This window comes from Pelagicoccus mobilis, from assembly GCF_016595505.1.
Lineage (GTDB): Bacteria > Verrucomicrobiota > Verrucomicrobiia > Opitutales > Opitutaceae > Pelagicoccus > Pelagicoccus mobilis.
This window is the reverse complement of sequence record NZ_JAENIL010000024.1, coordinates 1-57,671: the sequence shown is the minus strand read 5'-3', so window position 1 is coordinate 57,671 and position 57,671 is coordinate 1. Positions and strand designations below refer to the sequence as shown.

The following is a 57,671-nucleotide window of genomic DNA, read 5'->3' as shown; positions in this document are numbered from 1 at the left end:
CCAATATTCAAACGGCCTCTCAACTGTTAGTATTAGACACGTGCACTAAGGCGCATTAACCGTAACGGTTATTGAGGCATTCCCCGATAGAGTCCCAGAATCAGTCGCCGAAGCAGTGACTTCGTGGACTCCAATCGAGAGAGTTGAAACCGAAATGGAACCGCCCGTCCCGGGCAGAGCACCGTTAAGATCCGTGCTCCAGGTCAACGAAGAGGTCAGGTCTCCATCCTCCAGGTCGTCCGCCATTCCAGTAAAGTCAATCGTATCGCCTTGCACCAAGGTTGAGCCGTGCAACGGAGTCGTAATCGTCACCAAGGGCGGCGTATTCGAAACTCCATCATCTTCAGGATTGATTGGCGAATCCGTGTTAAAGACGTAGTCCACGATTGCGGTAAATTCCGGCGAGTCGCTGCCCGACGCATTCCCCGCGAATACGCCCACTTTGTTCACTGACATCACACGATTAACAACCGCCCGCGTAGTCCAGTTCGTACCGTTGGACGAGTGTTGCAGCGTAAAGTCATCCCCCGAACGGGATACGCGCAAGAAGTGTGCTGGAGAGCTCGATACCACTCTATTGAACAACACGTTCGGCGCGCCATCGATGAAGTTCGCTGCAAAAACGTAGAGCGTCGTTCCATCGGAATAGTAGTCGAAACGTATGAAGTTGGATCCGTTCGCTTCGATCAGCAGACCTTGGCTTTGGAAGGCTGTATCCGGCTCTGATTCAAACTTCACATGGAGATCGAAGTCTTCGTCCGCGATTTCCTGCATTACGCGAGCGGATCGGTTACCACCCGTCCAAACATCATGATCAACACCTCCGGGAACGGTAATCCTCAGCAATCCGCCGCTCACGGTAAAGGTGCCGTCACCGACTGGATTCACGAAGCCCCATTCGAGCGTATCCAGTTCTTCAGAACTAAAGTCGTCAGAAACGACTGGTCCTTCCGGATCATGCACGGTGATCGTAATCGCATCCGATCCCACCAGCAAGCCTGGGTCTATCGCAGTCGCCACCGTAGTGTGCGATCCAGCCGAAAGCGTTGACGTGGAGATCGAGCCTCCCGTTCCGATCACTCCGTCAAGATCTGTACTCCATTCAAGAGTAGAATCCAAGTTGCCGTGTTCGGTATCATTCGCTGTAGCAGTGAAGTTGATACTTTCTCCAAGCAGGTACAAGGCGCCATCAACTGGAGATGTAATGGATACCACCGGAGCTGTATTCGGAATCACCGTGACCGTGATAAACTCTGATCCAGTCAACGATCCCAGATCGGTCGCGGAAGCGGTGATGAGATGCGTACCAATCGATAGCGAAGAAACGGAATTCAAAGCTCCACTACCCAATCCTCCATCAAGATTCGAGCTCCACACAACCGAAGTACTCAAATCGCCATCTTCTGTATCGATCGCCGTTGCGGTTAGATCGACTGGTTCGCCCTCTGCAAAGATGGAACTATCTGCAGGACCGGTGATCGTCACAGTTGGAGGCGTATTTGGCGTCTCGGCATCCTCAGGTACGATCGGCGAATCCATATTGAAGACATAGTCAACAACCGCAGTGAACTCTGGCGATGTATCGCCCGCAGCATTACTAGCGAAAACACCGAACGTATTAACATCCATCACCCGAGTATGGATTGCCTTGGTAGTCCAGTTCGTACCGTCGTGCGAGTAACTCAAGGCGAACGAATCGCCCGACCTTACGATCCTCAAGAAGTAGGCAGCTGTCTGCGTCACCGTCTGGCTAAACAGTACCGTTGGTTCTCCGCTCACAAAGTCTGCAGCGAACACCTTCAGTGAGGTTCCGTTGGAATTGAAATCGAAGCGGAAGAAGTTACCGGCGTCTTGCTCAATTATCACGCCTTGGCTTTGGAACGCGGAATCGGGTCGAGATTCAAACTTCACTTCAAGGCCGAAATCCGAATTCGCAATCGACTGAACCATACGGGCCGAACGATTGCCACCTGTCCAGAGGTCATGATCAGTGCCAGCAGGGACAGTGATGCTCAAACCTCCATCAGCGACCGTGTAAGTGCTATCGCCCACTGGATCGATAAAGCTCCACTCGAGTCCATTCAATCCGCCGGTGTAGAAGTCGTCCGAAACGATCGGTCCTTCAACGTCGTGCACCGTGATGGATATCGAATCCAAACCGACAGACAATGCAGAATCAATCGCAGCCGCTACGATGATGTGAGTACCACCAGACAAACCAGCCGTCGAGAACGAGCCACCTGTCGCAAAGACCCCATCGATATCCGAGCTCCATTCAATCGTATCAGTTAGATCACCGTGCTCTGCGTCAATCGCCGTGCCAGTAAAGTCAATCGTATCACCGACCGAGTAGAAAGCACCTTCGGCAGGTTCTACTATCGTTACGACCGGAGCTGTATTCGGAATCACTGTCACAGAAATCGAGTCTGAACCTGCGAATAGTCCCGAATCCGTGGCTGACGCGGTAATGATGTGCGTGCCGATCGACAAATTGGATACAGAGAAGACCGCTCCGCTTCCAATTGGCCCATCGAGATCGGAGATCCACACCAACGCATCCGAAAGATCGCCATCCTCCACATCGATCGAAACGCCCGCAAAGTCGATCCAATCGCCTTCCGGATAGATATCTCCATTTGTCGGTCCTGTAATCGCGGTGACCGGTACGGCATTATTGGAAATCGTAACCGTTATGGAATCACTCGCAAAATCAAATCCGGAGTCAATCACAGTGGCCGTGATCGTATGCGTGCCGATCGAGAGTGAGGAAGTGGATACAAATCCACCCGATCCAGGGATCGCACCGTCTATATCAGAACTCCAACTTAGCGAGCTTGTCAGATCGCCGTCTTCGAAGTCAGAGGCTGTACCGGTGAAATCAATCGTGTCGATTTGTGAATAGATAGAACCATCAGCTGGACCAGTCACGGTGACTGTAGGTGGAATGTTGTCCGTGATTGTGATCGTGACTGAATCGGTACCTGAAACGAGTCCGGTATCGGTTGAAGTCGCGGTTATCACATGAGTCCCAAGCGTGAGTCCACTCGTCGAAATCGAGCCGCCAATTCCCGCAATCAGTCCATCGAGGTCCGAACTCCAGACCAGCGAATCCGTTAGGTTACCGTCTTCGATATCGCTCGAGGTCGCTGAAAGATCAACACTGGATCCCAGCAAGAAGAGCGAGCCGTCGAGCGGTTGCGAGATCGATACGACAGGAGCGAAGTTCTCTACTACGATTACCGTTATCGAGGCAGAACCAACCAGCAGCCCTGAATCAACCGTTTCCGCAGTGATCACATGGGTGCCAATCGACAGATTCGAAGTAGAAATCGAACCGCCAGATCCTGAAATAGGTCCATCAAGATCCGAACTCCAGGACAGCGTATTTGTCAGATCGCCTTCCTGAGCGTCAATCGCGCTCGCGGTAAAGAGTATCAAATCCGTATCAAGATAGGTACTACCATCCTCGGGATCCGAAATCGTAACGTCAGGGGCCGTATTTGGTTCGACCGTGATCGAGATAGAAGCACTTCCTGTGTACGACTCAAAGTCAGTAGCCGAAGCCGTAATCACGTGCGTGCCAATCGAGAGAGTCGACGTGGATAGCGAACCGCCTACTCCGGCGAGCTCACCATCAAGGTTAGACCGCCAAGTCAGCGATGCGGTCAAGTCACCATCTTCAATATCGGAGGCCAATCCAGTGAAGGTGACAGTGTCTCCTTCTGTAAAGGTCGAGCCATGGATTGGAGCGGTCACAAGTACGCTCGGCGGCGTATTCGTTCCTCCTCCGTCTTCTGGAACAATTGGCGACGCCATATTGAAGAAGTAGTCAACTACAGCGGTAAACTCAGGAGAAGTCTCTCCCGATGCGTTACTCGCAAAGGCGCCCACATGATTGACAGTCATCACCCGATTATGAACCGCCTTGGTCGTCCAGTTCGTACCGTCGTGAGAATAACGAAGCGTGAATGAATCGCCTGACCTTACCACACGCAGGAAGTAGGCCGGCGTTTGCGTCACTGTCTGGCTAAACAAAGCGGTTGGAGTGCCATCAACGAAGTCAGCGGCAAACACCTTGAGGGAAGTGCCATTGGAGTTGAAGTCGAAGCGGAAGAAGTTATCGGCATCCTGTTCGATGACAATTCCCTGGCTCTGGAATGCGGAGTCAGGCCGTGACTCGAATTTAACTTCAAGACCGAAGTCTGCGTCATCAACTTCCTGCATAACACGAGCCGATTGGTTGCCTTCTGCCCAGAGGTCGTGGTCGCTGCCGGCCGGCACCGTAATTCTCAAGACGCCGTTGACGACGCTGTAAGCGCTATCGCCCACAGGATCCACCTGGTTCCATTCGAGAGCGTTGAGACTACCGGAACTGAAGTCGTCCGAAACGATTGGTCCCTTCGGATCGTGAATTCTAATCGTCACAGTATCCGTACCCGATACCGAAACCCCATCGGTGGCGGTTGCAGTGATTTCATGGATACCAGCTGATAGGACCGAGGTGAAGATCGATGCTCCAGTATCAATCACACCATCGATATTCGAACTCCATTCAATCGAATCAGAAAGTTCGCCATGCTCCGCATCCGTCGCGGTGCCGGTGAAATTAACCGAATCGCCAATAGAGAACGTCGAGCCCCCTACAGGACCAGTTATCGTAACAACTGGAGCTGTATTCGGAATCACAGTGACTGAGATAGAGTCGAGATCCGTGAGCAATCCAGCATCGGCTATAGTAGCCGTAACGACATGAGTACCCACCGACAAACTCGAAACAGGAAGCAATCCGCCGGTACCCGCAAGCGGACCATCCAAATCGGACTCCCACTCAATGGACGCTGAGATGTCTCCGTCCTCCGTATCGATTGCCAGAGCATTTAGCGGAATTTCTTCACCCGCGACAAAAGTCGTTCCAACCACCGGTCCGGTAATGACGATTTCTGGTTCCGTATTCGGACCGCCACTATCTTCAGGAACAATCGGCGAAGCAGTGTTGAAGAGATAATCCACTTCGGCGGTGTAAGCAGGTGAGCTAGCTCCAGAGGCGTTCGCCGCAAACACGCCAATGTGCTGCACTGCAAGCGCTCGGTTAAGCGTTCCTGCCCAGGTCCAATCTTTCGCATTGAGCGAGTGTTCCATTACAAACTGATCCCCCTGACGGGTGAGGCGCAGGTAACGAGCAGGAGCATCGCCAATCGGTTTGTTGAACAAGAAGGTGGGCGATCCGTCGACGAAGTGCGCGCCGAATACAGACAGAGCTGATCCATCGGAGAGAATGTCGAATCGAATGAAATTGTCAGCGTCCTGCTCAACGAGGATACCCTGGCTTTGGTACTGTTGGGTCGGAGTCGAAGCAAATTTGGCCTGCAATCCGAAGTCAGTGTCATCGATTCTCTGGACTACGCGAGCCGAACGGTTGCCCGCCGCCCAAATATCATGATCGCTGCCTTCTGGTACTGAGATGCTCAATACGCCATCGCTAACCGAGTAGCTTCCATCTCCAACAGGGTTCACGAACATCCACTGGTCCGTATCGAGCCCCTCACCTGAGAAGTCGGACGAAACGAGCGGTCCTGCGGTTGTGTAAACCGCAACCGTGATAGTCTGTGACGATGGCATCGAGAGCGAGTCTATCGCAGTCGCCGTGATCTCATGAATTCCGGCCGACAAACTCGAGGTTGAGAATGATCCTCCGGTACCTGAGAGAACGCCATCAATACTCGAACTCCAGACGAGAGACGGCGTCACGTCGCCATCTTCGTCATCGATCGCTGTCGCGGTGAATTCGATCGTATCGCCAATCGTGTAAATAGCCCCATCGCTTGGAGAGCTGATTGTGACAACTGGTAGTTGATTATCCGTTACCACGATCGTTACCGAATCGGTTCCCGTATCCAGTACTGAATCAGTTGCGGAAGCGGTGATCACGTGCGTTCCAATCGAGAGAACAGAAGTTGAAACTGTGCCGCCTGATCCCGCTATCGGTCCGTCCAGATCCGAACTCCAGAGAATCGAAGCAGTCAGGTCGCCTTGCTCGAAATCATTCGCTGCCCCCACCAAGTCAACCGGATCATCTTGCAGGAAGATCGCGTTATCTGCAGGAGCGAGTATTGAAACAACCGGTATTTGGTTATCGAGCACGGTCACTGTGATCGAATCGGAACCTGATGCCGTTCCGGAATCCGTTGTCGAAGCGGTGATGACGTGTACACCAACGGACAATTGTGAGGTGGATACAGACCCGCCAGTTCCGGCGATCGGACCATCGAGATCTGAACTCCAAGAAAGTGCTGCTGTCAGGTCTCCATCTTCAAAGTCATTGGCGCTCGCGGTTAGCCCAATCAAATCGCCCTCTGTGAATACGGAAGCATCGGCCGGAGTCGCTATCGCAACGACCGGAGAGAGATTGGCGACAATTGTGATCGCAACCGACGCATCACCAACGACTAATCCAGAGTCTGTTGAAGTCGCTGTAATAACATGCGCCCCTAGCGAAAGCGATGAGGTCGAGACAGTACCACCAACACCAGGAATCGCTCCATCAATGTCCGAACTCCAGACCAAGGAAGCAGTGATATCGCCGTCTTCCAAGTCGTTCGACGTACCGGTGAAATCGACCTCCGCGCCAAACAAGAACTCGTCCCCATCCTCTGGCGACGCGATCGTCACGACTGGCGCTTGGTTTTCGACTACGTTAAGAGTAATAGAATCGGAACCGGCAAGCAGTCCTGCATCAATCGACTCGGCTGTTATCACGTGCGTTCCGACGGTGAGCTGCGATGCGGATATCGAACTTCCTGTTCCCAGAATCACTCCTTCTAGATCGGAACTCCATGAAATCGAACTGGAGATATCCCCTTGTTGAGCATCTATCGATGTTCCGGTAAAGAGAACTGTATCGGTATCAAGAACGGTCGCGCCATCCGCAGGTGAAGAGATCGCGACAACCGGCGCCGTATTGACAACTACGTTGATGCTTATCGATGCGGTTTCCGTGTATCCATCAAAGTCCGTCACCGAAGCGCTAATCAAATGCGTACCAGCTGAGAGAGAATCAGTAGAGATCGCACCACCTATTCCCTCAATAGTACCATCAAGGCTCGAAGTCCAATTGATAGATGGAGTCAATTCGCCGTCTTCAGCATCATCCGCTAGACCACTGAGGTTGATAGTCTCCCCTTCCGAGAAGGTATCACCTTCGAGAGGAGCCACGATGCTTACGCTAGGAGGCGTATTCGAACCGCCACCATCTTCCGGATCGATCGGCGATGCCATGTTGAATACATAGTCCACGATCGCACTAAACTCAGGCGAATCGCTTCCAGAAGCATTACTCGCAAAGACGCCAACGTTGGTTACCAACATCGCACGAGTATGAGTCGCCATCGTGTTCCAGTTCGTGCCATCGTGCGAATAGCGCAAGGTGAAGTCGTTACCTGAGCGAATCACCTGGAGGAAGTAAGCAGAGGTTTGAGTGACTGTTCGGCTAAACAGCACGGTCGGCGTGTCATTCACGAAATCAGCTGCGAACACCCGTAGCGAGGTACCATTTGTCGTGAAGTCGAAGCGGAAGAAGTTCGAGGCATCCTGCTCGACAATGACCCCCTGACTTTGGAAGGCCGAATCTGGGAGGGACTGGAGTTTGACCTCCAATCCAAAGTTATCGTCGTCGATGGCCTGCATCATGCGAGCGGAGCGGTTGCCACCTGCCCAAATGTCATGATCGCTTCCGGCTAGTACCGTAATCGTCATTACATTGTTCTCTACGGTGTAGCTACTGTTTCCAACCGGATCCACAAAGTCCCATTCGAGCGTATTCAAACTTCCCGAACTAAAGTCATCGGAAACAATCGGCCCCTTAGGATCATGAACTCTGATCGATACTGAATCGGAACCAGTCAAGGTCGCCGAATCCGTCGCACTTGCCGTAATAGCATGGATGCCTGCCGAGAGGCCCGAAGTGGAGATCGAAGCCCCAGTACCGATCACACCATCGACATTTGAGGTCCATTCCAAGGAAGAGGAGAGATCACCGTGCTCGGTATCGTTCGCGGTACCAATAAGATCGACTGTGTCTCCTACCGTGTAGAATGCCCCATTGTCTGGAGACTCGATCGTAACGACCGGAGGCGTATTCGGAATCACCGTGACTGTTATCGTTTTGGAGTCCGAGAAGGATTCCACATCAGTGATCGTGGCTGTGATGACGTGCGTTCCAACCGAGAGCGTTGTGATCGGAAGCGATCCGCCCTCTCCTATCGGTCCATCTAGGTCGGAGCTCCACGCCAAGGAATCGGAAATATCGCCTTCATCCGCGTCGATCCCCGTACCTGCAAAGTCGATTACGTCGCCCTCTGGGATGATCAATCCATCGATTGGTCCATTGATTGTCGCCACGGGCGGGATATTGTCAGTGATCGCGATTGCAATCGTGCTCGTGCCTTGCACCAGTCCGGAGTCTGTCGCCGTCGCGGTGATCACGTGAGGTCCGACAGAAAGATCAGAGGTCGATACCGTTCCTCCCGTTCCAGGGATGATTCCATCCACATCAGAACTCCAAACGAGCGAGTCCGTTATTTCACCATCCTCGAAGTCAATTGAGCTACCTACGAATTCGACTGTATCCGTTTCGAGGAATACAGTTCCTTCGATCGGCGAATTGATCTGAACCAGTGGCATTCCATTGAGAAGTACCGTGATCGTAATCGAATCAGAATTGGACAAGGATCCTGAGTCAGTCGCGGTGGCGGTAATCAAGTGCGTGCCGAGCGACAAGTCACCGGTCGAGATAGTACCTCCCGTGCTTGGGATCGTACCATCAAGATCTGAACTCCAAACCACCGAGTCACCAATATCTCCATCTTGCGGGTCAATCGCGCTCGCGGTGAATTCGATATCATCCGTATCCACAAATATATCACCGGTAATCGGGCTGGTAATAAGCACGAGTGGCTCGGTGTTCGGATCGACAGTTATGGTAATCGAGTCCGATTGCTCAGCTAAAGCCGAATCCACGATCGACGCGGTTATCACGTGAGTTCCGATTGACAATGTCGAAATCGACACTGAACCACCTGTTCCTGCGATCGGACCATCCAAATCCGAACTCCAGACGATTGAATCCGTTAGATCGCCGTCCTCCGTATCCGAAGCCGAACCGGTCAACAAGACTTCCTTGTCTTCAATGAACACCGCTCCATCAACAGGCGCTGTAATGGCAATCTGAGGAGCCGTATTCGTTCCGCCCTCATCTTCTGGGAAGATTGGCGACGCGGTATTGAAGAAGTAATCAACCTCTGCCGTATAGGCTGGCGAATCCGCTCCTGAGGCATTCGCGGCGAATACACCGACGTGCTGCACCGTGAAGGCCTGGTTAAGCGTGTACGCCCAGATCCATTCAATCGCATCAAGCGAATGCTGCAGAACAAACTGATCCCCCTGACGCGTAACACGCAGGTATCGAGCAGTAGCGTCCCCGATCGGTTTCTTGAACAAGAAGTTCGGCGTTCCATCGACAAACACCGCACCAAACACGCTCAGGCTTATGCCATCGGAGAGGATGTCAAACCGGAGGAAGTTGTCCGCATCCTGCTCTATCAAGATGCCCTGACTTTGGTACTCTTGAGTTGGAGTCGAGCCAAACTTAGCGGACACACCGAAGTCGGTATCGCTGATCCGCTGTATAATTCTAGCGGAACGGTTGCCATCCGCCCAGATATCGTGATCCACTCCACCGGGTACTGAAATCGTCAATACACCATTATTAACGGAGTAACTGCCATCGCCAACAGGGTTAACGAATATCCAGCGCTCCAAATCGAGGCTGTATCCGGGGAAGTCGTCAGAGGTCAATGTGCCTACCACATTGTAAACGAGAATGATGATTGAGGACGAGGATTCCAGTCCGAGCGAATCAGTCGCCGTTGCTGTTATCACGTGCATGCCCGCCGATAGGGTCGAAGTGGAGACCGCGGCGCCAGATCCCGCGAGCGGACCATCGATACTCGAATTCCAAACAAGTGAGTCCGTGACATCGCCATCCTCAGGATCATCCGCCGAACCAGTAAGGTTAACAGTGTCTCCTATCGTGTAGGTCGCTCCATCCGCGGGAGACGTTATCGAAACATCCGCTCCAACATTCGGATTTATGATGATCGAGATCGAGTTCACGCCATCGATGAAGCCAGAGTCAGTGGCAGTCGCAGTAATCACATGCGTACCAACCGAAAGACCGGGTACCGAAATAGCGCCTCCCGTGCTAGGGAGAACTCCATCGAGATCGGAAGTCCAGACGAGCGAGGCTGAAACATCGCCATCTTCTACATCACTAGCTGTACCAGTGAAATCAACTGTGCTGCCCTCATCGAAGTCCGCACCATCTGCAGGCGCAGTAATCGCAACGACCGGAGGCGTACTCGGTGTCGTCACTCTAATCGTGATCGCGTCGAGACCGACTCCTGAATGCGAGTCCGTTACACTCGCGGTGATCACATGTATTCCCGTCGACAGAGACGTCGTTGATACCGCTCCACCAATCGTCGCGAGCTGTCCATCGAGATCAGAGGTCCAGACGATAGAAGCGGTTAGCTCGCCATCTTCAATATCTGTCGCAGTCGCGGTGAAGTCGATAGTGTCCCCATCAGAGTAGATCGTTCCATCGTCTGGAGTCGCTATTGTGACAACTGGAATATTGTTGGCAAATACTCGAAGATCAATCGATGCGGAGCCGGTCAGAGCCCCTGCATCCATCGCCGAAGCAGTGATCAGGTGTCGCCCAACTGAGAGTGAGTTTGTGGATACCGTTCCTCCACTGCCTGGGATTTGGCCATCGAGATCCGAAGTCCAAACAATCAGTGGCGTCATATCGCCTTGTTGTACGTCATCCGCGGTGGCCGAGAAGTTGATAGGATCTCCTTCCGTGTACGCGGAATCATGAGCTGGAGCCAGAATCGTCACGAGCGGTGCCGTATTCGGGCCGCCTGTATCCTCTGGGAATATCGGAGAGTCTGTATTGAACGCATAGTCGATCAAAGCAGTGAATGCAGGCGAGCTGGAACCAGTCGCATTGCCCACATGGAGCCCCACTTGGTTCACCGAGAACGCGCGGTTGATCGCGCCACCTTCGAGCCATTCCGTACCATCAAATGAATACAAGAGAGTGAAGTCGTCACCCACGCGCGTTGCCCGCAAGTAGTAGGTTGGCGAAACGTTGATCTTCTTGTTGAACAGAACCGCCGGTGCGCCATCGATGAAGTTCGCGCCAAATACGTACAAGAACGTTCCAGTCGAGTAGAAGTCGAAACGAATGAAGTTTGTCGCGTCCTCTTCGATCAACAAGCCCTGCACTTGGAAGGCTTGGGCTGGAGTAGACAGGAATTTGGCCTGCAAGCTAAAATCACTATCATCTAGCTGTTGGACCAATCGAGCGGAGCGGTTACCATCTGCCCAGATGTCGTGATCGCTGCCCGCCGGCACGCTCAATCTCAATGCCCCATCGCCTACCGAATAATTGCTATCGGCAACCGGATCAACAAAGGTCCAGAGACTCGTATTCAAACCGCCAGTACTGAAGTCGTCAGATATGATCGGTCCAGCCGCATCCACGACAACGGTGATCGAATTCGTGCCTACCAATCCATTCGAATCGGTAGTCGAAGCCGTAATGACATGCGTTCCTGCGGAGAGGTCGTAAGTCGAGAGGTTGCTACCCGTTCCAGCAATCGCACCATCAAGGTTTGAGCTCCAGGAGATCGTCGCTGAAAGATCGCCTTCTTCAACGTCGTTAGCGACCGCTGAGAAATCGATCTGTTCACCCCTCTTGTAGCTCGAACCATCTGCCGGGCTCGCAATCGCCACCAACGGAGGCGTATTAGGACCGCCTGAATCCTCAGGGAAGATCGGCGATGCCGTATTGAAGACATAGTCAATCGTCGCCGTGAATGCAGGCGAAAGATCACCCGAAGCATTACCTGCATGGGTACCGACTTGCGTAATATTGAGAGCACGATTGAGGTTTCCTACCGCATTCCAATTCGATCCATCGTATGAATACAGCAACGTGAACTGATCGCCAGATCGCATAATTCGGAGGAAGTAAGCCGTCGAAACATAGATCGATTGACTGAGCAGAACAGTCGGATTGCCATTATTGAAGTCCGCCGCAAAAACGAGAAGATCTTTTCCGTCCGAGATAATATCAAAGCGGATGAAATTGTTCGCATCCTGCTCGACAACCAGACCTTGAGTCTGGAACTCAAGCGACGGAGTAGAACCAAACTTCACCTGCAAACCAAAGTCCGTATCGAAAATACGCTGCATTACTCGGGCCGAGCGATTTCCTTGCGTCCAGATGTCATGATCAACTCCCTCAGGTACAGTAATACTCAGAGCGCCATCGGAAACCGTGTAGCTACCATCGCCCACCGGATTGACGAACTCCCACAGGGTCGTATCCAAACTGTCCGTCGAAAAGTCGTCCGATGTGAGCGATCCAACCGGAGTTTGAACGTGAATGATGATCGACTCGGATGCCTGCAACGCCTTTGCATCTGTCGCCGTCGCAGTGATCACGTGAGTTCCCACGGACAAACTAGAGCTAGCGACCGAACCGCCGGAACCGCTGATCGGTCCGTCTAGGTCTGAACTCCAGGCGAGCGATGACGTGACGTCGCCATCCTCTAAGTCAGCCGCAGTGGCAGCAAAGACGACCAGCTCGCCCACGATGAAAGTAGAATCCTCAGCGGGCACCACCATCGTAACTACCGGAGCGGTATTTTCATCGATCATGACCGCGATCGTTGTAGATCCAGTGAATTGACCTGAATCCGTAACGGAAGCGGAAATCAAGTGAGATCCGATCGAGAGCGATGAGGTAGACATCGAGCCACCAACTCCAGGAATCGGTCCATCCAGATTCGAGCTCCAGGTCAATCCGCTCGTGAGATCGCCATCTTCGGGATCGATCGCAGTCGCGGTGAAATCGATTGGATCCCCTTCCACATAGGTTGAGCCGTTAGCCGGAGCTGTAATAGTAACTAGAGGCTCAACATTCGGATTCGGTTCGATCGTAATGGTAATACTGTGACTGCTAGCCAGTCCGCCCGAGTCCGTAGCCGTCGCTGTGATGATATGCGTCCCCACCGAGAACAAGGTCGCAGTAACCGATCCTCCCGTTTCCTCGAATGGACCATCGAGATTCGAATTCCAGGTAATCGTATCGGAGATATCCCCGTCGATCGGGTCGGTTCCCACCGCGGTGAACGCGACAGGAAGACCAGCCATGGACGTAAAGCCCTGATCTGGAGAGGTGATACTGGCGGACGGTTCCGAGTTTGGACCGACGAAGATCGTAGTCGTATCCAAAGCTGGTGACGAATCGGAATCCACAACCATCGCTGTCAACTGGTGTTCGCCCTCGGTCAGTGAAGTCGTGATTAGCGATCCGCCTGAGCCCTCGATTGGACCGTAGAGGCTCGAGCTCCATTGGATGGCGTGGGAGATGTCTCCGTCTTCGGAATCTGTGGCTGTCGCTCTCAGTTCGATCGGCGAACCTGCAATGAGCGTATCGCCAACCTCTGGGCCGGTAATCGTAAGCGAAGGCCGCGTACCCGATTCAAGCGAGGTCACTACAATGTTTCCGAAAGTAGCTTCCACATAGTGAGCAACAAGCAGGAACGATCCTTCGAGCAGTCCGACCTCTGCCTGACGCGTGATTCCCCACCCTCCAGGTTCGGGCTGCCCAGCAGGCCATACTTTATAGCTGTAGAAACCAGGTACCCCTTCTTCGCCCGACTGAACCCGAACCTTAAAGTAATACGTCGTCTCCAACGGCATTGTCATACCGGTGTATCCAGCAAACTTTACAGAACCCGTTTCGAAGATCTGGAAGTGATGGCCACCTCTGGAACCTTCAGCATACCAACCATGCACCCCCATCGCTCCGATAGGTCGCCATTCGGTTCCTGGTTGCTCGAAACCGATCTTGTCATGCCCATCCCAACGAAGCATGACGCCTACCAGCGGTTCGCTTGGTGGAGGCTGGTGATCAACCGCATGCACGGTAATTGGGACCGTCACTTCATAATCGGTCCAATCGATGTCTCCAATCGCGAGCAATCGATCGTAGTGAGATTCCACTACCCTGACTCCGCCTGCCACGAGATCCCACTTGCCGTCTACGACCTGAGCGACCTCATCGATTCGAGATACCTGCGACCAATCGACCGCATACGGACGCTTCCATTGGTTTAGAACGCTCGAGTTCACCGTAACGTCACGAATGTACTCAACGCCATCAAAAGTCGTCGCCCTTATCGAGACGATGTTCTCGCCTTCCAACAGATCCGTAAACGGAATCTCAACATTGAAGTCTCCTTTACGGGCCAACCGGATATTATCTTCCGGCCCCATCGAGATCGGTATGTGCAAGCCGCCATTCAATGCGAAGGTCAAGGAGCTGATCTGCTCGGAAATGATAATATTGCCGAGGATATTGATTTGAGTCTGAGGATTGCCGAGGTTTCCGAAGTTCTGGTTATCTCCATACCAGACATCAATGATCGGACGACCGTCGGATGGGAGGAACAATGCGAATATATCAAGATCGTCATTGATCGTCACCGTCAGCGGATTCTCCTCCGCTGAAAGGTCACCGCTCCAACCATCGAACTCCCAACCCTCGGCCGCGACCGCGGTAAGCTCTACCTGCTGGCCGGCCTGATAATATTCCTGATCAGGATTCTCCGTGACCGATCCCTCTCCGGAAACGATCACCTTGATCTGAGCATCTTCGGCATAGACCGGCACCGCCGTGTTGTACACATAGTCCGCGATCAGAGTAAACGGAGGAGACTTCTCGAGGCTGGCGTTACCAGCGTACACGCCGGCCTTATTCACCTCTAACGGATAGAAGTAACTGCCACCCGCGGCCCAAGTATCACCATCGAGCGAGTAGCTTACAGACCATACATCGCCAGATCTCGTCACGCGAATGTAGTAGCTGTCGCTAAACGCTATGTTCGTGTCGATATACGTCGTCGGCTCTGTTCCGATGAAACTCGCTGAGAACAGCTTGACGGTGGATGGGAAGCGTACGAAGTCGAAACGCAGGAAGTTGTCCGGATCTTGCTCGATCAAGAATCCCTGCATTTGGAATTGAGCATCCATGTCGGATACGAACTTAGCCTCGAGCTCGAAGTCAGTATCGTGGACATCCTGCATGAGACGAACCGAACGATTGCCGCCTGTCCAAACGTCGTGGTCCTCTTCTCCCGGCAAGGAGATTACCAGAGCCCCCTCATTTACAGAAACGGAACCATCTCCAACAGGATCGATAATCGTCCAGGTTTCAGTATCCAAAGTTCCTGTACTGAAATCGTCAGAAACAAACTGCCCGACCAGCGGATTCACGTTCACCGTAATGGAGCTCGAACCGTGAAGCAGCCCAGAGTCCATCGCGGTCGCAGTGATGGTATGTGCCCCTAGCGAAAGCCCCGGCGTGGACACGGAAGCCCCACTCGTGCCGATCGTTCCATCGATGCTGGAAGTCCAAACGATGGTACTTGAGACATTGCCGTCTTCGGGGTCCAAAGCAGTACCCGTGAACGTTATCAAGGTTCCCTGACCAAATGTTTCATCATTGGCAGGGCTATTGATAGTGACAACTGGCGGAGCGCTCACGCCCCTCACCGTGATATTGACCAGATCAAAGCCAGGCAAGAATCCTGAATCATAGGCCGTCGCAGTGATGGTATGGATACCGACCGAGAGAGTGGATACATCAATCGATCCGCCTGTTCCTGCTAGTTCGCCATCGAGATTCGAACTCCAAACGATTGAAGGAGTAATGTCGCCATCGTCCGCATCACCAGCGGTACCGGTGAAGTTGATAGTCTCGCCCTCGTTATAGACAGCTCCTTCTGCCGGACCGGTTATTGAAACCACAGGAGCGTTGCTCTCAGAGCTCACCGCGATCGTGGTCGTCGCTGAACCGGTCAAGAAGCCGGAGTCAGTCGCCGTTGCCGTGATGGTGTGGATACCCGTCGAAAGCGAAGTGCTGGAGTTCGCACCTCCGGTTCCAGCGATGACTCCATCGATATCCGAACTCCAAACGATCGTTCCTGTAATATTGCCATCCTCCGCGTCGGTAGCCGTCGCGTTGAAACTAATCGAATCGCCTTGAGTAAAGAACGAGCCGGCGCTCGGAGTTGTGATCGAAACGATCGGCATCGAACTGAGCGCTCTTACGGTTATGAAAACCGTATCTGAAGTTGGCAAGAATCCTGAGTCGGTGGCCGTTGCTGTTAAGGTATGCTCTCCAACGGAAAGACTCGTAATTGAAACCGGACTACCGTTAGCGATCACTCCGTCGAGATCGGATTCCCAGACGATCGATGCAGAGATATCCCCATCTTCCAAATCGCTAGCGGTCGCAGAAAGCGGTACCGAGTCTCCTTCGTCGTAGATAGTGCCTTCGATGGGCTCGACAATCGCCACTTGTGGCGGAGCGCTTATGGCTCGAATCGTTACTTCAATCGAAGCGAAGCCAGGCAAGTAACCTGAATCAACAACCAAGGCGGATAGAGTATGAACTCCCACCGACAAACGCGAAGTGGATACAGTTGCTCCAGAGCCCGGAATAGGTCCGTCAATATTTGAGCTCCACCTTATCGATGAAGAGATATCGCCATCTTCCGCGTCAAGAGCCGTACTGATCAATACAACCGTACTTCCTTCATCGTAGAACGCTCCCGTAGATGGACTCGAAACGAGAAGCACTGGAGCAGCGCTCACTTCGCTCACAAATACAGTTATTGAGTCAGAACTTGGTAATAGACCCGAATCCGATACGGAGGCTGTTACCGTGTGCACGCCGTATGAAAGCGTGGAAGTGGAGATCGATCCACCCGTTCCTGCAATCGATCCATCGATGCTGGAACTCCAGGTGATACCAGAGGTGATGTCGCCGTCTTCGGCGTCAAACGCTACCGCAGTCAGATTAACCGTATCTCCATAGCTGTACACAGAGAGATCACTTGGAGATCCGATGGTGACAACTGCCGGAGTCGAAGGAATTCCCACCGTGACATTGAGTATTGCCGTACCCGATACAAAACCGGAATCCAAAGCAGTGGCAGTCAAGACGTGCTCCCCAACCGAAAGCGTCGATACCGATACAGAACTACCAGAACCAGCGATGATGCCGTCCAAGTTCGAACGCCAGGTCAACGAGCTGGAAATATCACCATCTTCAGCATCAAACGCAGTCGCAATGAGATTGATGGTATCTCCATCCAAATAGTGAGAACCATCCGATGGCTGATTTACCGTTACCACTGGAGCATCGCTCAAGATGCCTACCGTAGTAGTGACAAAGGCCGAACCTGGAAGGAAACCTGAATCAGAGGCCGTTGCAGTGATCGTATGGACTCCCGTCGACAAACTAGAGGTTGAAGCGGATCCGCCAGAGCTAGGGATAACACCATCGATGCTGGAGGTCCAAATGATCTCTGACGTGAGATCGCCATCCTCGGCATCCACAGCCGTAGCCGTAAAGTCGATCAAGCTTCCTTGGCTATAAAAGGCTCCATCGTTAGGCGAAGTAATCGTAACCACAGGAGCACTACTCGCAGAACTGACAACAACCCTAATCGATGCCGCTCCAGCGAGCAACTTCGAGTCGGTCGCCGTAGCTGTAATCGTATGGACGCCCACCGAGAGATTCGAAGTAGATACAGCCCCTCCCGAGCCAGGGATCGCTCCATCGCGATCGGAGCTCCATCCAATCGACGCAGTCACATTTCCTTCCTCAGCGTCTGTCGCGGAAGCAGTCAGATCGATCGAACTACCGAAGGTAAAGACAGCCCCATCGTCCGGAGCGCTTATGGATACGACCGGAGCTACATTCGGTATGATCGTTACAGATACATCATCCGAGCCTTCGAGCAATCCGGAGTCGGACGAAGTCGCTGTAATCACATGCGTGCCAACCGAGAGTGAAGACGTCGTAATTTGACCGCCCACTCCAGGAATCGGACCATCAAGATCCGAAGACCAAACAATCGTGGAACGAGTGTCACCATCCTCAACGTCGGTTGCCAGAGCATTGAGAATAAGTGGATCACCTTCTGGCACCGTAGATCCGTCGACAGGAGCGACGATCGTAACGACCGGAGCATTATTGAAATTGCTCTGCAAGTCCGCTCCAGTGACCGTAGTGATCGCATCATGATACGCCGAGTAAATCGCAGTCGCCACAGGAGCGTAGTCGATCTGATCGACAAACCCGAGGGTGAAGTGCTTAGGCGTACCGGTGAGGTAACGGTTGATTTGCACACCATTGCGGCCAAACGCGAGGATCGTCATCTGCCCGTCTAGGTCGACGTAAGAGTCAATCGCGGCATCGTTCTCATGCAGTGCGAAGAAGAGAGAACGCCCGACATCCGGATCCGCGAAGTAGGCCCACTCGTCACCGACGATATCCCCCGACCAGCTTTCCGATGCAGCCGTCACCGAACCGTCGGAACGTACAAGAAAATCTGTATTCAAATCGAGAACACCGCCCGGCGTACCTTCATACATGAACCAATACGGATGGTCCGCCGCCAGCACCGTCATGCGAGCGAAGCTTCCGTAAATCTCCCAAGTACACTCCCAGAGTCCATCGTTCGTTTGCGAATGGATCGTCGCTTTAAGAGGGCCCACCGACATCAACGAGCTGGTCGCGGTCGTTTTCCCTGGATGGAAATGCCCTTCTGGGTAAACCATGTTAGGGATACCTCTGTAGTTCCCTGCTGCGTTTCCGGTAGGATGGTAATCGATCCAGTCATTCCCCGCCGTATCCAACATACTCGAGAATCCGGCACCTAGTTTGTGGTAGAACATAGTGCCGGTAGGAGTTTCAATGCGATAGGACAACTGCCCTTCGTCCATCACATCATCAGTCACCGTCAGTTCGTCAGGAACGGAAAGCGGCGTTGCTCCGGTGCTGCTCGTGGTGAAGTAAACCTGGTAATACCTTGAGGCAGAGCCCGGTGTAGACCCAGTGAGCTTCACCACTAAGGTACCCGCCGCATTCAAACTGGCTGAGAATGTCGGACTTGGATCGAACTGGAACGGCACCGAATCATCGATGAAATTTCCTCCAGCATCAACTTCCACGACTCTGAGTGTGGATACATCGACGATCACGCTTTGCCCCGCATTGCTGAGCATCGTCGTAAAGTTAACTGGCACGTCGATCACCGTGTCCGTTCTCCGCGCTCCATTCGCATCGATCTCTATCTCTGCCCTGAAGTCCCAGGCCGGATTCCACCACCCTGTTCCACCAAGCGTCTCCTTGACCGTAATGGCAAAGGTCGCATTGGCGATGCTTTCGCCATCGTCAACTGTGAGGGTAATGAGAGCAGAGCCATGCTCTCCTGCCGCTGGATTGACCGTAACAGTCCGCTGTGAACCACTACCGCCAAAGGTAAGTGCGCTCAGAGGAACCAAGGTCGGATTACTCGAACTTGCCGACACTGTTAGCAAAGCCGGATCGGTTTCCGCATCACCAATCGTGAAGTTGATCGCTCCAGTCGAATGTCCCGCAAAGACGCTCTGGTCATCAACCGAATTGATTGTTGGAGGAATATTGATACTAGCGACCTCCACCAGCGGCTCATTCATGATGGCCTGCAAATTCGTTTGTCCGAGCGCCTGCGTGTAAATTCTCAGATCATCGATCAAACCGTCGAAGTTCTTACCTCCTTGCGGTTGATCTCCCACCACAGCGGCAACACCAGCGTTTGTTGAGACTGCTCCACTCAACGACATGGAAGCATCCACTTGTCCGTTCACGAAGAGGTTTAGCGATGCTCCATCGTAGGTCATCGCGATATGCGTCCATTCGCCCGCAATAAGCGTAGTGCTTCCCACGAGCGTACTCGTTCCGTTGCCCGAAGTCCTGAGACGAGCCCGCAACTTATGCTGCCCGTCAATCGATACGGTACTTAGCATCCAATAATGGTCATCCACCGACGAGCCATTCGCCTTGGAGATTATTCTAGCATCCCCGATACCAAAGTCATCCGGATTGATCCAGCCAGCGATGGTCATCGTCGATCCCGGAATATCGAGATTGTACAAATCGACGTGCCCGCCGTTCCCCGAGAGTTCCAGAGCACGACCGTATTTGCCAACAAAAGTACGAGTTGCCCCCGCAACAAGCCCACCGTCATTCAAATTTGGCGAGATGTCGTAAGCCACCGGTCCACTTTCTTCCTCGAACGGATATCCGAGCAACAGGCTAGAACCGAACTGCGGATTGACCGTTACCGTAAACACGCGATCCGTAAACAACTCACCGTCCCCTACCGTGACCGTGATATTCGCAGTGCCGCTCTGAATCGTAGAGGGCGTGACCGATATGGTTCGGTTCACTCCGCCTCCGCCGAGAGCGATGCCGCTCGCGGGCACTAAGACCGGATTATCAGATACTGCAGTTAGCGTGAGCAAACTTGGATCCGTCTCAGTATCATCAACCGAAAACTGCATCGCGCCCGTTGACGTGCCAAAGTTCAGCACTCGATCAGGGATGGGGCCAATTGTCGGCGGAACATTGCCAGGCGTGACCACTCTCAGCTCGAACGATTCGCTCGTCGAGAGAATGCCATCACTAACGGTCACGGTTATAATCGCCAAACCAGTGGCTCCTCCCACAGGACTCGCCACCAGATTTCGGACAGAACCTGTTCCGCTCAGGATCAGACCACTATCAGGAATCAAAGCTTGATTGTCTGAAGTCGCTGTTACTGTGAGCAAGTACCCAGTTGATTCGACATCACTCACGTACAAAGGAATCGGACCGGCGCTCGTATCCATAAATACATACTGATCCGCAACGGGATCAATACTCGGATAATAGTTCGGTACCTCAAGCCCATCGTTCATGATCGCTTGAATATCAAACTGCCCAAAAGCTTTTGTATAGATCCGTACGTCGTCGATGCGTCCATCGAAGCTGTCTCCGCCCTGCGGTTGATCACCGATCGCGCTCGGCACGCTTGGGTCTTGAACGATGTTGCCCGACCACGGCAATGAAGCATCGAGAGAGCCATTTACGTAGAGCCGGATTTCCGTTCCATCATAAACGCCTGCCAAGTGCGTCCAGGTTCCTGCAGAGAGATTGGACGCCCCAACCACCGTTTGCGTATCTCCTCCGGTAGTCTTCAAACGCATACGCAGCTTTATGCCGCCACCGCTATTCACGGTACTGAGCATCCAGAAGTGTTCGTTGTCGCTGGAGCCAGAGGCTTTAGAGATGATGCGAGCGTCTTGCACGCCGAAGTCGTCAGCCCTCACCCACGCGGAGATCGTGAGCGCTGATCCTGGGATATCCAAGTTACCAAGATCTACCCTGCCCCCATTACCAGAGAACACCAGAGCACGGCCATCGTAGCCCGCCGAAGTCCGGGAAACTCCCGGAGTCAGAAGACCATGGTTGGCGTTTGCTGACTCATCGAATACGTCGCTTCCAGACGTCTCTTCGAAAGGCATTCCCAGCAACAAGTCCGGATGGACTGCTGGCACGACCATCAAGGTGAACGACTCTTCGAAGAAGGACTCACCATCCGTGGCAGTTAAAGTGATAACCGCATTGCCTTTGCGGTCGCTCGCGGGCGTCACCGTAATCGTACGATTGGCTCCACTGCCGTTTATCACGATTCCACTTTGCGGAACCAAGGACGGATTATCGGATACCGCTGAGACATCAATCGAACTCGCGCTACTTTCAAGGTCATTGACCGCAAAGGGTATCGGTCCTGTCGATACGTTTGGAACGATTTCCAGATCTGCGATTGCGCTTATAGACGGCGGAGTGTTACCAGGAGTCACCACCGTCAGGACAAACGACTCGTCTACAAAATACGCTCCATCACTAACAGTCAGGGTGATTGTAGCGACACCGGTTTGACCCAACTCCGGAGTGATATTGATGCTGCGATCGCTTCCCGCACCACTGATGTCGATTGCCGAAATCGGAATCAAAGAGGTGTTGTCCGAAGCGGCCGTAACAGTGAGCAAATACGGCGAAGTCTGAGTATCGCTTACAGTAAAGGGAACAGGCCCAGTGCTTGTATCCAACAAGGCGTTTAAGTCGTCGATCGCGCTAATGCTCGGAGGAGTGTTTGGTACACTCAGCTCTCCGCTCATGATCGTCTGGAGCTCGGTCTGATCGAGAGAGCGACGATAAATGCGCACATCGTCGATCAATCCATCAAAGTTCTTGCCGCCTTGCGGTTGATCCCCGATAGCGACAGGAGCATTCGAGTTTTGGGCAACATTTCCGGTACAAGGTAAAGTCGCATCCAAGACGCCATTCACATACATGCGAATATTCGCGCCGTCGTAGGTCACCGCCACGTGAGTCCAATCCCCCGCGGAGAGCGTCGTATCGCCAATCAAAGTATTGAGATCGCCATCCGCTGTTTGCAGTCGCATGCGAAGCTTCGATCCACCCTCGCCATCGATCGTACTGAGCATCCAGTAGTGCTGATTATCGGTAAGGCCTGTAGCCTTAGAAATGATACGTCCATCTTGCACCCCGAAGTCGTCCGGCTTGATCCATGCAGCGATCGTCAGCAGCGATCCAGGAATGTCCAAAGTCCCCACGCTCACCTGACCGCCCGTTCCTGAAAATTCAACAGTGCCGCCGTGCCCTACCGTGAAGGCCCGAGAGACGCCACCAGAGATGATTCCATCATGTCCGAACAGCGAATGGTCGAATACATCGTTTCCGGTCGCCTCTTCAAAAGCCAAGCCCAACCACAAGTCAGGGTGAACCGGTGCGGCAACCGTAACCGTAAAGCTCTCCTCAACGAAGAACTCACCATCATCAACCTTCACGGTAATCAAAGCGGAACCGGTTCGTCCGGAGATAGGAGCGATGTCGATCGCACGATCTGGGCCCGTACCGGAAAGCGTAATACCGTTTGAAAGAACGAGAGAATCGTTGTCCGAGGTCGCTGTAACGATCAGCTCCTCGGCAGGAGTAACGGAGTCGCCAATGACAAACGGAATCGGCCCAGTCGTTCCGTCCGTAGCGATCTGGACGTCATCAATGAAACTAACCAGCGGGGCCATATTGCCGGGAGTGATCACTGAAACCGAGAATGTTTCATCGGTCGTGGCTTCTCCGTCATCGACGGTCACCGTGATCAAGGCATTACCCGTAGCGTTGATCGTTGGGGTAACGCTTATCGTCCGATTGTTACCCGCACCTCCAAACACGATACCACTCAAAGGAACGAGATCAGTATTGTCCGAGGTGGCAGAGACGTTCAAAAGGAATGGTGCCGTCTCTGCATCGGAAACGGTGAACGCCAGCTCTCCCGTATCCGTGCTGGCAAATATGCTTTGGTCAGGGATCTCTGAGATACTTGGTTCCCCGTTTGGCGGGTCGAGAGCCTCGACCATGAGGGACTGGATATCGTTTACGTTGAGAGCCAGAGTGTAGATTTGCACCTCGTCAATCAGACCAGAGAAGCTCCGTCCGCCTTGAGGTTGGTCTCCTACCGCCACTGGAACCGTTTCGTTCTGAGCGATGATTCCACCCGCGGAGAGCGAACCGTCTTCCACACCATTGATGAAGATCTTCATATCCGACCCGTCATAGGTGCCAGCTACATGTGTCCACGCGCCCACCGGGATATTGGTTGAGCCAATCAAAGTACGTGTTCCGCCAGCGTTGGTCTTTAGGCGCATTCTCAACTTAGTGCCACCATCGCTGATCGTGCTGAGCATCCAGAAGTGCTCGTTGCCAGAAAGGCCTGTCGCCTTAGAAATGATACGACCATCCGAAACCGAGAAATTGTCAGGTCGGATCCACGCCGCGATCGTCATCTCAGCGCCTGGAATGTCCAGCGTACCCAGATTTACCCTACTGTCCGTACCAGAGAAATCGAGAGCCCGCCCCAGCTGTCCGGATGCCGTACGCGAAACGCCTGAGGCGATTGACCCGTCAAAGCCGTTTGGCGATACGTCCAAAACAGTGTCGCCAAACTCTTCTTCGAACGGCAACCCGAGCCATAAGCTATCGCTAAACGGTGGCGAAACCGTAACCGTAAAGGTCTCCACCGAGAAGAATTCCCCGTCATCCACCGTCACCGAAATAACGGCGGTACCGGACTGAGTCGAAGACGGCGTCACACTGATCGTACGATCCGCTCCAGATCCAAGCACGACGATTCCAGTCTGAGGAATCAAAATAGTGTTGTCCGACTTTGCGGTGACTCCTAGCAGCGACACATCAGTTTCAGCATCCCCGATCGTGAACGACAGTTCTCCAGTCGTGCCGCCCTGAGGGAAATTCTGATCTGCGATCGAGGTCACCGTTGGCGCTGTATTCCCGGGCGTTACGACCATCAGCGTGAAGGATTCCGAGGTGCTGGTTTCACCATCGTTTACGAGAATCGTAACCAATGCCGCCCCTGTTTGACCGACAGTTGGCGTGAGGCGCACTGTCCTATTATTTCCACTACCGCCAATTTCGATTCCATTTAGCGGCAGCAAGGTGGGATTGCTCGAGAGACCTGTAACCTGAAGTTCATCGGGTGCCGTACCAATGTCATCGACAGTGAAGCCGATGGCCCCCGTGCTGGTATCGCCAAAGATTACTTGATCATCGATCTCTGAAATAGTTGGGGGAATGTTCGCCCCACCAGGACCCGGTAGCTGTTCGGTCATGATCGTCTGGATCTCAGACTCGCTCATAGCGATGGTCTGGATACGCACCTCATCAATCAATCCATCAAAGCTCTTACCTCCTTGAGGCTGATCCCCGACCACTGCTGGCGCGCTGGAATTCTGAGCAATCGCTCCCGCCTTCTCAACGGAAACATCGAGAACACCATTGACGTAAGTCCTTATGAACGACCCGTCATAGGTCATGGCAATGTGAGTCCATTGACCTGCGGGAATGTTCGCTTCTCCCACCAGTGTACTGGTGCTTCCGCTACTGGTCTTGAGTCGAGCTCGAAGCTTGGTGAAACCATCGACCCTCAAAGTACTGAGCATCCAGTAATGCTGATTCTCCAGCGCGCCACTGGCCTTGGAAATGATACGAGCATCCCCCACTCCGAAGTCGTCCGGCTTAATCCACGCCGAAATCGTAAGGTTGGAGCCCGGAATATTCAAAGTGTGCAGATCAACAACTCCACCTATGCCCGAGAACCTTAGCGACCGACCTATTCTACCTTCAGAGGAACGATCCACACCTGCTGAGATAATTCCGTCGAGCCGGTAGCCAGAACTATCAAGTGCCAAGCTTCCATATTCTTCATCGAACGGCAGTCCTAGCAGAAGGTCTGGGTTTGCAGGAGCCGAAAGAGTTCGACTGATCACAGAATTCGAGAGTCCTGAAAAGTTTCCGATGAAGTCCACTGCCATCACCTGATAGACATAAGTGGTCTCAACCTCCAAACCGGTGTCATTGAATGTTGGAGTCGTTGACGATCCGATTTCTTGGCCGTTACGGAAAATCCGATACGACGCGATCCCTGTGTCGTCGACTGACGCGGTCCAGCTCAGATTGATGGAGAACGCTGACGATGACGCTGTTAGATTCTGCGGAGTCGTTGGAGCCTGAAGGTCAGGAGGAGTCGTAATGCTGAAAACTGCGGACTGGGCCGATTCGTTCCCCTTAACGTCCAAAGCGGCAACCGTGTAATCGTAAGTTCGGTTCGGGAACAAAAGCTCATCGACATATGAGTTTTCGTTTACAAACGCGACTTGTATTCCATCTCTAAATACACGGTACCCTTCCACCCCAGTTTCGTCGGTAGACTCACTCCATGTCAGCGTAGCGGACGTTTTGGAATCGAGCTCTCCGGTTAGATTTAAGGGGACGGTTGGCGCTGTTAAGTCGGAATCGATAATGGCGACTCCCATGTCGTCCAAGATCTGCGTAGGAGACTGAGCGAGCGAAAAGACGCGAAGCTCATCGATACGGCCTTTGAACGGACGACGTTGATGTCCAGGATTGTCGCCAATCCAAACCGGAACGTTATGGCCGTTGTCAATGTTTCCTGAGGTAATTCCAATACGACGTTGAACACCGTTTACATACAAACGCATAACTGCCCCGTCATAAGTGGCGGTTACGTGATTCCAGGCGTTCAAGGTCAACGAACGATGCGCAACCACGTCGGTAATTCCATTCGAGGTCGCCAGTCGGAAACGAAGTCCATCGAGCGAATTCAATGATACGATAACCTGCCCTTCCGGGAATCCGGTACCAATCGCTTTGGCAAAAAGGCGAGCAAACGGATCAGACGTCGAGTCAACGTATGCCCACATGGATACAGTCAACTCGTTACCTGGAAAATCAAGCACTCCCATGTCGACGTGACCAGAAGTTCCATCAAACTCCAAACCACCGTTATAACGACCGTTTGTGGTACGGCTTACATTCCCAACAAGTGTCCCGTCGTTACCGTTATTAGTAAGGTCTACCGCAGTCGGTCCACTGGCTTCATCAAATGACAGAAGCCCCGGGAATGCCCGAGCTTCACGTGGAGCCGTGTTGTATCGCACCAACAATGCTGGTCCCGGCCATAGAACCTCCGTACCATGGTCAAGCACCTCATCAGAAGTGATCGAGAAGACGTTCAGCCCATTAACAAGCGCCGCCCCATTCTCCATTCCGATTTTATCGAAATCGTAGCGGTGGTCTTTTCCGTATATAGGAGAAGTCCAGGAGTTGACTTTGGTCGTCGTCGCAGCCTGCAGGCCATTCCACGTCCGCAAGAACAAGAAGGCAGTATCGATTTTGCTTAGATCATCTTCTTCGGGAATCGTGAAATAGACACTCTGCTCCTTGCCTGCACGCACCCAAAACGCTTCAGGAGTTCCACCACTGCGATACAAGCGCACCGAAAGATCGGTACGCTCCAGAGTGAGATCCTGCACTTCGTCCGTAACGAAGGTATACCCATCGCTATCCCGAATATGGGCGATGAGCTTGACCGCTCCAGGAGGCTGGTCCGGCACAAAAGTGGTGTTCCATCCCTTGTTGAACGGTTCGAGGGAATCCGTGCCAACGTGATCCTGCATGTTCGCACCCGCAGTGTAGCTGACCTGCCAATCAACAAACCGTCCGTCTCCATCTGGATCGTATCCGTTAAAGTAGGCAAAGTAGTCAACCTCCGCGACTCCAATATTGCTGGAAGCGCTAACCGAGATCAGAGGATTGTCGGTAATCGTGTCGCCAGATACTGGTGACGTGATTGCACCCGTTGGATGGTCTCTGACTTCCGGATCATAGTAGATACGCAAGACAACCCCGTACAAGCCCCACATTCCCCAGCTGACCTTGTAACAAACCTGGCCACCGGACATTCCTTCCATGTTGTTGGTACCTTGCACCAGGTGCGACAGCGGGATGTCCACCACGAAATTAACCGCTTGCGTATAGCAATTCGGATTACCCGTGCCGGTGACCAGTTTAGGAAGCTCGATCCAGTCGTTACCATTGAAACGAATATGGCGGTCGTCCGTTCCTACGTGGCCACTCCAATAATCGACAATCAACTCCGCCCGCACAGCCCCTTCGAGATCAGCGACTGGCAGGTTATATACCGTGTTTGGATAGGAAGCGAACGACTCCGAACTGGTGTTGTTCGGATCCGTCACACGGAACGTATTTCCAGAGCTAAAGATTCTCTGGTCGCGGAAGACCTCTCCTGGTTGAGGATGCCGCAGATATTGCCCATGCAACACCCCTGCAAACCCAATCAAGAGTACGCAATATACGATTGCTTTTTGAATACTAAACAAGATGTGACGATTCATTTTCGAATGTCTCATGTCATTTTCCGATTAGCCCACGCATCCGAGTCATAGCCGAGCGACTACCCGCTCCTCCTCAAAACACGCCCATGTGCGTCACTCTAAGATCAAAAATGCGTGGGGGACTCCTAAAGGTTTGTCGTAGAAGGTCTCTGACCGTTGCGAGTGGGATCCCGAACACCAATGCGGCGCCAAACTAATTAGCAGGCTCACCAACTGGCGGAATAATGCCGCGATCGGAAGACTTCCGAGCGTACCAAGCGAGCACACGCTTGTGCCACCCAAAGCCGATACACATCACCAGTCCATAAACGAGGCCGAAGACTCCAACAGAAACGAAAGCAGTCGCGAATTGAGACTGCTGAAAAGGGACAAAAGCTTTAACGATCAAGCCGGCCCCTGCACCAGCCGCCGCCGAGATCAAGGGGTGACGCCAAGTGCGAAAAACATCCATCATACTGATGCCCGTCCCGTTCAGCGCATAACGTAGTATCGGCAGGAAAAGCAGGCACGAGCTTATGGTGTACCCCAAGGCGACTCCCTCCGGACCGAAGGGCAACCCAATGCAAAACGCTACCACGTTAACAGGCGCCATCACCAAACCGACATTACGCAAAAGATTCGTCCGATCTAAAACGATGTAGATCCACGTAACAGGAACGGACGCACCGATCAAAAGCGCAGGCATCGCTAGCAGTTGAAACAACTTCGCGGTTTCCATCCATTGCTCTCCCAGCCAAATCCTAACCAGATCCTCTGCAAACACTGCGGTGTACACGACAATCGGAATAACAATGGCCGAGACCATCGATACCGCTTCACAAAAGTACCGCCGCAGCTTCTTTGGATCATTCGCCGCTCTGGAAAGAATCGCGACCGCGACATTGGAAAAGGGAGCGTTAATCCGTTCGATCGGCATCATCAACAAGCTATAAGCTCTCGAATAGAGCCCGAGCGAAGCGGCTCCCCAAAACCATCCGATGAGGGCCTTGTCAGCATTGCGCGCGAAGAAATTAACGACATTAAACGCCACCACGTTACCGCCGAACTTTAAAGTAGTCAGAAGCCCATCCACACGATTTGGCCGAGAAGGAATCCAAGGCAACAGCCACCAAGCAAGCAGCATAGCGGAAACGGAAATCGCGACCTCCATAAAGGCCAAAGACCAAAAACCATATCCCAAGTAGGCCATGATGATCCCTACAGTAATTCCGCAAACAAGCGACCCGATCTCAAGAACAGCGATCTTCCCGAACTGGAAATTTCGCCGCATCAGAGCCTTATGCTGTACCGTGCACCCTCCAAAAAGAAATGGAATGGCCAAGACACAGAGCAGCGGCGTAAGACGCGGTTCACTGAATACAAGCGAGACGAGCGGTGATAGACAGACCAGCGTAATCGCGATGAAAATGCCAAGCGCGACATTGATCCAGAAAAGAGCTGAAACCTCTTTGTGAGAAATCGACTCCTTTTGCACAGTCGCGTAAATAAGCCCGCCATCTCGAATAATCCCAACAAAGCCCGAAACGACCAAGGTCATTCCGATCAGTCCATAGTCCTCTGGCGACAACAGTCGGGCGAGAATAGCAGTCGAAATCAAGCGTAGCCCTAAGCGTATCCCTTGGGAAACTACAGTAAGCGAACCACCACGCACTGCGCTCTTCTTGAGATTACGCTCGAGGTGGGATGTCTGGAATATCTTTTCCGAGCTCACACTTTTTTTACCCGACAGTTCCAACTCTTCAACACAAACAATAGATGTTCACCACGCGGCTACGAATGCCGCACCTGTTTCCGTGATGAAAAAGCCAGCGTGAAATGCTGCATCTGATTATACAGATCGCGAGCGAGCGAACGGCGCCTTGTACAGACCCAACGCATAATCACACCAAAGCATCCAATCTTGTCACGAAACGAAATCGGAGCTTTCACAACGCAGCGAATAAGCTCTCTTAAGCTTATCCACCAAGGCAGAACGATCTTGTTCCGCCACTTAGGATCAAACCAAACACTGTAAGCAACGAGGTCAGCCTTTTTCTTTTTCTTCTTGTCGGCCAGCATAGCCATAGATTGCTCCTCGTGCTTCCTAGGAAAAAATAGATGCTCGTCTATACGGGCGAAGCGTCCACGCAGTCCCAACCAGCAAAGCAAAATCTCGTCACCCCGAGCATACAAGCCGATCATCGGCGTGTCCTTCAAAACATCCAGGCGCATCAAGCCAAAAACCTGGAAACATATGTGCGGGCGTACCAACTCACGAAATCGCTGCACCGGATTCAAGAGAGCAGTGTTATCAGAACCTGAATACGAATCGCCATAGTTTGTATTCTCATCAATCTGACGCGCTTTCGAATAGACGAGCACAACATCAGGTTCCGCATCCAGCCGCTCCACACTCTTTTCCAGAAGCTCGGGGTGGCAAATGTCGTCGTGCGCCGCCCACTTGAAGAACTCGCCGCGCGCATACTCTACGACCAAGTTGTAGTTTCGCCCTGCTCCAATATTGCTGCTGTTACGGTGGTAGACGACCCTCTTGTCTCTCTTAACATACTCTTCGCAGATCGCCTGCGTATCGTCCGTAGATGCGTTATCGCAAATGATGATTTCGAAGTCGCGATAGGTTTGCTCCAGAATCGAGTCTATCGCCTGGCGAATGTAGTTAGAACCATTATAGACAGGCAGACCAATACTGACACGTGGAGTTCGTTCTGTATATTCCGTATTCTTCATTCTGATACTAGCTGAAACTTAACAATCCCAATTGCTAATGTTGCACGCTCTTGGGGCTATGCGAGGATGGGAGCGGCGCGCGTTTCTCATCTATCCCAAGCTTCATCCCCTCAAGCTTGCCTTCGAGCCAATTGATTTTGAATTCGCAATGAAACCGAGTCCTATAGCGAACCGCAAAAGGTAGAGCCAATTTGTAAGCAACCAGCTTGAGACGACAGCCAATCTGCTGCTTCCAAAAAAGCTTTCGATCGCCCTCCGCATAAGCGATACCTTTCCCCGCGCCGCCCTTTCGAATGTATTGCAGCAACCACGCTTCCGAACAGCGTTCCGGCGGAACGTAGTGCCATGCGATCGCATCCGGCAGATAGTAGCCCCGAACCCCATTTTCCAAAAGCTTCTGCTGAACATTCATCTCGTCGGCATTCGCTAAAGTCCCGGGTCCACAACGTTCATCGTATCCGCCGATTTCTCTCAAGTCTTCCGCAAACGCCGCCCAATTGAAGCCCAACGCCCCAGGCTTGACCAACTCGCTCGACTCCTTGCTGGGAGCCCACCCTTTCGCGGCGGCAGGGAGATACTTACCTAACCAACCCTCCGGCTCTTCTTCGTAGTCGACCTTGCAACGCCCCCCAAAAAACGCGCCTCGAGTCGCCCCCTTCGCCGCCTCCGCGTAGGCCAGCAACGTTTCAGGATGAATACGAACATCATCGTCGAAGTAGACAATCAGCTCGTCGTCAAGTTCAGCGAGCGCTCGATTAAGCGCTCCACACTTTTTGGCATTCGGATAAAAATGGTGCTCGATTGGCAATGCCGCCTTGTATCCATCAACCAATTCGGCGGCTGTTGAAACCGGACCGTTCTCCGCGATTATGATACGACGAAGCGTCGGCGGATCAACGCACTGCACGAGGGACTTAATTGTTCGCTCAAGCAAGCCTGTGGGTTTGCAGGTCGCGATTACAATAGCGATGTCGGGGTAGTTTTTCATTTTGGAGAAAACAAGAGTCAGTACTCCTCAAATTTAGGTCTCACGTTCGCAAAGCTAGTCCGCTACCGATGAGGTAGTATGACTGTCCGCTTTCGCCTGTTTTGTAGTCACCTTTCCTTCACCACTGTATTCAGAACTGAGTTTCAATGGCTTGCCGACATGCGTCACCATGACCGCCAGGGAGGTACCCTTAACCCAGCCGAAATCCACCTCGCTCTGGACGTGCGGCATCACTTCCTCGACCGCTTGCGTAACGCCGGGCATCACCGCATAATCGTGCCAAACGATCACTCCCTCTCTCCCCTCCAGCAAGCGTAAGGCCGTCTGGGAATCCGCAAGAGCGTTGCGGTAACTGTGTCCCGCGTCGATGAATACAAAATCCTGACTACCGAACCATGGCGAAAAGTCGAACTCCAGAGAGTTCCCTTGAAGCTGCGTTATGCGGTCGTCCTTAACAGCATCATGGAACAGGTAACCAGGCGTATTCCCCCCCGGTGAGCCGGGCTTTCCGCCGGGCAAGTCTATTGTGTGAATTCGCGCGTCGGTCGTATTGAGATGGAGTGCCAAAGTTGTGCGTCCATCAAAAGTGCCAATCTCGAAGATGTTCGCAGCCTTACGCTCACGAGCAATCCCCACGATCACCGCGAGTTCCACCAGCGTCGTCTGCCACTCATTACGCACGCATCGCGTCAGACGGATAGTCGCGGAGTCATCGATCAAACTACCGGTGGGAATCTCCGGCAAGTGCGGCTTGCGCAAGTAGACGCGACTAAATTCGCGCGAGGCAGCGAGAAACGAAACTCTCGTCGGGCGATGAAACAAGCTTACGATTGCGGAGGCAGCCATGTGTCCGATTCCTCGAATGATGGCGCTGGTCGACTGGAAGTTGGATTTTAGGGACATAATATATGTAGGAATTTATGATTGCGGATTAACCAACCGTCTCGCCACTGACTCAGCCAAGTCGACTGTCTCAACGACGTGGGGTTATATTGTTTTGTATTGTTAAAACGATTACAGCTCTACGTGAGCGAAAGTCCACCAACCGCCCTAGCGATTGGACTATCGAGATCCCCAAGGGACTCGCCGGGCCATCGACTAATCGAGTCGCTTGGCCTCCAAACCTGAAGGAGCGATAGGTGGCGGATTCTCGTATTCAACAAGCGTTATGGAAATCGCCCTCAACTGCGTCCCCGCTTCGCGGCCACGTATCATCAAATAGTGGACTCCTGAAGAAAGGAACCAAGTCGCTGGGGAGTATTGCGGATCCTCGAAAGTGCCGGTCGGGCCCCGAGCGGTGATCTCACGGGACTCAAATCCATTCGTTAGCGGCAAGACATCCCAAATGTCTTCATTGCTGCTAGGGAACGCATCAAAGGATACAAAGAACGAATTCGATCCCGATATCGGAGCATTCACGCTTACATCGACCTTGTACGTTCCCGGAATCTCGATGTTGACCGCGTAAATCGCTTCGCCTTCGTCACGGACCGTAGTCTCGATGTGAGAACCACCATCGATCATTGGATCGACCAAGTGCCCAACGTCCGCAGGGAAGGACAACGCCTCTTGCAGCTTGTAAGCGAAGCCCGTTACGGGGATGGTCAAACCGTCGCCTCCTGTAACAGTCACGATTGCGTCATGCTGCTCAGCTGTGGTTGGCGCGTACTCTAATGTGACCGTATGAGTTTCGCCATCGGGCAGACCGGAGATGATAGCACCCGACTCAATCGAATAGTGGTCTGAATCTTCAACGACTTCCCCGCTTATCACATCCCCCGAGGTGTTCGTCAAAACGATCTCAGCTGAAACATAGTTTCCCGTGACCTGCTTTCCAAAGTCGATCAGCTCATGATTGGACTCCCAGTCTGGCACCGGCCATCCCCCGTCCTTGCCGCGTTGCAGGTATTGAGCCTCGAACAGGCTATCGGGAAGTCTTCCCGAGGTCGAAATATCAATTGCGCCTGGGAAGTCTCCATGAGCAAAGTGCGAACTTCTCCAATCGCCCACACAATCAATCTCGTAGCTCATTGCCGTAGGAGGTTTCGCGACGATGCCGTATCCAGGAGGAATCACCGTAGACTTGTAAGCCACCGCGGTAGCGGACGCCCAACCGTGGCCATTGGAATTGTCTCCATGATTCCCAAGCCAGAGCATCTTATCATCAAAGATATAGGGAGATTCCGGCTTTCCCACAATTTGGAAAGTGCAATTCTCCCACAAGGAGCCGTGAGACCAGCGTTGATGACCGTGCTCGCTCGCATTGTATGGATCCTCGGATACACAGTTAATATAAACATTACCCGAATCCATTCCATGCCCATTAGTCACGTAACTGTGACGTCCACGACGCGCGTAGCAATCCCTGTACAATCCGTTCTGCCCCCCACGGATATTAAAATTGTAGCGGCGAGCTGAGTCCACAATCGAGTGCGGATCGATGGACTCACAAGCGCTCACCGTGAAGTTCCTCGATTCATTAAACGCGATTCCCGACGCCCTAAAATTTAAAGCCCGTACCCCACGTATCCAGCAGTTCTTAGTATTGTTGAACTGAATGCCATTAAAGGGAGCTATATCCAAAGTACTGATACCGTTGTGATCGACATCCACAGTCAGATTCTCCATTCCGCAGTTCTCGACGTACGTCCCCGTGTATTTATACACAAAACATTGAGAGATGGATCTCACTAGGGAATAAAACACCGGAACATCGACCGTGATCCGATCTCCCGTCACAGCCATCACAGTACGCCAATAACGAATCGGCACCCCGCCCACGGACCAAGGAGCGTCCTCTGTCACACCTCCATTACTCACAGCCTTGATCCACTCTGCGGTACATGGGTGCTCTATGATGATCTCATCGCCGACTCGAAGACCATGCCCCGATTCCACAACAAAACTCATATCCCCCACATGCACGACGTCTGACACGATATCCCACTTCGTACCATCACGCCCCTCGTCAAACATCTCTTTAGGAGTATTCGTCGGATGGGGACCGATTTGGATAACCGTCGGCGTGTTGTTGTCGTAATCCTGGATAATCGTAGCGTCCATTCCAGCGCCACGCAAAACGACGCCACTCTCTTCGACTCTCAACGCGTAACCTGAATCGACGACGTTCCAGGTTCCTGCTCCAAACACGACCGCTCCTCGATAGCCATACTCGTTGAGCGGCAGAGCCTCTACCGCATCAATCGCGTTTTGGATGTTCGTTTGGTTCACAACCTTGTTCCCCACCGGAGCTGCCACGTTAACAACAGAACTGTAGTGAACCCCAAACGTGGGAAGGCTCTCATTGCTGTTCTTGTATCCCGCGTACGAAAAGTCCGGGATCTTGTATCCATTCTCATCTGCTGGAAACGTAATGCCGTCGCTCGAGACGACTATGTAGTCATGAGCAAGCGCCACCGATCCCAAAAATGAAATCGAAAGAATGCCGAAGATCACCTTCGACAAAGACGAAACACAACGAAAGTGACTCATTCGCGAATGCCCTTCATTGTGTATCATACCCGCTATAGAAGTCTATCGACATTAGACCTTAATCCGAACCCCGTACATATTAGCCGTGCTACGGCCGCCCGGGGCATTCGCCTACATCGAAACCTTGTTGGCGATTCCCACACCCGCCCCTGACGAACGGCGAGACTCCAGAATACCGACTGTATTTGCCCGCGACATTCCTTCCCAGCGCGCCACGTCAATGATTGGGCATTCCAAGTTTCGAGTCACCAACTCATATCGCTTGTCGGTGTGCATTATCAAAATCGTGTCCGCTCCTTCGAGCACCTCGCCAACACGATTGCTAAACGAAATTTTCGGCAGCGAAATCAGCTTATCGAGCAATCGTTGATTCACGCCAAACGCGGTTTCAGGGCGCACCAAGTAATCGTGAACACTGAACTCGATGCCGCCATAGGCCGCGAGGCGATAGAGAATCTCTACCGTAGGACTCTCGCGAATGTCGTCCGTGTCCTTCTTGAACGCCAATCCCAAGATCGCCAAACGCTTCGGGTTAAGGGCGAGAATGCAATCGATCACATACGAGAAATGGGACTGGTTACTCTCCTCACAGGAGCAGATAGTCGGAGTCTGCAAGCCACGGCTGGCGCTAAGATTGCGCAACGATCGCGTCTCCTTGGGCAGGCACGACCCCCCAAACGGAGCGCCAGGAAGCAGATAGCGAGGCGAGATATTGAGCTGCGTATCCTTCACAAACAACTCCATGACTTCCCGCGGATTTCCTCCAAAGGAGGATACGATTCGGCCCAATTCGTTAGCAAAACAGATCTTCAACGCATGAAATCCGTTACACGCAAACTTGAGAGTCTCCGCCGAAACTGCATCTACAACTCGATACTCGAAGTCGAGGTGCTCGAAGATCGATATCAGTTTTGTCGGATTGGGCGAGTTCGCCAGCTTTCCCACCACTGTCTGCGGGGGATTCTCGAAATCCTTGATCGCGGTTCCCTCCCTCAAAAACTCAGGATAGAACGCCACAGGGACCACGCGAAACAAAGCCTCAAACTTCCGCGCAAAAACCTCCAGGGTGCCAGGGGGCACCGTGCTTCGGAGCACGATCTCCGATCCCTTTAGAGCCAGATCCGACCTCATGTCCGCCAGGGTCGAGAACACGCTGTTAACCGCCTTCAGATTAGTACCGCCTCGATCGTCGCTGGGCGTCCCCACGGAAATGAAGAACACATCTGGCAGATCATCCTTGCTTGGGTGATCCGCCACCCGAAACCTGCCTTCTGAGATTCCAGCAATGACAACAGGACCTACCCCTGGTTCACAAAGCGGCACTCGACCGCTAGCAAGCTCTTTGCGCTTGATGTCAGAAATCTCATATCCAATCACGTCAAAGCCACTTCGCAACATGCAAGCGCCCGTGGTAAGCCCTACATACCCCAGTCCAAATATCCCGATTTTCATAGTAGTTCTCTTGGCAGTTATCTTAATAAAGCGTTAGTCCGAATACGTATCCCAATAGTCGATACCATTTACCCGACCAATAGCCGCTTCAGTCTAGTGCGTCTAGTCGACGCCTCGAATCATCGTAAAAACTTGAGCCATCTCATCTCGCACGTTCCCCGTGACGATCGTCTCCACGCCCGAAAGCTTTTTTCCGAACTCGTCGGAAAAGAAGGATTCCTGAACCCCCAATCGAGGGTCCGATACGCCCGACACCCTCACCTCTAGCTCAAATTGCTTGCCTCCTTCTGGCGGGCTAAACCGTAACACGATCCGATTCGCTTCGACCCGGCAATCCTCGACATCAGAGAGTACGGCATTCCAAAGGAAACGAGACCATATCGCGGGCTTTTCCTCCCCGTTCGACCGCCACGTATCCGTAATTTTGGCACGTTCGTACCGAAACATGACATCACGCCGCACATTCACTTCACGATATCCATCCAAGGTCGCGCTCGCTCGTTGTTCATCTCCCTCGAAAGACATCTCCTCGAACTTCGCCTTCCCTGAACTTCCCACACGAAAAGTCCCGATAAACTCGGTATGATCGGAATACCGAGTGCAAGGCCCATTGTGGGCGTGACAGGATTTTAGGAACTGACGCTCGTCGTTTGGTGAATAGTGCAAAACCCCCGGATCCACAATCACCGGTGTTCCACCGTGATAAAGCACAATCGAAAGAGCATCCGAATGACTATGACCCGGATTGAATGACGGGCTTACACCTCCTACATCGAACAGCCAATTCCAATCGCTCATCGTTCCTCGGACAAATCCAGAATTTTCCAAATGCTTGAGGCCTGACACTGGCTTCCATGTATCATCATTCCATATACGCTTCGCTAGTTCCGGCACTGTCCAAGAGTCATTCACATTCGCCCAAGCGTCCTCGGACATACGGAAGCTCTCGAGCCACGAAGCCGCCTTCCCAGCTATCTTTCGGAGGGAACGAGCCGACTCGTCTGACTCATCGAGCAAGGTTTCGATCGAACGCGCATCCAACAGCAACTTGGCGTGGTACATTGGTGAAAGCTCATAGTGTCCGCCATCGGGAAGCACCTGTCGCTCTAGCTCAGCGACATAAGCCCTAACCGAACTTTCGATACGCTTTTCGTCCGGACTGAGCAGAAGGTCGCACAACGCGATACTCCACAGATTCTTCAATAGGTGATTCGCCTCGATATCTCGCTCTAGAAGCCAGGTCACAAAGTCCGCCAACAAAAGGCATTCGTTCGCCAAAGTTTCTCGAAGCTCAGCTTCATCCGGCGAAGGCGCATGGGCCAGAAACTCTAGCCACGATGCCAAGCGATTGGATACCGAGTACGGATGCCATTCGTTCGTTGAGTCCGCCGCGCGATTCCGATGCTCACTTAGGTATCCGCTGAGAAACTCCCATGCTTCGCTTGGCTCCATGATGCCTTGCTTCATGAAGTCATGATAATGAAGCTCCAACCGGGCTAAATCTCGCTTGTGCTGCATCGTTCGTCCCGAATTTCCAGCGAGCCAAGCAGCATTCCCTCGAAACCTCAGGCCTGCCACATCGCCCCATGGCCGAAGCGGTGGGCTTACCCGATTCGCTGAAAACCGATCGATGCGTTGCTCCCAGTCAGAGGCAAGCTCATGGCGAGACCTTGGAAGCACTCGATCCACTCCCAGAAGGCCGATCCGCACCTGTCGGGAACGCATCAACAAGCGGCCAACCAGCTGGCTCCGCTTCAATCTACGAACCGAACGCAAGTGCGGCCCTATCTGTTCCAAAGATGAAATCACTACGCCATCGCCTTTTCGTTCACAAGCCCGGTCCAGCGCTCCTCTAGCTGCTGAAAATGATACTCCCACGTCCACAACTTCTCGATGAAATCGCGAGCCTTCACCCCAAGCTCAGCATTACGTTCACGATCATTAATCAAACAGATAACCTCGTCCGCAAACGAGCGGGGATCCGACTCGATTATAATCTCTCTTCTATCCCTCGCGCCGATTCCTCCATTAGCCAGTGGCGTGGCAACCACAGGAAGACCGCAAGCCATCGCTTCAAGAATCTTATTCTGAAGCCCCGCTCCGACCCGCAAAGGGTCAACAGCGACATCCCCCGATTGGATCACTTCTACCATATCTTCCGGAGACGCCACCAAAGTCCCATTGCGAACAGCCCCCACAGCCGCTCGAACCGTTGCGGTCGGACGAGCGCCAGCCACCAGCAACTCGGCATTGGGACACTCCCTCTCGATGTGAGGCCAAATCTCCTCTGTCAGCATTACCACCGCATCTTCATTTGCCTGAAACCCAAGGTTGCCCGTAAACACGACTCGCCCCTCGACCCGCGACTCCGGAGATGGAACAAACTTCTTTTCGTCCACCCCGTGAGGGTTGAAGAATACGCGAGAGCTCCACGCATCATTGTTATCGATCCCCTCCAAGTCTCTTTGCGATATCAAATGAATGAGATCGTTATAACCCGCGATTCGACTTTCCCAAACCTTGAGCCTCTCGGTCTCCTTGGCGTACAACCAGCGGCGGATGGCATTGCTTTCATTCTTAGCCGCCTTCTCAAAGTGAGCTTGATGCGACAACTGCAGACCGATCACCTTGCGGGCTCCATGACTGTCAAAGTCCTCATGCCCAAAGGACCGGATATAGTGCGAGTAAACAAGATCGTAATTCCCAGTATCCAACAATCTCTGACGCTCCTCGATAAAAGAACCGCTCATGAACGCATCGACCTGCAAGCATCTGTCTGTAAATAAGGACCGAGCAGAGCGCGGGATACGCGACACCATCGAGTCACTCACCATATGCACTTCGCCGAGTCGCTCGGGTAGATACTCCAAATAGCTTTCATCCAGCGGCTTGGCCGTTAACAAATCGACCTCATGATTGCCGGAGAGAAACTCCAACAATTTATACACAGTCAACATGTCCCCTTTGTTGAGGGGCCATGGAAAACGAGTGTAGCAAACAAGAATTTTCATCGTGTAACACTAGCTCCCAAAGCCGTATCCAATGTATCGAACATCACTCGGTGCACATTCACGATCGAGCTCCAAGAGGGAGCGAGATCCGGTCTTTCCTCGATCCCTAGAAAGTGCTCCAGTTCCTCACGCCACCCTTTCTCCTGTTTTCCCGAGTAGATCTTGGACCGAGCCCCATTGCTGAACTTCCAGAGCTTCGCCCAGTCATCCAAGATCCAGCTTGTCCCGGCTTGATAGACTTCGATGCGTTCTTTCGACAAAGATCTGTCTCCTTGCCCTGAATACACGATTACCCCTTGAGATCCGTCTTCGAACACCAACGTGATCACAAAACTGTCAAACGCACGACCAGACTGCCCCTGCTGAGCGCAGGAAACAGAAAGCACAGGACGGTTCACGAGAAACATGCAATAGTCGATGAAGTGACATCCCTCTGCCGTAAGCCGACCTCCAGGATCCTGATAAAACCAGTGGTCGGGATCCAAGCTTCCCGCGTTTACTCTGAAGGTAACAGTCATCGGACTGTCAGCATTGGCCCGAAGTTCCTTTACCATCAGATTCCCGACTGGAGAAAATCTTCGATTAAACCCAACGTTGATACGGCCTTCAGCTCTAAGTTCGGCAACCGTTTCCTTCAGCATTCCAAGCTGTTCGCGGCTCGTGCACAACGGCTTCTCCACATGTACGAGCTTGCCCGCCCTCAAAGCCTGCTCTGCGAGCGACGCATGAGCCTCATGGCGAGTCGCGATAAGCACATGAGTCACCGAAGCATCGGAAATCGCTGTTTCTACATCTGTCGTTGCGAACTCAGCGTTCAGATGCTCTGCACTATTTTTAGCCGAAGCCCCACGAGTCGTAGCAACAGCGTGCACAGGAACCTTCAAACGCTTAAGTAGCGGAGCAATAATGCCCTTGGCGAAATTCCCGGCTCCAATCAACGCCAAGCAAGGATCCCCCTGATTCGCATCGTTTTTCAAGCCGGTCTCCGTAGTCGAATGATCACGCTCGCCCCCCTCAACCGAAGAGCTAGGATAGTCCAGCACGATGCCCATAAACTGAGTTTTGCTTTCCAATAACTCATAAGCATCAAGAGCGTTTTCAAAACTAAAGCGATGCGTAACAAGCTTGCTCACATCTATCCTCCCCTGGGCGACCAAGTGAAGAAACGACTCGATGTTTCGCTGCTCCGTCCACCGAACGTAAGAGTAAGGATAGTCATGCCCCCGTTCCTCGTATTCAGGATCGTATCGACCCGGTCCATACGACATCGACATGCGCAACTCGATCTCCTTGTCATAGAAATCCTGATGCGGACAATCCATGCCGACAAAGCCCAAAACGATAATGCGTCCACGGTGTCGCAACGCCGCAGGACAAGCCCGAATAAGAGCGGAGCTTTGCGTGCCAGCCGCAATAATGATCTTGTCGAGTCCCCGCTCGAGAGCGAGACGCAACGCCACTTCGCGGATGTCCAGCCCGACCTGCTCTACCCCCAACTCCGAAGCTAGATCGCGCTTAACCGAGTCCAAGTCAGTCGCCGCCACTCGAGCTCCCGCAGCCACACAGATCTGAGCCACCAAGTTTCCAATCAGTCCGAGCCCAATCACCCCAACATACTCGCCAACCGCCACCTCGGCCTGACGTACCGCTTGCATCGCAATCGCACCAACCGTTCCAAACGCCCCCTCTTCGGTCGTGAGACCCGTGGGAAGCTTAGCAACCAGATTTCTGGGAACCGTCACAAACTGGGCGTGCGACGCAAACCCGGCTCCGGCTGCGGCAACCCTTTTCCCCACCACGAAGTCCGAAGCGCCCACGCCCGTTTCAACCACCGTCCCGCAAAGCGAGTAGCCCAAAGGCACTGGGGCATCCAACCTCGCATTCACTTGTTCCCAAGTCGCAGCCAGACCCTCCGCCCGAATTTTCTGGATGATCCGTTGCACCTGATCCGGACGCTTCATCGCCTTTTGCAACAGGCTCGACTTCGCGAGATCTACCATCCGCTTTTCCGTACCCGCCGATACCACGGAGGACTCAACTCTTATCTTAACGTCACACTCGCCGCACTTAGGGCCAGGCACATCTGCCAGCCAAAGCCGACCGTTTCTATATGACTGCAATATTTGCTTCATTCGCTATTTCAATTGGGTCTATTGTTTCGAAATCCCTACTCCTACTTCCTCGGACGCTCGTATCCAAAAAGATGAGCCAACTCGCCACAGCTTCGCTCAACAGCATCCAACTGAGCCTCGGTTTGAGCGTCGTAGTACACCTGGTTCACCTCTGGTCTCAACGGGTACCAACGCTGATTAAACTTCGTCGCGAAGGGCACTTTTTGATGGGCCGCAGGTATCATCTCCTCTTCGTAATCAAGTCCTAGAAACTCGCACATCTCTCGCGTCTTTGACTCTGGCTCCAGCAGGAAGTCCTCGTACTGGAACACCTTAAAACGACGGAGACTCTTCGAGTCTTCCAACACCGTTGACATGCAGTTTTTCCAATGTTGCTGGCAAAGCTCAAAGCGCTCGTCGAAAGAGAGAAACTTCGAATACCACCGCATATCGCGCGCTTTGCCTTTAGCGGCCCGGTAGCACGCAGCATAAGGATCACGCGTGATCAAGGCAAAGTGCGGATCAACATCGCTCAACAAAGCTTGGATGTAGCGCGTCTTCAAGGTGTAGACCTGGCTCTTGTCCAAGAACCGCGCCGTCTCACTCGACGAAAACCGAACGATACACTCCCGAATTGTCTTCTTCAGATCGCTACTATCCTCCAGCGAAGCTTCCCGCTCGATATCGTGATACCGCTCATACAGCTCGTCGCACCCGTAAGACCAACTCCGTGGCTGATAGTACTTTTCGTGCGGGGGATCCGTCCGAGTCAACTTACCTGCCAGCCGCAGCTTCCTCGGCAGCCGATACTCCATGACTCTCTGCATCTCGTCGGCTCCCGACCAATACTTCCAGTTTCCCGTCACCGAAACAACGTCAGTGTGACGACGCAAAAAGCGAGAAATGAGCGTCACTCCATCGCCTTGATTTCCAAGCAGAAAAATCGGCCGATCAATCTTCACGTCTTCGTAGTCGCTCCACAATGACGGCAGATAAAACATCCAATTGTTTCGCTTCCAGTAATAGGCTAGCCGACGGAGATTCCTCCACTGAGGGGCGAACTGCTTTGGCATAGAAACATGACGATCAGTAGATGCGCCTCCCTGTTTCTCCGAAAGGGTAGTGCTATTTTTCATGATTCAAATCCAATCTCCAAACCAAGTTCGTATCGACAAATTGGACACTCTTAAGTGTGCCCGATCGGCAACGCCACGGCGATATCCCGCCGCATTCCAGCAGGTTAATCTTCGGCCGAATTCGCAGCTTGGGAGATCAACTCCACAAGATCTTCGTATTCGTGTTCGTAGAAAATGAGGCTACGTGGCAGATTGTCGAAATTGTTAAACCACCTACGCAGGCAGCTGTCGTCGATTGACAGCACATCTTGCACGCACTTTTCCGGATCTTCGAAGGACATAGACAACCCCAGCCCAAATCGCTCGGCTATTTTCCCATCAGATGTCTCCGACTCGAAAATCACCGGGCGCCGGAAAAAACAGGATTCGCTAAACCGAGTCGTTCTCTGCCACTGAGCATTGTCTCCTTCGCAGTAAGCGTCCCAAACAACATCCACTCCCCGGTAGACAGTCTCGAGGTCTTGAGGAGAGCGGTAAGGGCCGCAATATTCTGCGTTGGGCAATTCGGAGATTCGCCGGATGCACTCTTCCACATCCAACGGCCGCACAAACAATCCGTGGAACTGAATCTCGACGCGTCCCTGCCCCGCCTCTGCGATCTTCATGAGAAGCTCGAAAGACTCCACGGACTTCATAAAACCAAAGTATCCAAGGACCAGTACGTCGCCCCGCACCCGCTCGAAGAGAATTTGCTCTCTCTTTTCAGCAGCGAGCTCGACCTTGTGCTCGATCACCACCGAAGGAAAGTCGACGAACTTCTGCACCTTCTGAAAATACCCCGACTTGAATTCGGGAGAAGTCAACACCACCGCGCAAGAGCGCTTGATTAGGTTCCTCTCGACAAACCGAAGCAGACGCCCCCTTAGCGAATAGGAGCTCAACTTGGGGTGAACATCAGCCACTTCATAGACAAGCTGCGTCGTCGATCCAGTGATACGCTTCAGCACGTAAAGCATAATGAGCGTGTCCAAACTGAAAGCATAGCATACATCCGACGTCCCCACGTTCTTCATACACCTGCGAGCGGACTTGAACATAACGGGCAACCGTCCCCAGAACTTTCGATGGGCAAATTTACCAAGGCACTCGTAGGTGTGCTTGTGCAGAACAGGAACGCCTACACGCTCAAATCCAGCAACGTGCGCCGATTCGAAAAACGCGCGCAAACGCAAGACTCTCCTCCACATGCGAGCATGTTCAGCGCGAGAGAGCACAAAAAAGATCTTCCCCAAATGCAGCCCCGTATCCGCACCACCGTCACGAACTCTCAAATCTTCTGCTACAACACTCATTGCGACCGATATTTACCGTTGAAACCACTGAATACCAAATCCGACCGATTCCCTCAAACTTCGTATTCTACACTTTCCTTTTCCTCGGCGGATTTCTTTCGCAGCCAAGCGTCACACGAGAGTGTCGCAGCCAATGCCAACCACAACTCAACGTTCGAATAGATAGCGCCCGAAAACATCGATCCAGTCAGGAAATGAACATACAAAAGCGGGATCCATGACATCTCAGGGTCCCGGGTCAGGATTCGCCAAGAAGCGGCAAAACCCATGAAGATTAGAATCATCAGCGGAACGGTCCCGAGCAAGCCAGTCGCCATAAGGGACTCCAGTATCAGATTGTGTGGATACATATCCGTTCCTTCAACCGAACGAAGCGTGAAGCCCGACCCGATCACCGGAGATTCAACGAAACGGTCCAGAGCTTGCTGGAAAAGATTGAGTCGCGTTGCTCCACCCGACCCAGGCGAGAGCAAATGCCCCGTGTAAAGAAGTCGATCGAGCACCGTACTACCGGTAAACCTCACAAGCATGACAACGCCTACCGCCAATACCACAAAGAGCATTCCCAGAAAAAACACGCGGCCGAAATCAAGCCGACGCGTCTTACTGATCAGCAACACGAAATAGACGACGGCCAACGCCACGACCGGTCCGCGGGAGGCACTACCGACCAACAAGAAAACACCCACCGCAGCCAGCGCCACTCCAATGCACGAACGTAGAAGCAAGGAAGCGTTCCGACACGCGAAGGTGTACAGAGCGAAAAGACATAGCACCGAGCCGAGATACCCAAGAGCCAAAGGATGGATCGTAGTGACTTCGCCCACCACTTGCCCTGAGGACATACGGTTTTGGAAGTTCAGCAAATGCCCTCCATAGAAATAGATCATCGCCGCTCCCGTGCCCCCCGTGAGCAAAATAGCAAGGTTTCGGGTCAATCCTCTCAGCCTCCACGAACCATTAACCAGAATGGCCAGCCCCGGAAGGAAGCAGGCTCCAAACGCCATCGTCGCGATGTATCCACCGGTAAACCGGCCCGCCTCCTGCACCACATCGACACGCGAGCTCAATTCCAATGCGACTCGAAGTCCGTAAGCGCCCCAAAAAAGAGTAAACGACAGAAAAGACAGATTAAGTACCGATCGCTTCGACTTCAGTATTAAATAGACCAATACAGTCAACGCGACGACCGAAAGAAGCCCACGAGCAGGCACTGTAAACACTCTTGTATCAATCCCCAGTCCAGTAGCGGCAATCACCATAGCCTGCTGCCCAAAAAGACCGAAGCAGATGAGATAACACTGCAGAATGTCCGAAAACTCGAACCTCCCCTTTGCGAGACTCTCGCCCTCACGAGGCTGGACATGTCCCACCCCTTGAATGCCTGTCAATTCTACCGCCATCTACGCTCCTAAAGTCGAGGGCACCTTAGCGCCCACAATATCGAGATAACTCTCCGTTGTCGCCTGCAGAGAGAATCGTTGGCTTGCGACTCGCCGCGCAGCCTTACCCATCGAATTCCAAGATTCGCGATCTTCAAGAACACGAATAAGCCCTTTGCGATACCCTTCCACCGACGGCGTATCAATTAGCCAACCCGTCTCGCCGTCCAACACCGTTTCCGAAGGACCTCCCAATTCGAAGGCCAGCACCGGCCTCTCCATCAGCATCGCCTCAACCACCGACAAGCCAAACGGCTCCGCATCGACCCGGCTATTGATGACCACATCGGCGAACTCGATGTACGGACGGGTGTCCTTCACAGAGCCCAACACCTTGATTAGGTGATCGACTTTAGCGTTGAGGACACGAGCCTGCACTCGCTTTGCATAACGGGAATCCAAAGGACCTCCCACCAGAATGAGCGAAAATTTCTTGCCCGCTTCATACAGCTCGATCGCCGCTTCCACCAATCGGTCCTGGGCCTTCTCGGGAACCATGCGAGCCGCGATCAGAAAACTCGGCAAAGTCGGGTTCACGTCCAAATCGATATACGAAACCTTCTTAAACTCAGCCTCCAAGGAATACACATCCTCATCCGACCCCGGATAACAAACGCCAGCAGGACACAGGGAGCCGCCCAGAGAATCAGCCGTATGGCGGCTGTTTGCGATCGGATTGACACGCAACATGCGGCACAAGGCCTGATACCCCAAGGCCTGCATTTCAAACGGAAGCTTGGAGCTGATCGTATTGTGGATATGCCAATAGCCTGGCACCTTCCACCACCGAGCGCCAAGCCCGCACATAACAAGTAACCCGTTTATGGATACATGAAGCCAATCTGGCTGAAATGAGCGGATGGCCTCACGAAGCGCGTGTCGATTCACGAAAGCGGAGGAGAACAAACGCAAGCTGCCCAATAAAAACCGCCAGCCTCGCTTAGTAATTTCCTTGTCGCCCTCAAAACGCTCGAGATACCAAAGCGGGTACCCCGCAGCCGCCACTTCCTCAGCAAAAACACCAGGCCTAATGGCCACAAAACCGATATCGACGGATCTCTCACGCAGCTGCTGGATGAGCCCGAGATTCGCCTTGCGAAACCCATACCCTTCATCCCCGCGAATCAGCCACAAGAAGCGGGGCGAGCGTTGAGGTTCTGCAACGTCCTCCGCCAAGCCGGCCTTATCGGAGGATTCCTTTAGCTGAACATCTGACTTCATGCTAAACTTCGTATCCAAATTTCAAAACAGAAAACAAAGGGCGAGCAATTCACCCCTTGTCTTCCTCCATGAGTTTTCCAACCAGCGATTTGCTGGCAGGAGCCGGTTTCGCATCCTTCTTCCGCTTCACCACTCTTTGTCCGTAGTTCTGGACCATGTCGCAGTACACCAAGCGCGGATTGACGCTGCTGCGAGAGTAGTCGTTGAGGACCACGCCAAGAACAGGAGCCGGCGTATTGTCGACGTCCGCAATCACTCGACGAATCTGATCGATGGGAGCCCTCGACTCGCGAGCGATCAGTATCGTTTCACCCAAACACTGGGCCAGAGCCAAAGCATCGGAGAAGAGCCCAACCGGCGGCGAGTCCACCAAGATCACATCAAAGCGTTGCTGCAACGCTTCGAACAGCTTCTTGATGTTGGGAGAGGTGAGGAACTGAGTCGGCTGGCGATGCACGCCGCTCGCCGGCAAGAGATAGACCCCCGAATCATGCCGCTCGATTCCCAAAGGCGAATCCTCGGCGAGGATGTCATCCATATTGCAACCGGCTTCTGCCCAGCTCAGAATCCCGCTGTTGCTCTTAACCTTGTTCCACTGGTGCTGCGAAGGCCTTCTCATGTCCGCGTCCACCAGCAAGGTCTTACGGCCAATCTGTGCGTATCCAGCGGCTAGATTCGAAATGATGGTCGACTTGCCCTCCCTCGGAGCCGTACTGGTCACCAAAAACGACTGAGGCCCGACCTGGCTCGTGAGCAACTCGATCTGGGCAATGATCGACATAAACGGTTCCACCTTCTCGGGAGCCGAATTCTGCCCGACCACATGCGGACGATCCGCCGCGCGGACACGACCCATACGAGGCACCCCGCCGATCAGTCCCTTGCCCAGCTCCCTCTCGACATCCGTCTCACCCTTCAAGCGTTGGTCAAAGAGATGGCGAACCACCGGCACTCCGAAGAACGCCGTTCCGATCAACATACTGCCGAGCAGGAACGACAACTTGCGTCGAGACAATCGCGGACGGGCGATATAGGCCGGGTCCACCAGCCTCATCACATCCGTCGGAAGCTTGCTTATCATGGCGGCTCCGCTCACCCGACGCAGCAGGCCGTTCAACGCCTCTCTTTTCGCATCAACTTCGCTTTCGACAACTAGGAACTGGTTCGCGGAACGCCCGAACTCGATTCCCTGGGCAAAAGTCTCCTCGTACTCCTCGTCCAACTCCTGCTCCATCGTCAGGGAGCTCTGGTACTGATTCTCGAGATCTCGGTACGCGAGCTCGAAGTTGCGTTTAAGAAGCTCATCCGTGCTGGCGATCTGTCCCTCCAAGTTCCTCATTTTGGGATGGTTGCGGCCATAGCGCAAAGAGAAGACCCGCTTCTGCGCCTCGAGGCGCCCCGCCTCTTCCCTCAACTCCGGCGTATTCGCGAAACTTGCCAGCAAGGGATTCTGGAAAGGCATTTCGTCCTTCTCCAAATCCTCTTTCGCCTCCCGCACCTCTGCCTCCAAGCGCATTCGCGTGATCTTGAGCTCGGAACGCGTCTGGTCGATGCGACGCAAACGATTCCCAAAAAGACTGTTTCCTTCCTCCAACGAAATGATCCCATGCTCCAAGCGAAAGGCGCGCTGCTTCTCCTCGAGCTCGCTGATCTCCGACTGCAATTGCTCGGCCTGCACGCGCAACATCTCGGCAGCCCGCTCGTTCGCTTCCTTCACCTCCTCCTGCACAAGCTTGAGGTAAGTGGCAGACATCCGATTCGCCACCATCACAGCGATGTCAGGTTTCGGATGGCGAAAGCTCAGCGTGAAAAACTCGCGATTCTTTTGCCGAGTCGCGTCCGTACGCTTGGCCAACATCCCTTCGAAAGACGCCATCGAAGGCTGCTGCCCGGGAAGCATGAAATGCGCGGTTATGGCAGCCCGCTCCTCCCTGGTAAACTCCTTAGCCAAGGCCACGCTGAACCGTCGACTCTTCATCACCGACAAGTGGTTCTGCAAGAAATTCTCCTGCGAGTCCTTCTTCTTCCCCGGCACAAGGCTCGAAAGCAAAAGCTCGTCCATTGTGCTCTGCGCCAGCATCGTTGTCACCGCAGTCTGATCCGGAGTGTAACGAGATTCGAAATACACGAAGGCGACTCCTACCAGCACCGCGACAACAGCTCCCGAAATCCAGCGACTCCGGATTATCGAGAGAAACGCGCGCACACGGGATACCAATTCGCTCGCAGGCCTTTCCTCCGTCTGCGAACCACTCTTCGAAGACGAGCCAGGCTTTGCCGGCGCCCCTCCCCTGGAGGTCCGCCATTCGGGCTGAAGAGAAGAAGAGCCCTCACCGTTCCGTTCGTGCTTACCATTGTTCGATGAACGCGGATTTTCTGGAGTTTCGGATTCTGACATGTTCGTTCGTGAGTTTCAAGAAGTTGGCCCTAGCGCGAAAGCACGATCCGACTAGAGCTCCGGGTCTTAAACAGAGGATCCACCCTCTACCCCGAGCTCCGCGATCAACTTCGCGGCGTTTAGTATTCAATATATTATTACAAACCCCAAGCCGATGCGTTTGAGGTAATTACCGCTGCAATGACAGCGATAGCGATAGTGAAGAGAATGATTATCCTTAGCTTCATTGGATGTAACAGGATTCCTAGCGTTAACGTAACTTCCCGAGCCCCCTCGCGAGACTCCGGAAAACTCTAATCAAATGAAAACGGAACGGCTCGCCCTCCGAGCGCCTTGGTTAGTTCAGTACGCGTTCTTGTACTGAAACAAAGTGCGTACCTGGATCGTGATATCCAGACTGAGAGACCAATTCTCGATGTACTGAAGATCATGCTGTATCCGATCTTCCAGACTCGTGTCTCCCCTCAAGCCATTCACTTGAGCCCAGCCTGTCATCCCAGGCCTTACAGAGTGGCGACTTTGGTAGTGAGGGATCTTATCGAGAAAATCCACAATTAGCTCCGGACGTTCCGGACGGGGTCCGACCAAGCTCATATCCCCCTTCAAAACATTCCAAAACTGCGGAAGCTCGTCGATGTTCCACTTCCTCAGAAATGCCCCGCACTTCAGGCGCCTCGGGTCGTCGCGCTTACACCAGCGTGCCTTGCCGTCCGATTCCGACGCGAGCTTCATCGATCGGAACTTATAAATCGTAAACAGCTTCCCGCCCTTCCCCATGCGAGTCTGGCGATAAATGATAGGCCCCGGACTTTCCTTCCAAATGAAGAAAGCCACGATCGGTGTAATCGGGGCCGTAATCAGCAGACCAACCATAGAACCCACCAGATCCACCACGCGCTTCACGATGCGGCTGAAGATTCGGTTCTGCGGCAACTCCGCAATCCCCAACACCGGCTGACTTCCAATCATCCGAAGCCCCAAACACTGCGAAAAGACCTCGAACTCGCCCGGCACCAAAGTGAACTCCACAAACCGGCGTTCACACACCTTCGCAATTCCAAGAATCGCATCATAAGAAAGCTCCAAATCGGCGACCGTTATCGCGTCGACTTCCAACTCCGCCAGCGTCTCGTCAAGACGATCAAGGCTTCCCACGATCGGCAAGTCCCGGCACGACGCCTCCGCACATTCCGTGGTAGTGACAACGCCAACCACTTCATAAGTCCCGCTCGCGTTCGAAGTGAGGCGTTCAACCAGCTCCGTATGCTCTGGCGAGCACCCGACCAGCAGGACTCGCTTCACCAAGTTCTTATCGAAGCCAACTCGCTTCGCCGCCCTCAAGTAAGCGATACGCCAAGCTGGCAGAAGTCCACACATCAACGCGCACGAATAGCCAACGAACAAACGTGAAATCGGCGGACTCAACTTAAGGATCAACGACGAACCGAGAAACATGATCGCCCAAAACAACGACACATTTACCAGCCGCATCGTCGAACGCTCCACTGAAGCCGTCACATTCGAATCATAGAGCTTCAGGTTCATCGCCAGCAGGAAGAACAACACGAACCCAGCTGAGTAGTGTATAAAATATTCAATTACACCCGGACGAGGCGGCACATCGTTCACCACTCCGATGTTCAGCACGTAGCGAAGCACGTACGCGATCACCATACACAAAGCGACCACCAGACAATCACCCACTAAGACAAGCGGGGACGAGGTGGACCGATGTTGAGCCGAAGAGGCTGGAACTTGCGACAAAGTAGTGGCCGAGTTCATACAATAATGTCAGAGCTGATACTCCCTCAACGCGAGGGGGCAGCAAATACAAGTTGGCAAGAGGCAGTGAAAAAGAAGGCTTCTGAAAGCCGCGTCAGAACGTACGTTCCGGAATGAAAACGATGTCGCCCGGCAGCAATTCGAACTGTTCTTCAGGTTCGGCCTTGCGACGCTTATCCGCGAGATAGGCCTCGACATTCACGATCGTGCGTTTCTCCAAGCCGTTAACCCCAATTCGCGTCACCTGCACCGAATCCGCGCGAGCGAGCCGAGTCAAACCGCCCGCGATCGTGATCGCTTGCACGATGTTCAGCCGACTCGCCTCCACAGGAAACACGATACGCATCGGCTTATTGACCTGACCCAACACCGAGACCGTCTGTTCCGAATATTGCTCGAGCACCAGGATCACTTGAGGATCCACAAAGAATTCACCTTCGATGTACAGATCTCTCAGCTTCGCCTCGGCCTCTCGCAAACTCAATCCAGACACGCTCACCACCCCAATCATCGGAAGCGGCAACTCGCCCTTGGCCGAAACCCTCTGCACCATCAACGTATCCGGCTCCTCGTAAATCTGAAACTGTATCAAGTCCCGAGGATTGATCCGATAATCATCCGTATCCACTACCTCCGCGCTGCACACGCTACTCAAAGCCAGCCACAGAGAAACGCACAGAAGCGCCGGGATAGATCCTAGAAAGCCCCGCATGCCGGCTTCCGTTCTTCGAGAAACAAGAGTTGTTTGCATAGTTATTGTCGTTCTGGATTCCTACCTAGTATCTCCAACCGCTGCGTAGACTCACCACAGTTCGCCCTACATCCAAAGCAGGCTCGCTTGATTCGCTATCGACCCAGTCAGCCGCCAGACGCAGAAAGTAGCGTTGCGTAAAGGAATACTCGACCTGCCCGCCAATATCCCAGTAATCATCCGTCCGCTCGATCTCATCCAACTGGCTCTCGAAGGACGAACGCCCTCCACCAATCCTTAGCTCTACCTTGAGCCCGCGGCCTAAGTCCCTCCTCAGACGCAGCCTAGCTGAAGTTCGCAATGTGACGTCCCCATTAGCCGAAAAGTCGTAGTCGTTGAGCAAGCCCAAGGTCGCGTTGAATTGAGGCGAAGCCACCCAGGTCAGATCTGCCGTCACAATTGGGCCCGTATCCGAAAAGTCATACAATCCATCGAAAGAAGAATTCCGGACACCCACCAGGGCGTCCCCCGTTATCTTCGAGGACAGCCTCCCGTGAGAACGCAAACCAAAGATGTGATGCACCGCATCCGTTCCACTTCCGCCATCCGACTCGGAAAGCTTGAGGGCATACTCCCCGCTCCAACGCCCCTCAGGACGCCACGCGTGACTGAACCCAGTCCTCATCGTCAACGACCTTGTAGTGCTAAAGCCATCGCGCGACCGGTCCGCCACCCTGCCATGAATGGATCCCCTGAACCCCGCCTTAGGCGAATGAAACCATTCTCCTCCCACACGAGCTCCGTAGCTTTCGACTCCGATTCGCAAGCCTTCATCCAAATCGACATCCGAATCATCCTTCCAATAAGTCTTCGCATCCCAATGAATCACGTCCCCTCCCTCTCTAGGATAGCTCGCGCTCAACTCCACCCCACCATCAAGGAAGTCCGCATCGCTCTCGGAAAAGAAAAGCGTCTGCTCGATGTCTCCCACCAACTCCACCGAGGTCAGGGTGTTCACGCGGGACACAGTCACCGATTGATAAAGCGACCCATACCCGTCAGAGATCTCACCAACCCGCACCCCATTCACATTCGAGTCATAGCCACCGCTAACGATCGTCTCATACTGCGTAGCCCAGTTTCTCCCTAAAACACCCGCCCAAGAGCTCGCTCCGGCTAACGCCACGAGGATCAAAGACATCCTCCACAAACGCGTTTCGAAAAGTGATGATCTTCTCATACAAACCCCTTCTTTAAAGATAGCAGAAGCTAGCGCAGCCCCTCCGCTAAAACTCAGCCAAATCCACTCTGGACGTCGCTATATTTACCCGCGTGTCGCAGTTCAAGAAATCGAGCAATACCTCCACGCGCTCACCCGCGCCCAAGTTCTTCAGCACCGTTCCGGTCACGCCCTGCATCGGCCCATCCAAAATTCGGATACAGTCTCCGCTGCAAAATCCAGTGTCCGTCGGGGATTCCGACAACACCTCGCCAAACTCCTCCTTCATCCGCTCGATCGTCGCCGAGCAAACAGCGACCGGCGAATTACCGCAATGAACCGGACCAAGAGAGTTTCGAGCGAACTGCACAGAGCGAAAATGCTCCGCCAAATTGAAACGACAAAAGAGATACCTCGGAAACAGCGGCTGGACGACCATGCGCTTCACCCGACGCGTCACCTTCTTGGTCCTAAAACGCGGATAATAGACTTCCAAGCCGAGCACGTCACCAAGATAGGAAGCCAACGAAAGCTCCTTCTGCGGCTTAGTGTGAATACAGTACCATTCCATATTCATATTGGGTTTAGTTGGTTAACTTAGGCTACAAAACGCACAGACGAGAAATGTGCGACCGCTGGAACGGAGGGCAGTGCTCCCACAAGTTGGATCAAGAGAAAGTCCAGCGGATTTAGAAGTGAAGAAAAGAGCGGACAGTTCGCCAATCGCCAGGAACGACTCGCTATCTACCCCGAGGAAAATCAAACGCTATAATAAAGCGTTATGTAAGTATCACGTAATTCGATACATCGTGAAAGAGCCGATCGAGTGACTCAAAGCTACCGCCATATCGGGGACTTTCATGGGGTGAAATTCGCCGACAAACGCCAAGCGTCCAAAGCTCAAGAGGAGTCTAAAGCGGGTAACAGGACACTATCCGATTGATGTTCCGATTACCTCTTTTTTCAACCCGATTTTACAATTTTTTCTCAAGTAAGAGAAAGCCTGAGGCAACGATCCGACTAAAACTGAAGATTATATACGGATCGCTTAACACCCCTATTTCCCCGCATTGTCAACGGGCACAAACAGGTTTTTCACAGTTTTACACAAACACCTAAAACAGGTAATACAATGTAATAAAACCGAATATATTTACATTTTATACAACAAACTACATTCCGCGTTAAAACACTATTTTCAACCCAAAACTCCACATATATACAATTTTATACAATCTAATGGTTTTCAACCAATCCGCACCCTAACAGCCCCCAAAATCGCCCTCCCTCTCAGGGCCGCCCCTAGCCAGCGAGCCGCAGCTCCCTGAACCCCTGGAACCCGCCCCCCCGAACAACCTCCCCCTGCACATTGGCGTCAACTTATCTGAAGAACCGCCTTCGATATCATCTTCTTCTGCTTCTCCTTCTTCATCTTCTCCTAAAAACACAGACTCCAAGCCTGGAACATCGCTCTCCCAGCGAGAAGTAGAAGCGGATGAAGAAGAAGATGAAGAGCCCTTGAGCGCTTAAGTTGACGCCGACGCCCCCTGCAGGATCCCTTCGTGCCCTTCGTGGTCAAAAACACATCAACCCAATCAGTCCCTCAACACAAAGCCCCCCTCCCCCTCCTCCCTCCACAAAATCATGCAAAAACTTGCCTAAGCCAGAAGCGGGTATTTACTGAGTTTTTAAAGATCTGAACCATCCATCACCCTTGCCCGCCCTATGAAATCCCTGATCGCCGTCGTCGATGATGACCCGACCGTAAGCCGCAGCCTGCAACGCCTGCTGAGAGCTCACGGCTTCGAAGTCGAATGCTTCGAATCCGCCCACCATTTCCTGAAGTGCGAACGCAAGCCCGACTGCATTCTCCTCGATATAAACATGCCAGAGATGTCCGGCCTCGAGCTGCAAAACGAGCTCAACATCGGCAAGATCAACACCCCCATCATTTTCCTCACCGGTAGCGGCCAGATTCCCGAAAGCGTGCAAGCCATCAAGGCAGGCGCCATCGACTTCCTCCCCAAACCCTTCGAAGAAGCGGCCCTGCTCGACGCGATCGGGCGCGCCCTCGAAGCCGGCCGCAAACTCACCGAGTCCGAAGAGCAAACCTCCCGCACCCGACGCAAGCTCCACGAACTCACCGAAAAAGAGTACGAAGTGTTCACCTACGTCATCACCGGCATCCCAAACAAAGCCATCGCCGAAGCCCTCGGCTCCTCCGAAAAGACCATCAAAGTCCACCGCGGACGCATCATGGCCAAGCTCGGAGCCAGCTCCATCGTCGAGCTCGTCCGCTTCGCCGACAACGCCGGCGTTCGCCCCGCCGAAGTGACCGCATAACCCCACGGGGCAAACCCGCCCCGCCCCCGAAACCACCTACCGCGACGAGCCCATGCCCACCAATCAATCCGAAACGGCGGATACAAACTCACTGCAAGGGCAGCCAGACCACACCGAGGTCGCCAAAGCGATCCTCGCCGTGCTCGAAAACTCAAACGACCTCGTCTACCAACTCTCCTTCGATCCCCCCATTTCGCTCGACGACCCCATCGACGACCAAGTCGCCGCCATCGCCGAGCGAGCCCGCTTCACCTACGCAAACGAAGCGATCGCCAAAGCCTACGGATTCGAGAGCCCCGAAGAACTCCTCGGACGCAAGCAGATCGAGCTCATGCCGCTCGAGAACCCCAGCACCCTGCCGACCTTCCGCAAAGCAGTCGAAGCCAAGTTCAAGCTCCCCAACCTCGAGTCCATCGAGCAAGGCCCCAACGGCAAGCTCGTCGTATTCGACAACTGCTTCGTCGGCATCATCCAGTCCCGTCTCGTCTACTCCATGGTAGGCATCGCCCACGACGTCACAAGCTACCACCACAACCAGTCCAAGGAAAAGCTCCGCCTCGCCGCCCTCGACGCCACTAGCGAGGCCTGCATCATCGTCGACGCCCAGCAACCAGACCTCCCCGTCATCTACGTAAACGACAGCTACCTGAAAATGACAGGCTACAGCTCGGAAGAAGTGATCGGGAAAAACCCACGCATCATGCAAGGCTCCGGAACAGATCCCGACACCGTCGCTCAAATACGCGACGCCATAAAAAGCCACCGGAAGCTAAAAACCGAAATTCTCAACTACCGCAAAGACGGCACTCCCTTCTGGAACGCCCTCTCCATCTCCCCTGTACAAGACGACAACGGCACAACCAGCCACTACGTCGGCATCATGACAGACGCCACGGCGCAAAAGTCCGTGCAACGCGCCCTCCAGCAAAAAGCGAAAATCCTCGAAGCCTCGCACGACTGTATCATATCCACCGATACACACTGGAGAATCAACAGCTGGAACGCCCAAGCCGAAGAAGTCTACGGCTTCAAAGAAGAGGAAGCCACCGGAGCCAACATCGAAATCATCTTCCCACGCGAAGAGCTCCAGATGATCAAAGTCTCCCTCGCCAGAAAGGCTGCTCCCCAAGACTCCTTCCACTGCTCCATCCCCAACCGCAGAAAATCCGGCGAAGACCTCTACGTCGACGCCCGCATCAACCGCGAAACCGACCCCCACGGCAAACCGCTCGGCTACATCATCTGCACTCGCGATATCACCGAAAGAATCAAATCGGAATCCAGCATCAACACCCTCAAGTCCGAGCTCGCCCACATCGCCCGCATCTCCATCTTCAACGAACTCTCCAGCTCCCTCGCCCACGAGCTCAACCAACCCCTCGCCGCAAACATGGGCAACGCCCAAGCCGCCCTGCGCATGCTCGAGTTCGACAATCCCGACCTCGACGAGATCAAAGAGATCCTCACCGATATCGTGAGCGACAACCGACGAGCCGGCGCCATTGTCAGCCGCCTGCGCTCCATGATGAAAAAGAACGTCTCCGAACAAGAAAACTTCTCCCTCAACGACCTCATCCACGATACCCTCACCCTCCTCCGTAGCGACCTCATCATCAAACAGACCCACCTACAGCTAGACCTCCAAAACGAAATCCCAAACGTATTCGGCGACAGGATACAAATCCAACAAACCATAATCAACCTCGTCAAAAACGCCACCGAAGCCATCTTACAGGCGAGCGAAGCCGACGCCCTGATCCGCATCTCCACCCGCGTCCAAGACGACAATATCGTTTGCGAAGTCGCCGATTCCGGACCTGGCATCCCCGAAGAAAAGCTCGAGCAAATATTCGCCCCCTTCTTCACCACCAAAGAAGACGGCATGGGCATGGGGCTACGCATCTGCCGATCCATCATCGAAGACCACGGAGGCACCATCACCGCCACCAGCAACCCCAGAAGCGGCAGCACCTTCACCTTCACCCTCCCCATCGACCGAACCACCAAATCCTAGCCCCCTCCCCTTTGTAGGGCCGCCGCTCGCGGCGAGCCGCAAAGCCCAAAGGGGAAAGGCGAACTAAGATATAGGTATTCAACCACCGATGACACCGATATTCACCGATAACACTCCCAAAACGAGCCAATCCCCTCCACAAACATCGGTGCAAATCGGTGCTATCGGTGGTCCCCAACAACGCTGCAGAATCCCTTCGCGTCCTTCGTGCACTTCGTGGTTAAAAAAACACACCCCAATCACACAATATCCCCCCAATAACCCGGCACCCTTTCCGTAAGCCCAAAGTCCTATATCCAGATCCTCCACCTCATGATACAGTGTATCCAGATTCAGAAACGCACCGGCGAACAACGCCACGATCCGAATCGCACAATTTCAAGTTTGATAGTTTAGGGTAATATATAGGGGTAGTAAAAACGGCGGTCTCACAGAGACCGCCGTTTGTTTTTGGTTCATCGCCCTTTTACGGGGAGGGTTTCCTCCTTACGAAACCTCCAGTGGGAGCGGCCTTGTGCCGCGAT

21 protein-coding genes are annotated in these 57,671 nt (G+C 53.2%); 2 read left to right on the top strand and 19 right to left on the bottom strand.

All coding sequences use genetic code 11. From position 1 onward, the window contains the following. Positions 1–45: 45 nt before the first annotated feature. The 19 genes from JIN87_RS13820 to nusG all read right to left on the bottom strand — a co-directional run bounded on the left by JIN87_RS13820 (position 46) and on the right by nusG (position 53,367). Positions 46–27,828 carry a LamG-like jellyroll fold domain-containing protein gene (locus JIN87_RS13820; protein WP_200356164.1) on the bottom strand — a complete coding sequence of 9,261 codons (27,783 nt, stop codon included), beginning with the start codon at positions 27,826–27,828 and terminating at the stop codon, positions 46–48. Between the two features lie 193 nt (positions 27,829–28,021). Next, positions 28,022–29,539, bottom strand: coding sequence for a lipopolysaccharide biosynthesis protein (locus JIN87_RS13815; RefSeq protein ID WP_200356163.1), 1,518 nt, complete (start codon positions 29,537–29,539; stop codon positions 28,022–28,024). A gap of 59 nt (positions 29,540–29,598) precedes the next feature. After that, positions 29,599–30,555, bottom strand: a complete 957-nt coding sequence (locus tag JIN87_RS13810; RefSeq protein WP_200356162.1) for a glycosyltransferase family 2 protein — start codon at positions 30,553–30,555, stop codon at positions 29,599–29,601. A 34-nt stretch (positions 30,556–30,589) separates the two neighbouring features. After that, a complete protein-coding gene (locus JIN87_RS13805; protein ID WP_200356161.1) occupies positions 30,590–31,543 on the bottom strand; it encodes a glycosyltransferase family 2 protein in 954 nt (317 codons plus the stop codon). Between the two features lie 54 nt (positions 31,544–31,597). Beyond that, on the bottom strand, positions 31,598–32,446 hold the full coding sequence (locus JIN87_RS13800; protein WP_200356160.1) for a class I SAM-dependent methyltransferase: 849 nt from the start codon (positions 32,444–32,446) through the stop codon (positions 31,598–31,600). Positions 32,447–32,641: 195 nt separating this feature from the next. Further along, positions 32,642–35,035 carry a hypothetical protein gene (locus tag JIN87_RS13795; protein ID WP_200356159.1) on the bottom strand — a complete coding sequence of 798 codons (2,394 nt, stop codon included), beginning with the start codon at positions 35,033–35,035 and terminating at the stop codon, positions 32,642–32,644. 111 nt (positions 35,036–35,146) lie between these two features. After that, a complete protein-coding gene (locus tag JIN87_RS13790) occupies positions 35,147–36,487 on the bottom strand; it encodes a nucleotide sugar dehydrogenase (RefSeq protein ID WP_200356158.1) in 1,341 nt (446 codons plus the stop codon). A 102-nt stretch (positions 36,488–36,589) separates the two neighbouring features. After that, positions 36,590–38,212 (bottom strand): heparinase II/III family protein, encoded by a 1,623-nt coding sequence (locus JIN87_RS13785; protein ID WP_200356157.1) that lies wholly within the window; start codon positions 38,210–38,212, stop codon positions 36,590–36,592. 83 nt (positions 38,213–38,295) lie between these two features. Beyond that, positions 38,296–39,498, bottom strand: a complete 1,203-nt coding sequence (locus tag JIN87_RS13780) for a glycosyltransferase (RefSeq protein WP_200356156.1) — start codon at positions 39,496–39,498, stop codon at positions 38,296–38,298. Next, positions 39,495–41,630, bottom strand: a complete 2,136-nt coding sequence (locus JIN87_RS13775; RefSeq protein ID WP_200356155.1) for a bi-domain-containing oxidoreductase — start codon at positions 41,628–41,630, stop codon at positions 39,495–39,497. The genes JIN87_RS13780 and JIN87_RS13775 overlap by 4 nt, the downstream gene beginning before the upstream one ends. Before the next feature lie 41 nt (positions 41,631–41,671). Beyond that, complete coding sequence (locus JIN87_RS13770) at positions 41,672–42,745, bottom strand: sulfotransferase (protein ID WP_200356154.1); 1,074 nt, start codon at positions 42,743–42,745, stop codon at positions 41,672–41,674. Positions 42,746–42,849: 104 nt separating this feature from the next. Beyond that, positions 42,850–44,037, bottom strand: coding sequence for a glycosyltransferase family protein (locus JIN87_RS13765; protein WP_200356153.1), 1,188 nt, complete (start codon positions 44,035–44,037; stop codon positions 42,850–42,852). A gap of 53 nt (positions 44,038–44,090) precedes the next feature. Continuing rightward, complete coding sequence (locus tag JIN87_RS13760) at positions 44,091–45,440, bottom strand: O-antigen ligase family protein (RefSeq protein WP_200356152.1); 1,350 nt, start codon at positions 45,438–45,440, stop codon at positions 44,091–44,093. Next, positions 45,441–46,700: a glycosyltransferase family 4 protein gene (locus tag JIN87_RS13755; RefSeq protein ID WP_200356151.1), complete on the bottom strand. Its 1,260-nt coding sequence runs from the start codon at positions 46,698–46,700 to the stop codon at positions 45,441–45,443. A gap of 49 nt (positions 46,701–46,749) precedes the next feature. Then, positions 46,750–49,098, bottom strand: a complete 2,349-nt coding sequence (locus tag JIN87_RS13750; protein WP_200356150.1) for a GumC family protein — start codon at positions 49,096–49,098, stop codon at positions 46,750–46,752. A gap of 342 nt (positions 49,099–49,440) precedes the next feature. Continuing rightward, positions 49,441–50,880: an exopolysaccharide biosynthesis polyprenyl glycosylphosphotransferase gene (locus tag JIN87_RS13745; RefSeq protein WP_200356149.1), complete on the bottom strand. Its 1,440-nt coding sequence runs from the start codon at positions 50,878–50,880 to the stop codon at positions 49,441–49,443. Between the two features lie 94 nt (positions 50,881–50,974). Beyond that, positions 50,975–51,631 (bottom strand): polysaccharide biosynthesis/export family protein, encoded by a 657-nt coding sequence (locus JIN87_RS13740; protein ID WP_200356148.1) that lies wholly within the window; start codon positions 51,629–51,631, stop codon positions 50,975–50,977. Positions 51,632–51,656: 25 nt separating this feature from the next. After that, the gene (locus JIN87_RS13735; protein WP_200356147.1) at positions 51,657–52,811 is read right to left on the bottom strand and encodes an outer membrane beta-barrel protein; all 1,155 of its coding nucleotides are present in this window, start codon (positions 52,809–52,811) and stop codon (positions 51,657–51,659) included. 46 nt (positions 52,812–52,857) lie between these two features. Further along, the gene (gene nusG / locus JIN87_RS13730) at positions 52,858–53,367 is read right to left on the bottom strand and encodes a transcription termination/antitermination protein NusG (protein WP_200356146.1); all 510 of its coding nucleotides are present in this window, start codon (positions 53,365–53,367) and stop codon (positions 52,858–52,860) included. 1,148 nt (positions 53,368–54,515) lie between these two features. Between nusG and JIN87_RS13725 the strand changes: the two genes are divergently transcribed. After that, positions 54,516–55,133, top strand: a complete 618-nt coding sequence (locus tag JIN87_RS13725; protein ID WP_200356145.1) for a response regulator transcription factor — start codon at positions 54,516–54,518, stop codon at positions 55,131–55,133. A 52-nt stretch (positions 55,134–55,185) separates the two neighbouring features. Beyond that, the gene (locus JIN87_RS13720) at positions 55,186–57,147 is read left to right on the top strand and encodes a PAS domain S-box protein (protein WP_200356144.1); all 1,962 of its coding nucleotides are present in this window, start codon (positions 55,186–55,188) and stop codon (positions 57,145–57,147) included. The last annotated feature ends 524 nt before the right edge of the window (positions 57,148–57,671 follow it).

Coding starts and splice junctions, on each gene's coding strand:
- JIN87_RS13750 (WP_200356150.1), bottom strand. CDS start 49,098: ATGTCAGAATCCGAAACTCCAGAAAATCCGCGTTCATCGAACAATGGT.
- JIN87_RS13765 (WP_200356153.1), bottom strand. CDS start 44,037: ATGAGTGTTGTAGCAGAAGATTTGAGAGTTCGTGACGGTGGTGCGGAT.
- JIN87_RS13725 (WP_200356145.1), top strand. CDS start 54,516: ATGAAATCCCTGATCGCCGTCGTCGATGATGACCCGACCGTAAGCCGC.
- JIN87_RS13755 (WP_200356151.1), bottom strand. CDS start 46,700: ATGAAGTCAGATGTTCAGCTAAAGGAATCCTCCGATAAGGCCGGCTTG.
- JIN87_RS13790 (WP_200356158.1), bottom strand. CDS start 36,487: ATGAAAATCGGGATATTTGGACTGGGGTATGTAGGGCTTACCACGGGC.
- JIN87_RS13785 (WP_200356157.1), bottom strand. CDS start 38,212: ATGCGTTCCCGACAGGTGCGGATCGGCCTTCTGGGAGTGGATCGAGTG.
- JIN87_RS13800 (WP_200356160.1), bottom strand. CDS start 32,446: ATGTCCCTAAAATCCAACTTCCAGTCGACCAGCGCCATCATTCGAGGA.
- JIN87_RS13820 (WP_200356164.1), bottom strand. CDS start 27,828: ATGAATCGTCACATCTTGTTTAGTATTCAAAAAGCAATCGTATATTGC.
- JIN87_RS13810 (WP_200356162.1), bottom strand. CDS start 30,555: ATGAAGAATACGGAATATACAGAACGAACTCCACGTGTCAGTATTGGT.
- JIN87_RS13740 (WP_200356148.1), bottom strand. CDS start 51,631: ATGCAAACAACTCTTGTTTCTCGAAGAACGGAAGCCGGCATGCGGGGC.
- JIN87_RS13720 (WP_200356144.1), top strand. CDS start 55,186: ATGCCCACCAATCAATCCGAAACGGCGGATACAAACTCACTGCAAGGG.
- JIN87_RS13760 (WP_200356152.1), bottom strand. CDS start 45,440: ATGGCGGTAGAATTGACAGGCATTCAAGGGGTGGGACATGTCCAGCCT.
- JIN87_RS13780 (WP_200356156.1), bottom strand. CDS start 39,498: ATGAAAATTCTTGTTTGCTACACTCGTTTTCCATGGCCCCTCAACAAA.
- nusG (WP_200356146.1), bottom strand. CDS start 53,367: ATGAATATGGAATGGTACTGTATTCACACTAAGCCGCAGAAGGAGCTT.
- JIN87_RS13795 (WP_200356159.1), bottom strand. CDS start 35,035: ATGAGTCACTTTCGTTGTGTTTCGTCTTTGTCGAAGGTGATCTTCGGC.
- JIN87_RS13805 (WP_200356161.1), bottom strand. CDS start 31,543: ATGAAAAACTACCCCGACATCGCTATTGTAATCGCGACCTGCAAACCC.
- JIN87_RS13770 (WP_200356154.1), bottom strand. CDS start 42,745: ATGAAAAATAGCACTACCCTTTCGGAGAAACAGGGAGGCGCATCTACT.
- JIN87_RS13735 (WP_200356147.1), bottom strand. CDS start 52,811: ATGAGAAGATCATCACTTTTCGAAACGCGTTTGTGGAGGATGTCTTTG.
- JIN87_RS13745 (WP_200356149.1), bottom strand. CDS start 50,880: ATGAACTCGGCCACTACTTTGTCGCAAGTTCCAGCCTCTTCGGCTCAA.
- JIN87_RS13775 (WP_200356155.1), bottom strand. CDS start 41,630: ATGAAGCAAATATTGCAGTCATATAGAAACGGTCGGCTTTGGCTGGCA.